General features: G+C 60.4%; 50 protein-coding genes (1 of these 50 running past the window's edge). 26 read left to right on the top strand and 24 right to left on the bottom strand.

Annotated features, from left to right (window positions below):
- The 8 genes from lptD to mazG form a co-directional block, all read right to left on the bottom strand.
- On the bottom strand, positions 1-1,742 hold the 5' portion of the coding sequence (gene lptD, locus VLY20_10420; GenBank protein HUK57059.1) for an LPS assembly protein LptD. The gene continues 457 nt to the left of window position 1, outside the view; only the first 1,742 of its 2,199 coding nucleotides appear in the window; its start codon is at positions 1,740-1,742; its stop codon lies off the left edge, out of view.
- Positions 1,743-1,868: 126 nt separating this feature from the next.
- Positions 1,869-3,176, bottom strand: a complete 1,308-nt coding sequence (locus VLY20_10425; protein HUK57060.1) for a folylpolyglutamate synthase/dihydrofolate synthase family protein — start codon at positions 3,174-3,176, stop codon at positions 1,869-1,871.
- Between the two features lie 27 nt (positions 3,177-3,203).
- Positions 3,204-4,037 carry an acetyl-CoA carboxylase, carboxyltransferase subunit beta gene (gene accD, locus VLY20_10430; protein ID HUK57061.1) on the bottom strand — a complete coding sequence of 278 codons (834 nt, stop codon included), beginning with the start codon at positions 4,035-4,037 and terminating at the stop codon, positions 3,204-3,206.
- An 11-nt stretch (positions 4,038-4,048) separates the two neighbouring features.
- Positions 4,049-4,762 carry an MBL fold metallo-hydrolase gene (locus tag VLY20_10435; protein ID HUK57062.1) on the bottom strand — a complete coding sequence of 238 codons (714 nt, stop codon included), beginning with the start codon at positions 4,760-4,762 and terminating at the stop codon, positions 4,049-4,051.
- Between the two features lie 106 nt (positions 4,763-4,868).
- The gene (locus VLY20_10440; protein ID HUK57063.1) at positions 4,869-7,259 is read right to left on the bottom strand and encodes a S8 family peptidase; all 2,391 of its coding nucleotides are present in this window, start codon (positions 7,257-7,259) and stop codon (positions 4,869-4,871) included.
- Positions 7,260-7,356: 97 nt separating this feature from the next.
- Positions 7,357-8,109, bottom strand: coding sequence for a molybdenum cofactor biosynthesis protein MoaE (locus VLY20_10445; protein HUK57064.1), 753 nt, complete (start codon positions 8,107-8,109; stop codon positions 7,357-7,359).
- A gap of 11 nt (positions 8,110-8,120) precedes the next feature.
- Entirely contained in the window at positions 8,121-8,624 is a 504-nt protein-coding gene (gene moaC, locus VLY20_10450; GenBank protein HUK57065.1) for a cyclic pyranopterin monophosphate synthase MoaC, read from the bottom strand.
- Positions 8,625-8,687: 63 nt separating this feature from the next.
- A complete protein-coding gene (gene mazG / locus VLY20_10455) occupies positions 8,688-9,533 on the bottom strand; it encodes a nucleoside triphosphate pyrophosphohydrolase (protein HUK57066.1) in 846 nt (281 codons plus the stop codon).
- A gap of 165 nt (positions 9,534-9,698) precedes the next feature.
- On the opposite strand from mazG, the gene VLY20_10460 reads away from it, so the two are divergent.
- The 8 genes from VLY20_10460 to VLY20_10495 all read left to right on the top strand — a co-directional run bounded on the left by VLY20_10460 (position 9,699) and on the right by VLY20_10495 (position 24,949).
- Positions 9,699-13,670, top strand: coding sequence for a translocation/assembly module TamB domain-containing protein (locus VLY20_10460; protein HUK57067.1), 3,972 nt, complete (start codon positions 9,699-9,701; stop codon positions 13,668-13,670).
- A 242-nt stretch (positions 13,671-13,912) separates the two neighbouring features.
- Positions 13,913-16,636, top strand: coding sequence for an outer membrane protein assembly factor BamA (gene bamA, locus VLY20_10465; GenBank protein HUK57068.1), 2,724 nt, complete (start codon positions 13,913-13,915; stop codon positions 16,634-16,636).
- A 10-nt stretch (positions 16,637-16,646) separates the two neighbouring features.
- Positions 16,647-18,089 carry a tetratricopeptide repeat protein gene (locus VLY20_10470; protein HUK57069.1) on the top strand — a complete coding sequence of 481 codons (1,443 nt, stop codon included), beginning with the start codon at positions 16,647-16,649 and terminating at the stop codon, positions 18,087-18,089.
- Entirely contained in the window at positions 18,089-18,700 is a 612-nt protein-coding gene (locus VLY20_10475) for a DUF4390 domain-containing protein (GenBank protein ID HUK57070.1), read from the top strand. Before VLY20_10470 ends, VLY20_10475 begins: the two co-directional genes overlap by 1 nt.
- A 120-nt stretch (positions 18,701-18,820) precedes the next feature.
- The gene (locus tag VLY20_10480; protein HUK57071.1) at positions 18,821-21,079 is read left to right on the top strand and encodes an ATP-binding protein; all 2,259 of its coding nucleotides are present in this window, start codon (positions 18,821-18,823) and stop codon (positions 21,077-21,079) included.
- A 33-nt stretch (positions 21,080-21,112) separates the two neighbouring features.
- A complete protein-coding gene (locus VLY20_10485) occupies positions 21,113-22,486 on the top strand; it encodes a sigma-54 dependent transcriptional regulator (GenBank protein ID HUK57072.1) in 1,374 nt (457 codons plus the stop codon).
- Positions 22,487-22,528: 42 nt separating this feature from the next.
- Positions 22,529-23,833 (top strand): 23S rRNA (uracil(1939)-C(5))-methyltransferase RlmD, encoded by a 1,305-nt coding sequence (gene rlmD / locus VLY20_10490; protein ID HUK57073.1) that lies wholly within the window; start codon positions 22,529-22,531, stop codon positions 23,831-23,833.
- A gap of 129 nt (positions 23,834-23,962) precedes the next feature.
- Entirely contained in the window at positions 23,963-24,949 is a 987-nt protein-coding gene (locus VLY20_10495; protein ID HUK57074.1) for an aldo/keto reductase, read from the top strand.
- A 9-nt stretch (positions 24,950-24,958) separates the two neighbouring features.
- Here VLY20_10495 and VLY20_10500 read toward each other — a convergent pair whose 3' ends face one another.
- The 5 genes from VLY20_10500 to mtgA all read right to left on the bottom strand — a co-directional run bounded on the left by VLY20_10500 (position 24,959) and on the right by mtgA (position 28,186).
- A complete protein-coding gene (locus VLY20_10500; protein HUK57075.1) occupies positions 24,959-25,654 on the bottom strand; it encodes an SDR family oxidoreductase in 696 nt (231 codons plus the stop codon).
- Positions 25,655-25,714: 60 nt separating this feature from the next.
- Complete coding sequence (locus VLY20_10505; protein ID HUK57076.1) at positions 25,715-26,050, bottom strand: hypothetical protein; 336 nt, start codon at positions 26,048-26,050, stop codon at positions 25,715-25,717.
- 110 nt (positions 26,051-26,160) lie between these two features.
- Positions 26,161-26,553 (bottom strand): globin, encoded by a 393-nt coding sequence (locus VLY20_10510; protein HUK57077.1) that lies wholly within the window; start codon positions 26,551-26,553, stop codon positions 26,161-26,163.
- Positions 26,554-26,562: 9 nt separating this feature from the next.
- Positions 26,563-26,808 carry a hypothetical protein gene (locus VLY20_10515; GenBank protein ID HUK57078.1) on the bottom strand — a complete coding sequence of 82 codons (246 nt, stop codon included), beginning with the start codon at positions 26,806-26,808 and terminating at the stop codon, positions 26,563-26,565.
- Positions 26,809-27,037: 229 nt separating this feature from the next.
- Positions 27,038-28,186: a monofunctional biosynthetic peptidoglycan transglycosylase gene (gene mtgA, locus VLY20_10520; protein HUK57079.1), complete on the bottom strand. Its 1,149-nt coding sequence runs from the start codon at positions 28,184-28,186 to the stop codon at positions 27,038-27,040.
- 75 nt (positions 28,187-28,261) lie between these two features.
- On the opposite strand from mtgA, the gene VLY20_10525 reads away from it, so the two are divergent.
- Entirely contained in the window at positions 28,262-28,993 is a 732-nt protein-coding gene (locus VLY20_10525) for an RNA methyltransferase (protein ID HUK57080.1), read from the top strand.
- Between the two features lie 21 nt (positions 28,994-29,014).
- Positions 29,015-30,313, top strand: coding sequence for a DEAD/DEAH box helicase (locus VLY20_10530; GenBank protein HUK57081.1), 1,299 nt, complete (start codon positions 29,015-29,017; stop codon positions 30,311-30,313).
- 5 nt (positions 30,314-30,318) lie between these two features.
- Here VLY20_10530 and VLY20_10535 read toward each other — a convergent pair whose 3' ends face one another.
- Positions 30,319-30,870 carry a DUF4136 domain-containing protein gene (locus tag VLY20_10535; protein HUK57082.1) on the bottom strand — a complete coding sequence of 184 codons (552 nt, stop codon included), beginning with the start codon at positions 30,868-30,870 and terminating at the stop codon, positions 30,319-30,321.
- A 460-nt stretch (positions 30,871-31,330) separates the two neighbouring features.
- On the opposite strand from VLY20_10535, the gene VLY20_10540 reads away from it, so the two are divergent.
- Genes VLY20_10540 through VLY20_10555 form a run of 4 tightly spaced genes read left to right on the top strand, consistent with a single transcriptional unit; the run spans position 31,331 to position 36,678 of the window.
- The gene (locus tag VLY20_10540; GenBank protein HUK57083.1) at positions 31,331-31,969 is read left to right on the top strand and encodes a molybdopterin-dependent oxidoreductase; all 639 of its coding nucleotides are present in this window, start codon (positions 31,331-31,333) and stop codon (positions 31,967-31,969) included.
- Entirely contained in the window at positions 31,966-35,040 is a 3,075-nt protein-coding gene (locus VLY20_10545; GenBank protein ID HUK57084.1) for an FAD-dependent oxidoreductase, read from the top strand. The genes VLY20_10540 and VLY20_10545 overlap by 4 nt, the downstream gene beginning before the upstream one ends.
- Positions 35,037-35,420, top strand: coding sequence for a P-II family nitrogen regulator (locus tag VLY20_10550; GenBank protein HUK57085.1), 384 nt, complete (start codon positions 35,037-35,039; stop codon positions 35,418-35,420). The genes VLY20_10545 and VLY20_10550 overlap by 4 nt, the downstream gene beginning before the upstream one ends.
- A 4-nt stretch (positions 35,421-35,424) precedes the next feature.
- Complete coding sequence (locus tag VLY20_10555; protein HUK57086.1) at positions 35,425-36,678, top strand: nitrate/nitrite transporter; 1,254 nt, start codon at positions 35,425-35,427, stop codon at positions 36,676-36,678.
- A 17-nt stretch (positions 36,679-36,695) separates the two neighbouring features.
- Here the strand turns inward: VLY20_10555 and VLY20_10560 are convergent, their stop codons facing one another.
- The 5 genes from VLY20_10560 to VLY20_10580 form a co-directional block, all read right to left on the bottom strand.
- Entirely contained in the window at positions 36,696-38,120 is a 1,425-nt protein-coding gene (locus VLY20_10560; GenBank protein HUK57087.1) for an aldehyde dehydrogenase family protein, read from the bottom strand.
- Between the two features lie 70 nt (positions 38,121-38,190).
- On the bottom strand, positions 38,191-39,825 hold the full coding sequence (locus tag VLY20_10565) for an acetolactate synthase large subunit (GenBank protein ID HUK57088.1): 1,635 nt from the start codon (positions 39,823-39,825) through the stop codon (positions 38,191-38,193).
- Positions 39,826-40,011: 186 nt separating this feature from the next.
- The gene (locus VLY20_10570; protein ID HUK57089.1) at positions 40,012-41,463 is read right to left on the bottom strand and encodes a class II fumarate hydratase; all 1,452 of its coding nucleotides are present in this window, start codon (positions 41,461-41,463) and stop codon (positions 40,012-40,014) included.
- Positions 41,464-41,599: 136 nt separating this feature from the next.
- The gene (locus VLY20_10575) at positions 41,600-41,806 is read right to left on the bottom strand and encodes a DUF1059 domain-containing protein (protein ID HUK57090.1); all 207 of its coding nucleotides are present in this window, start codon (positions 41,804-41,806) and stop codon (positions 41,600-41,602) included.
- Between the two features lie 70 nt (positions 41,807-41,876).
- On the bottom strand, positions 41,877-42,419 hold the full coding sequence (locus tag VLY20_10580; protein ID HUK57091.1) for a hypothetical protein: 543 nt from the start codon (positions 42,417-42,419) through the stop codon (positions 41,877-41,879).
- A gap of 471 nt (positions 42,420-42,890) precedes the next feature.
- Between VLY20_10580 and VLY20_10585 the strand changes: the two genes are divergently transcribed.
- The 5 genes from VLY20_10585 to VLY20_10605 all read left to right on the top strand — a co-directional run bounded on the left by VLY20_10585 (position 42,891) and on the right by VLY20_10605 (position 47,624).
- On the top strand, positions 42,891-43,631 hold the full coding sequence (locus tag VLY20_10585; GenBank protein ID HUK57092.1) for a glycerophosphodiester phosphodiesterase family protein: 741 nt from the start codon (positions 42,891-42,893) through the stop codon (positions 43,629-43,631).
- A gap of 275 nt (positions 43,632-43,906) precedes the next feature.
- Complete coding sequence (locus tag VLY20_10590) at positions 43,907-45,388, top strand: hypothetical protein (GenBank protein HUK57093.1); 1,482 nt, start codon at positions 43,907-43,909, stop codon at positions 45,386-45,388.
- An 81-nt stretch (positions 45,389-45,469) separates the two neighbouring features.
- Positions 45,470-46,585, top strand: a complete 1,116-nt coding sequence (locus VLY20_10595) for a KamA family radical SAM protein (GenBank protein ID HUK57094.1) — start codon at positions 45,470-45,472, stop codon at positions 46,583-46,585.
- Positions 46,582-47,133 carry a dCTP deaminase gene (dcd, locus tag VLY20_10600; protein HUK57095.1) on the top strand — a complete coding sequence of 184 codons (552 nt, stop codon included), beginning with the start codon at positions 46,582-46,584 and terminating at the stop codon, positions 47,131-47,133. Before VLY20_10595 ends, dcd begins: the two co-directional genes overlap by 4 nt.
- A gap of 146 nt (positions 47,134-47,279) precedes the next feature.
- Positions 47,280-47,624 carry a hypothetical protein gene (locus VLY20_10605; protein HUK57096.1) on the top strand — a complete coding sequence of 115 codons (345 nt, stop codon included), beginning with the start codon at positions 47,280-47,282 and terminating at the stop codon, positions 47,622-47,624.
- A 37-nt stretch (positions 47,625-47,661) separates the two neighbouring features.
- On the opposite strand, the gene VLY20_10610 is transcribed toward VLY20_10605, so the two are convergent.
- The 3 genes from VLY20_10610 to VLY20_10620 all read right to left on the bottom strand — a co-directional run bounded on the left by VLY20_10610 (position 47,662) and on the right by VLY20_10620 (position 48,920).
- Positions 47,662-47,949 (bottom strand): hypothetical protein, encoded by a 288-nt coding sequence (locus VLY20_10610; protein ID HUK57097.1) that lies wholly within the window; start codon positions 47,947-47,949, stop codon positions 47,662-47,664.
- A 3-nt stretch (positions 47,950-47,952) separates the two neighbouring features.
- Positions 47,953-48,243, bottom strand: coding sequence for an AbrB/MazE/SpoVT family DNA-binding domain-containing protein (locus tag VLY20_10615; GenBank protein ID HUK57098.1), 291 nt, complete (start codon positions 48,241-48,243; stop codon positions 47,953-47,955).
- Positions 48,244-48,332: 89 nt separating this feature from the next.
- Positions 48,333-48,920 (bottom strand): SGNH/GDSL hydrolase family protein, encoded by a 588-nt coding sequence (locus VLY20_10620; GenBank protein ID HUK57099.1) that lies wholly within the window; start codon positions 48,918-48,920, stop codon positions 48,333-48,335.
- A gap of 125 nt (positions 48,921-49,045) precedes the next feature.
- On the opposite strand from VLY20_10620, the gene VLY20_10625 reads away from it, so the two are divergent.
- The 7 genes from VLY20_10625 to VLY20_10655 all read left to right on the top strand — a co-directional run bounded on the left by VLY20_10625 (position 49,046) and on the right by VLY20_10655 (position 54,884).
- Positions 49,046-49,495, top strand: a complete 450-nt coding sequence (locus VLY20_10625; protein ID HUK57100.1) for a DUF5069 domain-containing protein — start codon at positions 49,046-49,048, stop codon at positions 49,493-49,495.
- 114 nt (positions 49,496-49,609) lie between these two features.
- Positions 49,610-50,065 (top strand): transcriptional repressor, encoded by a 456-nt coding sequence (locus tag VLY20_10630; protein ID HUK57101.1) that lies wholly within the window; start codon positions 49,610-49,612, stop codon positions 50,063-50,065.
- Complete coding sequence (locus VLY20_10635; protein HUK57102.1) at positions 50,062-50,490, top strand: rubrerythrin family protein; 429 nt, start codon at positions 50,062-50,064, stop codon at positions 50,488-50,490. Before VLY20_10630 ends, VLY20_10635 begins: the two co-directional genes overlap by 4 nt.
- Before the next feature lie 68 nt (positions 50,491-50,558).
- Positions 50,559-51,827 (top strand): anaerobic glycerol-3-phosphate dehydrogenase subunit C, encoded by a 1,269-nt coding sequence (locus tag VLY20_10640; GenBank protein HUK57103.1) that lies wholly within the window; start codon positions 50,559-50,561, stop codon positions 51,825-51,827.
- A 15-nt stretch (positions 51,828-51,842) separates the two neighbouring features.
- The gene (locus VLY20_10645) at positions 51,843-52,424 is read left to right on the top strand and encodes a DUF3501 family protein (protein HUK57104.1); all 582 of its coding nucleotides are present in this window, start codon (positions 51,843-51,845) and stop codon (positions 52,422-52,424) included.
- Between the two features lie 56 nt (positions 52,425-52,480).
- On the top strand, positions 52,481-53,542 hold the full coding sequence (locus VLY20_10650; GenBank protein ID HUK57105.1) for a cytochrome c peroxidase: 1,062 nt from the start codon (positions 52,481-52,483) through the stop codon (positions 53,540-53,542).
- 271 nt (positions 53,543-53,813) lie between these two features.
- The gene (locus tag VLY20_10655; protein ID HUK57106.1) at positions 53,814-54,884 is read left to right on the top strand and encodes an Mrp/NBP35 family ATP-binding protein; all 1,071 of its coding nucleotides are present in this window, start codon (positions 53,814-53,816) and stop codon (positions 54,882-54,884) included.
- Between the two features lie 422 nt (positions 54,885-55,306).
- On the opposite strand, the gene VLY20_10660 is transcribed toward VLY20_10655, so the two are convergent.
- The gene (locus VLY20_10660; GenBank protein HUK57107.1) at positions 55,307-55,750 is read right to left on the bottom strand and encodes a hypothetical protein; all 444 of its coding nucleotides are present in this window, start codon (positions 55,748-55,750) and stop codon (positions 55,307-55,309) included.
- Positions 55,751-55,767: 17 nt separating this feature from the next.
- On the bottom strand, positions 55,768-56,686 hold a 919-nt coding region (locus VLY20_10665; GenBank protein ID HUK57108.1), incomplete at its 5' end, for an RHS repeat-associated core domain-containing protein.

The raw sequence follows: 56,686 nt of genomic DNA on the forward strand, positions 1-56,686 counted from the left end.
CACGGCCGGAAAATGGACTCCGATCGGACGTTGGACAACGGACGCGACGGGCCGGGGTCCGCGATCAGACGCCGGGCGTGGATATCATAGGTCTGCGTGAGCTTCCAGAAGATCCATTCCCAGGAGGACGGCTTTTCAGGATGGGTATGGTCCTCCGAGGCCAGCCGGTTCGTCAACGAATACGTCACATCGTTCTTTCGGGGCAGTTGATCGATATCGTCGAAATGGGGCAGCCGGGTTTGATCCACGAAGGGAACGTATTCATAGACCACGGACGGCTCGATGGAATGAACGAACTGACGGGGACCGGAGGATTCGAACATTTTATAGACCCGGGTGTTGGCTCCCATGTCCAGGACCTCGACGCCTCTCACCGTCGGCGAATCGGACTCCAGGTCGCGGCTGTACCAGGTTTCCCGGAAACCGGCGCGCGGGGTCAGGACGAGGCCGTCGAGATTGATGCGCGTCCATACACGCGGAAAAAGGTCGAGGCGCTGGGCGCGGATCAATCCGGCCGCTTCGTCTTCCCGCGCCCGCCAGAAGTTGTCGGCCGTCGCGTCCAATCCCACATAAAAGGGCGAATCGCCCAGCCGGTATTCCCGAAGCGTATAACCCAGCTCGGGAAGCTCCTGCAGCGTGGTGTCGCTGGCCGTCACCAGGTCCCGCGTCATCCGGGCCAGCAGGTAGAGCTCTTGGTTGTCCCAGCGCCGGAAGATGACGAAGGTCGATTCCATGCTCTGCTGGACCCGGTCCGCCGTCGTGGCGCTGAGGTCCCGCAGCTGGTTGATGTCGCTGATCATGTGAACGTCCAGCCGGGCCTGGAAATCGGTCGAGAAGCGCTGGACGTGTTGAAAGTCCGTCTCGGTCCGTTTGCTTTCGGTGATATGGTCGTCGAAGATGCTGTAGTGCAGCTCCCCTTCGGACTCCCGGCTGAGCTTGTAGCGGTATTCGAGGCCCAACCCGGTCCCCCGGATGCTTCGGAAATCCACCGAAAGGGTCATGTCCTGGCTGGGACTGATGGCCCAGTAGAAGGCCTGATTCACCCCCAATCCGTCCGTGCTGTTGTAGCCGAACCGGGTCGGCAGGAAACCGCTTTGGCGATCCGTGCCGACCGGAAAAGACAGATAAGGCGTGTACAGGACCGGGACGTCTTTGATATAGAGGATCACATTATGGGCCACCAGGTATTGGCCCGTATCCACGCGGGCGGCATTCCCGCGGAATCGCCAGAGCGGAGCTTCCCCGTCCTGCGTGTCGCACGAGGTGAGGGACCAGGCCTTCAATTCATAATGGCCCTCCCCCACCTTGTCCATGGTGACCGCGTTGATATGATAATTATCCTTTTTGACGAAGAGCTGCCCCGGCACGGCCGTGCCGTTTTTGCTGTTGAGATTGTAATCGAGCCGGTCCCCGGAAACGACGTTGTCGCCGTCGCGCAAAACCGCATGACCGGTGGCCTTGACCTGCCCGCTTCCATGGTCTAGGGTGACATGATCGGCCGTCAGATGGGTGGTCCCTTGAACCACATTGACGGAGCCGTCCGCGATATACAGATCCGAGTCCTTGAGGTACTGGACCTGATCGGCCGTGATCTCGATCGGCTGATCGCTTTTTTTCGAAGCGTCCCTGGACGAGGGGACCAATTGGGCGATTCCCGACCATGACGGCGGGGATACGAAGAGGACCAACGACAAGGCGGACACCGCGCCGATTGCTCGAACCCACCGCGGGCCGCCCGTCATTTCAAAGGCCCCGAACCGGTTTTCGGACGGATCGCGCCATGGCGGAGCCGCCGCGGCACGCCCCCTTCGGGGACTTCCGGCACGATATATCCTGGATGTGGATTCCAAGCCCCCGGCCCCAACACGCTACCCCCTCAAAGCGGTCGGTTGCGGCAATCCCTTCAGATACGATCGCGCCTCGCCCATCGTGAAGAGGGATCCGGCCACGCAGATCAAATCGCCGGCGGCCGCCACGGACTGCGCGTATCGTACGGCCTCTTCAACGGGCTCCCGCACGGTCGAACGGACCGCAAAGGAATCCACACGTCGCTTCAAATCGGCCGTCGTTTCCGCCCGGTCATACCCGGGCCGGGTCAGGACCACCTCATCCGCCAGCGGGACCAGTTCGGCCAGGATGCGGTCGATATCCTTGTCGCGCAGAATTCCCAGGACCAGAATCAGCCGGGCGGGCCGCGCCGGGCGGGACTCTTCCAAAAATGTCCGAAGGACCCGGGCACCGGCGGGATTGTGCGCTCCGTCCAAAAGCACGGCCGCGCCGGCCGGACTTGGACGAATCATTTCCATTCGCCCCTCCCACCGAACGGTCGAGAGCCCGCGGCGAACGGCGGCTTCGCCGATCGGAACGCCGTGGGTTTCCAGCAATTCCAGGGCGGCCAGGGCGCAGGCGGCGTTGGACAGTTGATGCCTTCCCAGGAGCGCAAAGTTCAGATCGGCATACGACCCGCGAAGGCCCCGATACCGAAACCGCTGCGGCGACGGTCCTTCCACGCGGATCTCGGCGCCCACCCGGTACAACGGCGCCCCCTGCTCGCGGCAGACGGTGCGGACCACCTCCAACGCCTCCGGACCATCCGTCGCGGTCACCACCGGAACGCCGGGTTTGACGATCCCGGCTTTTTCGAACGCGATCTGTTCCAGCGTATTCCCCAAATAGGCCTGGTGATCAAAATCGACGTTCGTGATCACCGAGACCAGCGGCGTCAGCACATTCGTGGCGTCGTAGCGCCCGCCCATCCCGACTTCCGCCACCACCCAATCCACCGAGAGGTCCGCAAAATGAAGAAACGCCATCGCCGTCGTGAACTCGAAGAAGGTGACCGGAAGCTCCCCCGCGGCGGCGCGAACGCGCTCCGTCAACCGGGCGACCTGCTCGGGAGAGACCGGAGTCCCGTCGACGCGGATCCGCTCGGTGAAATCGATCAGGTGGGGCGACGTGTAGAGGCCCGTGCGGCGACCGGCGGCCTGAAGGACCATCGCGATCGCGGCCGCGGTCGAACCCTTGCCGTTGGTCCCGGCGACGTGAACGGATCGGAAACGGGTATGGGGTTCTCCCAGCGCGGCCATCAGACGGCGAATGTTGTCCAAGCCCAGCTTGATGCCGTGCCATTTCAGGTTGTAGAGATAGTCGATCGCTCTTGTGTAGGATGGGGTCATGGTCTGTCGTCGGACCGGGCGCGGGCGTCACGCGCTGAAAAATGTCAGAAGCTTGGCCAGGGTCTGTTTCAGCTTTTTTCGTTCCAGGATCAGATCGATCATCCCGTGATCCAGCAGAAACTCGGATCGCTGAAAGCCTTCGGGCAGCTGCTGTTTGATCGTCTGTTCGATCACGCGGGCGCCGGCAAATCCGATCAGGGCCTTGGGCTCCGCGATCACGATGTCGCCCAGCATCGCGAAGCTGGCCGTGACGCCGCCGAAGGTCGGGTCGGCCAGAATCGAAAAAAAAGGGATCCTCGCTTCCGCCAGCCGGGCCATCGCGGCGGAGGTTTTGGCCATCTGCATCAGCGAGAGAATGCCTTCCTGCATCCGCGCGCCGCCGGAAGAGCTCACGAGGATCAGGGGCCAGCGCCGGTCGACCGCTTTTTCGGCGGCGCGCAGAATTTTTTCACCCACGACGGAGCCCATGCTGCCGCCCATGAAGGAAAAGTTGAACACTCCCAGAACAACCGGAAGATGATTGATCGTTCCCTCGCCGATCACCATCGCCTCCCGTTGATGGGTCTTGTCCTGGGCCGTCTTGAGCCGGTCCCGGTACCGCACCGAGTCTTTGAAATTCAGGGGGTCCATCGGCGAAAGGCCGGCGTCCCATTCCTTGAAGCTCCCCTCGTCCAGCATCAGGGTGATCCGTTCGCCGATCGAGATGGGAAAATGATAATTGCATTTGGGACAGACCCTGGCGTTTTTCTCGATCTCCTTCCGGTAGACGACCTCTTTGCAGCTGTCGCACTTGAGCCAAAGCCCCTCCGGGATCTTAAGCCGCTTTCCCTCGCCCGACTTGTCTTTTTTGAACCAGGCCATCGTGGCTCCGTCTAGACTCCAAAAATATCCCCGTCCTTCAACAAGCGGACGTTGGGAATGCGGAGCGCGTTGATCTCCGCCGTCGGCGGGCCGAGGTATTGGGGCTTCATGTGATAGACGTACAACGGGATGTCCGGTTTTCCGATCTTGGCGAATTCCCGCGCGAGGAGGCGGGGCGTCAGATGCCCGCTTAAGATCGCCAGATCATGGAGTTCGTCCGGAAACGAGGTCTCGATCAGGACCGCCTTGAGATCGGCCGTCGAGGCCGCCACTTCCCAGATCCGCGTGGTTTCATGGGTATCGCCGCCGTAGAGCATCGCCCCGTTCTTATCCTGAAGGATGAAGCCGACGGTGGGAACACTATGGTTTACGCGCACCGCAATCACCTGCAACTCGCCGACCCTCCGGCGATCCTCCTCCCGAAGTCCGGACAATCGAAAGACGGGCCGATCGCGGCTCGGACGTTTGATAAAGTCCGGCCAGACCGTCTCGTTTAAAAAACGATCGTGGAGACCGGCCAGGATCTCGTCCAGGCTATGAATATGCGACAGGAGCTGCCGGATCTCCGTCCATTCATCGATGCCCGGGGAGATCGGGAACGTGCCGGCATCGATGACGACGGATCGGTTCACCCGAAATTCGGAGTTATGATAGGTCACGGCCCGCCCTTCGGCGTCGTTCGTCGCCAATTCCGCCCCGTAACAGCCCAGCGTCGTGATCTTCATTCCGCGGTTCTTCCTTGAAGTCCAAAACCCTAAGAAAACCGTGTCAGAATACCATATTCCGGATGGACGATCAAGAAAGGGCCCGGTCGGGAAAGGCTCTCCCCGCTCACCCATTCCCGGGAGGAGAAGGCTTGACGACGGCTTCGGAGGGCGAGAACCGCCAACGGACGCCGAAGGAAAAATTCAAGCCGCCCACATCCAGCGCGTCGTCGAATGCATCGGCGCTTTTCACCCTGGCCAGGGCGTACCGGCCTTCGGTGAAAAGAGTAACCCGTTGACGCGCGGGCCATTCCAAGCCGAGGACGGCGTGAAGGCCCAAAAGGTTCTGGGAAAGGTTGTCTTGGATCACCCCGTCGACCTTGCGCGCAACGTGGTAATAGCCGACGCCGCCCCCGACATACCCCTCCAATGTCCCGAAGGGGGAGTGCGGCTTCGGCGTGAGATAGATGGAGGAGTAAAGCTTGGGCGTGACAAGGAGGTAGAACGTTGAAAATTGGATCCGGCCGCAACAAAGGTTCTTCAGGTCCGCATCGCTTTGGATGTGACCGGCCGTCACGGACAGGCTGTCGTTCTCCCGCCACCGCCGGTCGTACTCGATCTCCCCGCTGAATCCGGCCAGGTCGTTCCGGGAAATGAGACCGGAATTGGTATGCAGATAGTCGCTCGGGGCATACCGGTGGTATCCCAGCTTCAGCGCCAGGGAATGAACCGGCTGAAAGGGAAGGTCCCCGTCGGCGGCCGCCGCGGCTTGGGGCCACAGAAGGACCAGAACCAGCGGGCCAGCCGATGCGATGCCGGGGCGGCGGATCGCGGCCCGGCTCCCGGCCGGGCGGATTCCGGATTTCTTCCTCAGCTTTAGAAAGGCGAGCGGCCAGAACAGGACCAGGAGAAACAGAAGGGCCTGAGCCGGTGGAACCGGTTTCGAATCGGCCGGATCCGAACGGGAAGATCGAACGGCACCGATCGGAACACCGCATCCGCCCTTCCCTCCGGTCAAACCCGAACCCGCCGCCCGGAGCAACGCGTTGTTGGCGTTCACCCGGCCTGAGGAAGCGACGCGGCCCTTCAAGGACTCCAAGGGATCGACCGTCAGAAGGATCGTGGCCCGGACCCCCGCCGGCGAAAGGTTCGGATTCTGGGCCAGGAGCATCCCGGCCACACCCGCCACATGCGGAGCCGCCATGGAGGTGCCCGTAATGAAGCCATACAGGGGAAGGATCTTGACGGCGCCCAAACAGCTGATGTGGTTCCGCAGTGTGAAGACCCCGCCTGTCGGCGTGGTGGAATAGATGCAGTCCCCGGGCGCGGCGACGTCGACGGTGTTCTTCCCGAAATTGGATACGGAGGACAAGCGATCGTTCCAATCCGTGGCCGCGACCGAGATCACGTTCGGAAGATCAAAGCTCGCCGGGTAGATCGGAAACGAATCGTTGTTCGAAGAATCGTTGCCGGCCGCGGCGACGAAGACAACCCCGGCCTCGTTGGCGGCGCGGATCGCGTCCTCCTCGCTGGAAGACAGGCCGGGGGCTCCGAAGCTGGCGTTGATCACCCGCGCTCCGTTTTGGATCGCGTAATCGATCGCGCGGATTTCGTTTCCGACCGACCCGCAGCCGTTGGCGTCCAGCATCTTTAACGGCATGATCTGAGCGTTCCACAGAATGCCGGCGATCCCCTGGTTGTTGTTTCCCCGGGCCGCGGCGATTCCGGCCACGTGGGTCCCGTGTCCGTTGTCGTCCATCGGATCGTTGTTTCCCACCGGATCGTCCGCCGTGCAGTCGCAATGGCCCTGCCCGTCCACAGTGCAGGTCTGCGTCCCGATGAAATTCCAACCCTTCCAGTCGTCCACCAAACCGTTGTTATCCTCATCCATGCCGTCGCCCGTCGTGGGATCGAAGGGATGCTTCCACGCGTCCTCTCCCGGATTGGTCCAGATGTTGGGCGAGAGGTCGGGATGGACGTAATCCACGCCGGAATCCAGGACGGCTACAATGATCGGAGTCCCGTCGGGTGCGACGCCCGGATTCCTCCCCCGCGTCAGAAAATAATCCCACGCGTCCGGCGCGTCGATATCGGCGCCGGCCGCGCCCTGAAACGAGGTGATTGGTTTGTTCCCGATCGGTTGGCCCAGCTGGACGGCCTGACCCGTGTTCCGAAGGCCCCATTGCTTGTCAAAAGAGGTATCGTCGGGCGAGACGAAGGCCCGTCGCGTATAATTCGGCTCGGCGTACAGAACGTCCGGATGGCCCCGATAGACGCTGAGCGCCGCATCGACCGAAAGGCCGGGCGGAAGGGACAGGAGCCGGACGCCGGTGAAAGCCGATTCGCTTTTTACGGCCGTCTTCAACCGGGCTCCGAGCCGCTCGATCGTCTCCGTCGGTGTTCCGGGCTTGAATTTCACCAGGATTTCACCCGGAATATACGTGGGCGCGGCCGCTCCGGCCGGAGGGGCCAACGGAATCAAGAAGGCCAACAGGATCAGCAATCGCAACCGCTTCATCTCCTCCTCGCGGGAACGGCCATGCGCCCTCGATCCCATAAAAGAACGTCCATCCCGGCGCAAAAACAAGACGGACGTCATCGCCATCCGCCCCCCTTCAGGGGCGCGGCTCGACCCAGATTTCTCCTTGCGGGGTGGTCTCGCTCTTCCAGATGGGAACGGTCGCTTTCAGTTCATCGATGCACCACCGGCAGGCCCGGAAGGCCTCGTCCCGGTGCTCGGCGGCCGCCAGGATCAAAACGATGTTTCCGCCGATCGGAATCTCTCCCGTCCGATGGACCATGCAGACCTCGATGATCGAAAATTCCTTCAACGCCCGTCGGCGGATCCCGGCCAACGTCTTCTCGGCCAGACCGGCGTAATGATCATAGCTCAGACGGGTAACCGGGCGGTCTTTGGAAAAGTCTCGCGCCGTGCCGACGAACGCCGCGACCGCGCCGATCCGGCTCGAGACGGCCTTGAGCCGGCGGAGTTCATCATCCAACGAAAAATCCTCCGTCTGGATCCGTGTCCACCCCTTCCCGCCGGAGTCGACCCCTTTCGCGTTCTTGGCCGCGGTGGGAACTCGACCCTTGGCCGAACGACGGACCGGCTTGGCCGGACCGCCGCCGGAGAAGGGCGGCATCAGCCCGATCTCGTCTCCGTCCCGGATCAGGGTCTCTTCGGTGGCCATCTCCCGATTGACGGCCACGAGCACCTTGTTTTGCCCGACCCATTCCATCACCTCGGGAATTTCGGACCGCAACCGGCTCCACAACCCTTTTAAAGGCGTCGGCCCGCTCAGCTTCAGATCGATTTCCGGACGGCCCGCCAGATCTTTCAGTTTCGCAAACAACCGGACTTTCACCATACCCGACCCTATTACGCTTTATTTTTCGCTTTCCGTCGGTACGTCCCCGATTTCCCGCCGCTCTTCGATAGCAGCATGATCCCGCCGAAGCTCATCTCCCGATCGATCGCCTTGCACATATCGTAGATGGTCAGGGCCGCGACGCAGACGGCCGTCATCGCTTCCATCTCGACTCCGGTCGGCCCGGTGGCCCTGACCGTGGCCGTAATCCCCACGTTGCAGCGGTGGTCGGAATCCGGATTCGGGTCTTCCTCGAAACGCATTTCCACGGAGGAAAGCAACAACGGATGGCAAAGCGGGATGAGACTTGGAACCTGCTTGGCCGCCATCACGCCGGCCACCTGCGCAACGGCCAGGACGTCCCCCTTGGCCGTTTCTCCTTTCCGGATCCGCCTCAACGTTTCAGGCCTTAAATAAACCTTGCCGGTCGCCGTCGCCGTCCGCTCGGTCTGTGGTTTTCCCCCGATGTTCACCATCCGGGCCCGGCCGCTCTCGTCCCAATGGCTCGATGGCATGCCGCGCCTCCTTTTGTTGGCTGCCCTGGGTCATCATAACCGCTCTCACGCGCGAAGGCAACCTTATCGCTCCCGGATCATGGTTTTCCTACCGGCCTTCTTACCGGACCTTTTCTCGGCCGACTTGGCCTCTTCCCAGAGCCGGTCCATCTCGGCGAGGGTCATCTCCGATAACGGTCGTCGCGTTTTCTCGGCCCTTTGCTCCATAAAATGGAAGCGGTCCACAAAGCGACGATTGGTCTTGCGGAGCGCTTCCTCCGGATCGAGCTTCAAAAAACGGGCCATGTTGACCAGGGCGAAGAAGAGATCCCCTAACTCGTGCCGAATCGACCGGAGCCGTCCTCCTTCAACCGCCTGTTCCAACTCCTTCAATTCCTCGCGCACTTTATTCCAGACCGGCCGCAATTCCCTCCAATCGAATCCGACCCGGGATGCGCGGGTTTGAAGTTGGTAGGCCCGCATCAGGGCCGGCAAGGGTTTCGGAACCCCGTCCAGCACCGATTTTCTTTTGCGATTCCGCTTCTCATTCTGTTTAAGCGCTTCCCAACGGGCCAGCACATCCTTGGCCGTCGCCCGCCGGCCTTTTCGACCGGCGGATCGATCGGGACCGAATACATGCGGATGCCGCCGCGTCATCTTATCGATCGCGGAAGAAAGAACGTCTTCGATCCCGAACTCGCTCCGTTCGCCGGCGATTCGGGAATGAAAGAGGATCTGGAACAGGAGATCCCCCAGCTCCTCCTTCAAGGTTTCGGGATCCTCCTCGTCGATCGCTTCCAGGACTTCGTAGGCTTCCTCGAGAAGAAACGGCTTTAAGCTCTCCCGCGTCTGCTCTAAATCCCAAGGGCAGCCGTTCTCTCCCCGAAGTTTATCCATTACAGCGACCAATTCGTAAAATCGTTTCGACATGGAACGCTTCTCCTCGCACGGGATCCCGGGGTCATTATACCGGCTTTTGCATAAGATGCAAACCTCGATCTTCAGGCCCCGACCGTGTATTGCAAACAACCCGGCATTATGTTACGGTATTCTCGTCGGAATTTATCCTTTTCAGGGGATTTAAGGAGTTACGGATTGTATAAAAAATCGCTCATCGCGCTTCTGGCCCTTGCCCTGCTGGTCCTGTCCCTTCATCTTCTTCTGCGCGGCGGATTATTCTCCGAGCGGCTGACGCGTTTCGCGGAAGCGCGGATTCAAGGTCTGACCGGGACGCCGGTCACCGTGCGCCGCGTCACCCTGAGCCTCCTTCCCACCGCCGTGGTTTTGGACGGGGTGGTGCTCCCCTCCCCCGAAACGGGCCGCCCCCCCCTTGCCGTCCAGCGGATCCGGGTTTGGATTTCTCCCTGGTCCCTTTTGACGCAGGTGACCTTCATCAAAAAGGTTCGCCTGATCGGCCCGGACATCGTCCTGCGGATCGGGCACGATTCCATCCTGCCGATCCATCCGGATCGTGCCATCGGGCCGCCGGCTTCGCAAGGAGGGTCTTCCAGAAAACTAACCTGGGTGATCCGCCAGATTGAAATCCAAGACGGACGTCTGGAGTTGCAACGGCCCTCCGGCGAGCCGTTCCTGAAACTGGCGCAATGGGAAGGAAGCGTCAACCCGGATCTCCTGATGGAGAATTTTCAAGTGGCCCTGTCCGCGAAGGGCGTGGCGGTGGACGCCGACGACTTCCACAAAAAACTGGATTCGATGACGGCCCAATTGGCCATCCGGGCGAACGAGTTGGAAATCCGTTCGTTAACCCTGACCGATGCCGCGTCGCATTATGCCGTCAGCGGAACGATCCAAAACCTGACCCAGCCGCGACTGGCGCTGTCGGTAGACGCCGCCTTCCCATTGAACGACCTGGATTCTCTTCTGCCCAAACAATTCCCGATGTCCGGGTCGGCCCGATTCGCCGGCCATGTGGTCGGGCCGGTTTCCGATCCCACGGTCAGAGGCAACCTCTCGGTTTCAAACTGGGCCGTTTCTTCAAAACCGGTCGGCGGACTGAAGACCGTATTCCTGTACCAAGATCACGCCTTCGCCTTCTCCGATCTCTCGGCGGACATCTTTGGGGGAACGCTGTCCGGAGAGATCCGGCTGTCGACGGCCGAACTTTCAAAGCCCGGCGGACCCGTCCCGTACGGTGTATCGGTTCAATTCGCCGGCTTGGATTTATCCGGCCTTCTTTCCGTTCTGAACTTCAAACCTTATGCCTTTTCGCAACGGCTTGAAGGCGCCGTCGACCTGGAGGGTCGGATCAAGGAAATGCGTTTTGACCTTCAAACCCTTTCCGGAAAAGGCCGCCTGCGTCTCGTCCAAAAAGAAACAAACCCTCCCGCCTCGCCTTCGGGGAAAACCCCGTCCGGATCGGAAACCGCGCTGATCGGATGGTTGTCCCGGCTCCGTGAAGCCTCGACCGGATTTCAGATCGGTTCCGGCACTCTTTCCCTCGAGAAAACGTTTGCGCGCACCGACCGATCTTCCCTGACGGTCGAAGGCCGGATTCGAACCGAGGGACCGATCGCGCTCGATGCGACGCTGGAGAGCGCCGACCTTTCAGAGCTCGCGGCCTTGGCCCCATCCATCCCCATGGGAGGTGGTTTCAAACTCTCCGGAAGACTGACGGGCACACTGAAAGATCCCGTCTTCAAAGGAACCGGCCAGTTGCGCGATGTTCAGCTGCGGGGCCGGCATTTCGAGGCCGTCGATTCGGACCTGTTCTATCAAAACAGGACGATCCGATTCACGCGGGCCGTCGTTCAAGAAAAAGCGGCCCGCTACGAGATCAAAGGACTCGTCTCGTTTAATCCGGCCGATGGCCGACCGGGTCCCTTTTTCGATCTCTCGGCCAAGATCCGGCAGGGCGACCCGCGGGAAGTCATCGCCCTTTTTACAAAGGAACTGCCGATCGAGCTCCCGGCCACGGGCGATCTTACCGCCCAGGGGGTTCCGTCCCAGTTCCGGCTCGAGGCCCGTCTTAAGGCCGGTTCGGGATCCCTCTTCGGTCAGGCGATGGATGAAGGAAATGTCACGATGGTTCTGACCCCCGACCGGATCGTTTTCAAGACAGCCCGCGCCCGGAAAGGCGAGACGGAACTGACCGGACAGGGCTGGATCGCGTTTGCCGGCGAATTCGAGTTCTCGGCCGAAACCTCCCGGGCCCGTCTGGAGGATTTCGAAACGGGGATGAAAAATCCCGGCCTTTTTCGGGGACCGCTGACCGGCCGGATCAGCGGTTCCGGTTCGTTTCAGGACCCCCGCTTCAAAACGCAGCTTTCATTTCTGGAAGTCGTCTATCAGAATCAGTCCCTCGGGGCCGGAACTCTTTCGGCCGAGTTCAAGAACCATCGAGTGACGGCCGATTTTCAGCTCGCGAGGGGGGTGACCGGTTCCGGAGAGATGGAATGGGCGCCCGGTTATCCTTACCGGATCCGTCTCGCTCTCGACAACGTCGATCTCAAGCCATGGCTGGGTTCGGCCGTTCCGAATCTGACGGCCGTGAACCGTTTCACGACCAGCGGAACCCTGACGGCCGACGGCCGACTCGATCCGTCCGGCGGCGCGGGCCCGGAGGCGTTGAACACGACGGACGCCGAGATTCATCTGACCGCGCTGACGTTTGAGGTCTCGGACTATGTCGTCACGAACGACGGCGATATTCAGCTCGAACTTCGCCAGGGAAGCGTCGCGATTCAATCGCTGAAGCTCAAAGGACCCGGCACCACCTTGACGGTGTCCGGCGACCTGCGGCTGTTCAAGAGCTACAACTTTTTTGTCAACGGCGAAGCCGATCTGGACCTGTTTCGGATCTTCACGAAGGAAATCACCTATGGAAAAGGGCTGGCCGATCTGGCGCTCCAGGTCTCGGATCGATGGGACGATCCTAAAATCCGCGGGGGATTGATCATCAACGACGGGGTGGTGAAGAGCGCCTCGCTGAACCAGACGATCACCATCGCCTCCGTCAATTTTTCGTTCAACGAGCGGCAGGTGCTCCTGGAAACCTTCGATGCGAAAGTCGGCGGCGGACGGCTCCAGGCCGGCGGGCGCATCGATCTGGTCCGGTTTGTCCCGTCGCGCTTCGCCTTGAACCTGGAAATCACGGGCAGCCGCATCAATCCCATCGCCGGGCTCACGGCGCTTGTCGACGCCTCCCTGTTCTTTCAAAGCGACACCAAGACCCAGTCGTTGTCCGGAGAGGTCCAAATCCATCGGGCCGATTATGACCGGCGGCTGGACTGGCAGACCTGGGTCCTGGAACTGGTCAAGCAGGATAAAAGTGAATCCACGCCGGTGCCGGGTTGGCTGAAGGACCTGGCTTTGAACGTCCAGATCCAGGGCAAGGACAACATCTGGATCAATAATAATCTGGCCAAGCTTCCCCTGGAGGTCGATCTCGTGCTCAAGGGAACGGTCAACCGGCCGATCTTGCTGGGACGGGTGGAAGCGAAGGGCGGGTCGTTTTCGTTCCGTCAGAACGATTTCAAGATCGTCTCGGGCACGGTCGATTTCGTGAACCCGGACCGGATCCGGCCGGTCGTGGATGTGCGGGCCACCACGCGGGTGACGTCCACCAACGCCAACTACGACGTCGACCTCAGCCTGGTCGGTCCGGTCGACAAATTCGACCTCACGCTCACCTCCAACCCGCCGCTGGCGGATCAGAACGACATCCTCTGCCTGTTGAACTTCCGACGGCCCTGCAAGGAAGTCGAGGCAACCTCAAAGGAGATCGGCACCGGCGAGGCGTCGGCCCTGGCGGCCGGCGCGATCGAGGACATCATCACGGACAAGGTCGCGGCGTTCTGGGGAATCGACCGAATCCAGGTGAATCCCTACTATTCCTCCACCAAAGCGGGAAGCGTGCCCATGATCACGGTCTCCAAACAACTGCTGGACAACAAGCTGTACGTCACGTACGCCGTTACGATCGACCCTTCCCAGGAGCAGATCGTCCAGATGGAGTACGCCCTCAACAAGAACGTTTCGCTCCTCGGGGGGCGGGATGAACTCGGCCGGGTGGGAGGCGATTTGAAATTTCATTTCGAGTTCCGGTAAACGCTCGGCAAGACCGTTTGGGCGGAGGGGCGACGTGAGCCCCGAATCAATAGCGAGGACGATTGCGGGCACGGACGGGACAGACACGTGGAGGAGGACGAGACGGTTGCCTTTTTTGGCCCCGCTCTTTTTTGATCTTGATTCTATGGACCTTGGTTTCGGCGGTTCAACCCGGAGTTGCCGGCGCCCAATCTTTCGAGGGAGAAACGATTCTTTCATTGGAGGTCAATTCCCGGGTGGGTATGACGCTTGAAGCGCTCAGCCGGTTGACGGGGGTCCGCACCGGCATTCCCTACACCGGCCGGATGGTCCGGCAGAGCCTGGATTCGCTGTATGCCACCGGCCTCTTCACCGATGTGGCGGTCGAGGTCAGTCCGATCGAGGGCGGCGTGGCCGTCGTCTATCAATTTACGGAAAAAACATTCCTGTCCGATCTTCAAATCAAGGGGAACCGGGTCTTCTGGAAGCGCACCCTCGCGGCGGCGATGGGCCTTCAGATCGGCGAAGAATTCACACAGGAGCGATGGGAATCCGCCATCGCGAACCTCCTGAATTTTCTTCAGCGGCAGGGCTACTTTCGGGCCAAACTCGAGACCGATGTGGCTCAGGTGCCGGGAACGAACCAGATCAAGGTTACGGTAAGGGTGAGCGAAGGCAGCCGGGCCAAGATTCGGGAGACGAAATTCACCGGCCGGACGGCCTACTCCAACCTCCGGCTCTGGTCGCTCATCCGATCGAACGGCGGCGAATATTACCGCGCGGACGTTCTGGACGGCGACATGAACCGTCTCGAAACGTTGTATCGCGAGAACGGCTACCTCAAAGCGGTCATCGGTCCTCCGGAAGTCCGCTACGATGACGCCGCGGATGAGGTCGCGATTACGATTTCCATCGAGGCCGGAACGCGGCTCAAGATTCGTTTCGAGGGAAACGATCCTTTTCGGGAAAGCGATCTGATGCCCCTCCTTCTGTTTGGGGAGGAGCGCAGTTACGACGATGCCGTTTTCCGCGCCAGCGCGGACCGTTTGGCCGAGTATTATCGCGCCAACGGCTTTCCGTTTGCCAAGGTCGATTACACGCAACAGGAACTTCCGGCGGAGGGTGAGCTGGAGGGGGTCTTTAAGATCGAAACGGGAAATTTCGCCTGTCTGCGAACCGTCCTGTTCGTCGGAAATACTTTCTTCACTGCGGATGCTCTTCACGAATTCATCCAGACGCGGGCCGGCAACATATTCTTCTGCGGTCTTGTGAAGCCCGATCAACTGGATTCCGACGTTAAAATTCTCCGGGCCCGGTACCATGAACAGGGCTTCCAGGACGTCAAGATCGAGGCCCGGGTGGAATACAACGGGGCCAAGACGCTCGCCTATCTCATCTTTGCCGTCGCCGAAGGTCCCCGTACGATCATCGCGGACATTCAATTCGAGGGCTACCGGGCACTGACCCTCAAGCAGTTGCGGCAAGCGATCCACCTGCATCCGGGTCAGCCCTACGATGAAATCCCGCTGCGGAGGGATCAGGAAGAGATCCTGGTCCTGTATCACCAAAACGGCCATGTCTACGCGCAGGCGGATCCCCAGTTGAATTTTTCGGAGGACCGCACCCGCGTGACGATCCGGTACCGGATCTCGGAAGACCGGCAGCTTCGCATCGGCCGGATCTTCCTAAGCGGAAACACCTTCACCAAGGACGGGGTGATTCTCCGGGAACTCCAGGTGAAGCCGGGCGATGCGTATGATGAAAGCCGCATCCAGATCAGCCGCCGCCGGATTCAACAACTGGGCTTCCTCGGCAATGTCCGGCTCGAACCGGTCACGCCCCTCAACCCAAAATCCGAGGAAACCGTGAAGGACATGCGGTTGACCGTTCAGGAAAACCCCACCAAATCGCTCGATCTCGGTGTGGGATATGCCGATGTGGAACAGCTTCGCGGCTTTATCCAGGTGACGCATTTGAATCTTTGGGGCACCGGCCGGTCGCTGAGCCTGCGGGCGGAAGGCAGCGGAATCGAACGGACGTACTCCACCACCTACATCGAGCCCTGGCTGTTCGGTCTCCCGATGCAGGGGCGTCTGGTCGCCTACGACCAGCTCCAGGTGCGTCCGGCGTACAACCTGACCACGATCGGAAGCACGGCCGGGGTGGAAAAGAACCTGACGCCGCGGATCAAAACCAGCCTGCAGTACCAGTTTGAAGTCAACCGGTTCAAGCGCGGCGTGGAATTGTTGGATGAGGACAAACGCTCCAATATTGCCAGCCTGAACCCCGCGCTGTTCTGGGACACCCGCGACAACCCCTTCAACCCGACCTCGGGCTTCATCAACGGGGTGGTCTTCCGGGACGCCGCCTTGAGTCTGGGTTCGCAGGTTCAGTTCGATAAGACGACGGTTCAGAGCAGCTGGTTCATCCCGATCACGCGCTGGCTCGTGTTCGCGGCCTCGGCCCGGGGCGGTATTTCGCATCGCTTCGGGGTGACGAAAAGCGCGGTGCTCGTGGGCGAAACCGCGCCCTCCAGCCTGCTCCCCCCCAGCGAGCGGTTCTACCTGGGGGGTCGGAGCACCGTTCGCGGCTATCAGCAGGACGAGTTGGGCATCATTCCCACGAAATGCCGCAACAACGAGAATTGCGCGACGATCACGCCGAACGCCGCCGGAACCGGCGTCGATTTCGACGGCGGGAACGCCATGCTCCTGTTCAACGCCGAACTTCGAATCTATCTGCCGGACAATCTGGGCCTGGTGCTCTTCAACGACCGGGGAAACGTTTTCCGGGCCACGAGTCAGGTCGACGTCAACCTTCTCAAGTCCACCGTCGGCGCCGGGATCTGGTACGGCACCCCGGTGGGGCCCTTGAGGCTGGACTACGGATACAAACTGGATCGGGAGGCGAATCTCTGTCCGAGCTGCTCCGTCGTGGTGAAAGAGAGCCGGGCCGAACTGCATTTCACGCTGGGATTCGCATTTTAGCCGGACGACGATGAACGAACCTTCTCCCAACAAAACGGGCCGCTTCCTGATCGCGGCGCTCGGATTGCTCACGGCCCTTTTTGCGGGGATGATCGCCCGGCCGCTTCTTTTCCCGCAGCCGGAAATCGGCCCGAGCGAGCCCGACCGGATCTCGACCGCGCCGGGCGCCGGACCGGACCGGGATTTCCTGGCCTATCCCCCCGGGCATCCCGCGCCGCATGACGCCTCGGTGAAACCGGAACGATCGCAAGCCGGACCGGTCTCGGATCACGATCTTCTGACGGTCCAACTCAACGACGAAGGACTGGCTCATTACAATCGCGAAGAATACGCCGAAGCGGCCGATCTCTTTGCAAAGGCGTACGAACGGGCCCCCGAGAACCGGGCGATCCAGCGGAATCTTGCACTGGCCAAGGGAGGCCTGGGCTGGAAGCAACTCGACGGCCGGCAGTATCCGGACGCCCTTCTGAACTTCCAGGTCGCCGTCCGGCTCGCGTCGGATGTTCCGGACTTCTTCGTGGGCGAGGGACTGGCCTATGACCGGCTGAACGATCCCGACCGCGCCGTCGAAACCTTGAAACAGGCGATTCAACTGGATCCGAAACGGCCCGACGCGTATAAAATCATCGGAAAAATCTATGATCAACGGGATGAAATCGCAATGGCGATCGGTTATTATGAAAAGGGGCTCGAGCTGGATCCGTCCGACCAGGCCCTCCGCCAGCATCTCGCCCAGGTCCGGCGGGAAGAAGAAGTCCAGGGCCATTTCCAACAGGAGGCCTCCCGCGCCTTCACGGTCAAGTTCGAAGGGCGGGAGGAGCTGGAGACGGCCCGGCGGGTTCTTGGCGATCTGGAAGACGCTTACCGCGACGTCGGACAGGCCCTGTCGTATTATCCCGAGGAACCCATCACGGTCATTCTTTATACCGAACGGCAGTTCCAGGACGTGACGCGCACCGCTTCCTGGTCGAGAGGAATTTACGACGGAAAAATCCGCGTGCCGGTGGGAGGAACCGATCCGAATCCGGCTTTGCTCCGGAAAGTCCTGTATCATGAATACGCCCACGCCGTCGTCCACGGACTGAGCCGCGGCGCGGACGTGCCGACCTGGCTGAACGAAGGCGTGGCGGTCTACTTCGAAAACGGGAGCGAATCCCCTGGCGAACCGACGCCGGTCCGGCCGATCCGGTCCGGGACGCCCCTCGTCCCGCTCTCCGCGCTGCACGGGAGCTTCCTGCAGCTCTCCGACGCCCAGGCCGCGCTGGCTTACGGCGAGAGCTACGCGGCCGTCAAGACGCTGGCGGACCGATACGGACTGTTCCGCATCCGGCAGCTCTTGGAAGACCTCGGCCGGAAGAAAAATTTCACCGAGGCCTTCGCGGACGCGTTTATGGTTTCCTACGAGGCGTTTCAGTCGGACTGGCCGCAAGCGGTCCGGGGAGCCAATCCATAATGACCGGACGGAATCGCAAGACGAGGCGGATCGTTTCAGCCGTCCTGGCCGCCGTGCTTATCCTCCTCCCCTGGGTCGCTCCCCCGGCCAGGGCCGGAGACGAGCGCATCGCCGGGCTGACCGCAAGCGTAATCGACAACGGCACGGTGAGCGTGACGGCCGATCTGATCCGGTGGTACAACCAGAACCTGCGGGACGACCTCAACAACGGCATTCCGAAGGACCTGTATTATTATCTTCTCCTGAAAAAGCGCCAGCCGGGCTGGTTCGACGAGGAGATGGTTTCGAAAACGATCAAGCACACCATCAAATACGACGTCTTAAAAAAGCAGTACTCGATCACGACCCGGGCGGACGAGAAAACCACCCAGAAGACGGTTGAATCGTTTGACGAAATGGCCCAATTGATCTCCCGGATCGATCATGTTAAAATAGCCACGTCGGTGCTCTTGAACCCGCGACATACCTATTACGTCAGCGTCAAAGCCGAGATGCGCGCGACGAATGTCCCGTTCTACCTCGAGTACATTCTCTTCTTCATCCCCGCGCTGGAACTGGATACCCCCTGGGCGGATTCGGCGCCCTTTTATTCGCCGGGGAGAGCGCCGTAGCGGCCCTGGATAACCATTCTATCCCCAGCGAGCACGGCGAGCGAGAGGGGAAGGCTCCATCCGGCTCGGCGGGTGGAGGGGGCGACGCGAGCCCCTATAAAATAGACGGAAAGGATTCCGGTGACACCCGAATCACAAGCATCAGACACGTCGTTGGATGAAGAGAGGAAGCGCACCCATGCGCGGCCGGTCTGGATCACGCTCGGATTTCTGATTCTGACCGGAACCCTGACGGTGCTTTACTTCCGCGAAATCGAGACGCCTTCCTTCTTTCCGGGCAACGTCCTCGTCCTGACCCTGCTCGAACTGAACCTGATCCTCCTGGTTCTGTTGGGACTGCTGTTGTCCCGGAACCTGGTCAAACATTATTTCGAACGCCGGAGGAAAACCCTCGGCGCGGGCTTCCGCGGAAAATTAATCGCGGCCTTCGTCGGCTTCGCATCGATCCCCACCATCCTGCTTCTGATCGTCGCGAGCGGTTTGCTGACGAGCAGCATCGAGAACTGGTTTTCGATCCAGGTCGAGCGGCCGCTGGACAGCGCGCTCCAGACCGCGCAGCTCTACTATCAGCAGCAGGAGGAGACGGCGCGGTTTTACTCGAGGATCGTCGCCCGCCAGATCGAGGAGGGATCGCTCCTGGAGCCGGCGAGGCGCTCCGACTTGCTGGAGCGGCTGAAGACCCGACGGTCGGAATACCGCCTCCAGGGACTGGAGTTTTATCCCGCCCAGCCCGGCGCCCGGCCGCTCCGGATTCTGGACCCCTCCATCCCGGACCGGGCTTTCCTCCCCCCGTCAACGGACGCGCTCAAGAAGGCGCTGGGAGGACAGGAAACCGTGGAGAAGCCGACGACCGACGTCGGCAATCTGATCCGGGCGATGGTCCCCCTCCGGGCCCCGTCGGAGAGTCCGGACGCAGGAGAAGTCGTCGGCGTTCTGGTGGCCGACGCCCTGATCCCGCAGGGGCTGGCCTCCAAGATGGACGAGATCACGAAATCGTTCGAGGACTATAAACAGCTCAAGGCCTTCAAAAACCCGATCAAGGAGAGTTACATCCTGTCGTTCGTCGTCATCACCCTCGTCATCCTGTTTTCGGCCACCTGGTTCGGGTTCTATCTGGCCAAAAGCATCACCGTCCCCCTGCAGAAGCTGGCCGAAGGAACCGAGGCGATCGCCCGGGGAAATCTGGAATTCAAGATCAACGTCCGCGCGCGGGACGAGTTGGGACTCGTCGTTCAGTCGTTCAACAAGATGACGAAGGATCTCCGGGTCAGCAAGACGCAGTTGGAAGAGGCGAACGAATCGCTGCGTCGGTCCAACGCCGAGATGGACCGGCGCCGGGCCTACATTGAAACCGTTCTTGAAAACATCTCGACCGGCGTGATCTCGCTCGACCGGGAAGGACGGATCACCACGATCAACCCCTCGGCCGAGAAGATCTTCCGGACCGACGGCCACGAGATCATCGGCAAGCTGGCACGGGACGCTTTTCAGGCCCTCAATCTGATTCCGCTCCTTCAACTTTTGGAAGAGATGGAAAGCCGGCGGATGGACGGGATCGAACGGGAACTGCATTTGGCCGTGAACGGGAAGCCGCTCACGCTCGGCGTGAGCATCGCCCGGATGAAGGACGACCAGGGTCTGAACGTCGGACTGGTGATCGTGGCGGAAGACCTGTCCGAGTTGATCACGGCCCAGAAGGCGGTGGCCTGGCAGGAAGTGGCCCAACGTATCGCCCACGAGATCAAAAACCCCCTGACGCCGATCCAGCTCTCGGCCCAGCGGATGCGCAAGAAATATTTCGAGCAGTCGCCCGATTTCCGGGCCATCGTCGACGAATCGACCGCCACGATCATCAACGAGGTGGCGGGCCTCAAACACCTGGTCGACGAATTTTCCAACTTCGCGCGGCTTCCGGCCCCGATGCCGTCGTCGAACGACCTCCATTCGGTCCTCCAGGAGGTGGTCCTGCTTTACCGCTCGGCGCACCGGGATCTCGAGTTCGTCATCTCGTACGACCCCGCGGTGCCTCTCTTGAATATCGACCGCGAGCAGCTTAAACGGGTCTTCGTCAACCTCTTCGAGAACGCGGTCGAGGCCATGGCCAACCGCGGGCGGATCTGGATCACGACCCGGTTCGACCGTCCGCGCCAAAAAGTCGCGGTGGTGATCGAGGACGAGGGCGCCGGAATCCAGGCGGAGGACATGGACAAGTTGTTTCTGCCCCATTTCTCGCGGAAGAAAACCGGGAGCGGACTGGGACTGGCCATCGTCCACCGTATCATCAACGACCACAACGGCCAGATCCGAATCGCCAACCGGGAGCCGAAGGGAACCACCGTCGTCATCGAACTGCCCACCGGCGAAGCGGCGGCGGTCTAGATGCCCAGCGAGCCGACCCCTGATCATAAACCCATGGCCAAGACCATTCTCATCGTCGACGACGAAACAAGCATCCTGACCACCCTCGCGGGGGTCTTAAAGGACGAGGGCTATCGGGTCACGACGGCCCAGAGCGGAATGGAGGCCTTGAAATTGATCAAGGACGATCCGCCCTCGCTGGTCCTTCTGGATATCTGGATGCCCGGCATGGACGGGATCGAGACCCTCACGCAGATCAAAAAAGACAACCCGCCGCTGCCGGTGGTGATGATGTCCGGCCACGGCTCGATCGAGACGGCGGTGAAGGCGACCAAACTCGGGGCGTACGATTATATCGAGAAGCCCCTTTCGCTGGACAAGGTCACTCTCCTCGTTCATCACGCCCTCTACCAGCAGCAATTGGAAGCCGAGAATCTCAACCTCAAACAGACCATCGAACGGCGCTTCGTCATGGTGGGCGAGAGCCCGTCGATCCGGCGGCTCCGGGAGACGATCCAGGTGGCCGGCGCCTCGAACAGCCGCGTCCTGATCTCGGGGGAGAACGGGACCGGAAAGGAACTGGTGGCCCGCGCGATCCATTTCCACAGCAGCCGGTCCGGCCAGCCGTTTGTGGAGATCAACTGCGCCGCCATTCCCGAGCCGCTGATCGAGAGCGAGCTTTTCGGCCATGAGAAGGGGGCGTTCACCGGGGCGATGGCGATGAAACAGGGGCGGTTCGAGCTGGCCCACGGCGCCACGCTGTTCATGGACGAGATCGGCGACATGGGCCTCGCCACTCAGGCCAAGGTGCTCCGCGTGCTTCAGGAGCAGCGGTTTACCCGCGTCGGCGGAACCCGGGTGATCGAGGTGGACGTCCGCGTGATCGCGGCCTCGAACAAAAACCTCCAGGAGGAAATCAAAAAAGGCGCGTTCCGAGAGGACCTCTACTACCGGCTGAACGTCATTCCCCTGCACGTGCCGCCCCTTCGCGAGCGGAAGGAGGACATCCCCCTTCTCGTGAGCTATTTTCTCCAGCAGTTGTCCGCCGAACAGGGGTTGAAACTCAAATCGATGACGGAGGAAGCGATGCGACCGCTCCTCCGCTACGACTGGCCCGGAAACGTCCGCGAGCTGAGAAACCTGGTCGAACGGCTGGTGATCCTGTCGCCCGACGCGGGGATCACCGAAGACGAGGTGGCCAATTCGCTCGCCGACCAGATCCCGGCCGAAGCGGCCCACCGGACGAACAACCCGAACCCGCATGCGTTGCGCGACGCCCGCGCCGAATTCGAACGGCGCTTCATCCTGCAACGGCTTCGGGAAAATCAGTGGAACATCTCCAAGACGGCCGAAGACCTCAAGATCGAGCGGACCCACCTTCACCGCAAGATCAAGCTGCTGGGCATCCAGGAAGAGGACCGGGACTGACCGCCTTGCAGGAAATACGGGCGGGCGCAGAAGGAATCCTTATTGATCCCCCGTAATCTCATTACAACGACAATCGAAAAGCTGGTGGACGGAGGCGACGGGCTGGGCCGATGGGAGGGGCGCGCGGTCTTCGTGCCGGGCGCCTGCCCCGGCGAAACGGTCCGGGCCCGGATCACATCGGTGAAGAAGGGCTACGCCGTGGCCCGGCTGGAATCGGTTCTTACGCCTTCGCCCGACCGCGCGACGCCGCCCTGCCCCGTGTTCGGATCCTGCGGCGGCTGCCAGTGGCAGCATCTTGCTTATCCCGCGCAGATCGAAGCCAAAGTAGGAATTCTCCGGGAAGACCTTCGCCGGATCGGCAAATTCACGGATCCGGAGATCCTCCCGCCCCGGTCCGCCCCCGGCCCGTTTGAATACCGGACCCGCATCCAGCTCAAAACGGACCTGACCACGGGCGAGGCCCGCATCGGCTTCTTTGCCGCGGCATCGCACCGGATCGTGCCGATCGCGGCCTGTCCCATCGCCGGGACGCCGCTGAACCGGGCCCTGTCCGCTTTTTGTTCGATCCTCACCGACCCGGCGGACCGTCCGCCGTCGTTGACCGATCTCCATCTCCATCTGGCCCCCGGCACGGGTGAAATCCAGGTCCGCTATTTCGCGGAGGACGAGCCGCAGGACCGGATGGAACGCATCTTCACGGCCGCCGAGGCGGCGCTGCCTTACGTCGTGAGCCAGGTCTACTACAGCCGCACCGGCCGCCGCTGGGTTCGAGGCCGCGATTATCTCGTCGACCGGTATCGGGACGTCCCGTTCCGGATCGGCGACCGCGCCTTCGCTCAGGTCCATGGGGCGCAGATCCCCGCATTGATCGAGACGGTGCTGGCCTTGGCCGCGCCGACCGGAAAGGAAGCGGTGCTGGAGCTTCATTGCGGGATCGGAACCTTCGGGATTTTTTTGGCCCGGGAGGCGGCCGGTCTCCTGGGCTTCGATGAAAACGAGGTCGCGATTCAAGATGCGAATTACAACGCGCGGCAACAGGGCTTGACGAATGCCCGCTTCGAGGCGAGGCCGGTGGAGCGGGCGGTCCGTGAGCGGGTCGAAAAGGGTGAAACGTTCGACCGCGTCATCCTGGATCCGCCGCGCGAGGGCCTCGGCCGGGAGACATTGCGATCGCTCATTCGGCTCGATCCCTCGAAAATCGTCTACGTCTCGTGCGACCCGGCCACGCTTGCGCGGGATCTAAAAATTCTTGCCGACGGCGGATACCGCCTTGGTCGGATCCGGCCGATCGATCTCTTTCCCCAGACGGCGCATCTCGAAACCGTCGCGGAGATGATCAAACCTTGACGATTCTTGAACACGCGTCCGGCGTTGCCCTATAATAAACCCAAGCGACTTTTATCAGGAGTCAGATCGATCGTATTCAATTATTCATATCTTCAATCTTTGACCGTTTTCATTGAAGGAGGCGCCGTTATGCAAAAACGAACCTTGGGAAAGAACGGATTGGCCGTCTCGGCGATCGGGCTGGGCTGCATGGGAATGTCCGAGTTTTACGGCCGGCCCGAGGACGAGGACTCGATTAAGACGATCCACCGCGCGTTGGATCTGGGGATCGACTTCCTGGACACGGCCGACATGTACGGGGTCGGGCGGAACGAAACGCTGATCGGCCGGGCGATCCGGGACCGCCGCGACCGCGTCGTTTTGGCGACCAAGTTCGGCAACGTCCGGGGAAGCGACGGCAGCTTCCTTGGGGTGAACGGAAAACCGGACTACATCCGGTCGGCCTGCGAGGCCAGCCTCAAACGGCTGGGCGTGGAGGTGATCGATCTCTATTACCAGCATCGGGTCGATCCGGCCACGCCGATCGAGGAGACGGTCGGGGCGATGGCCGAACTGGTGCGCGAGGGCAAGGTGCGCCACCTGGGCCTCTCCGAGGCGGCGCCGAACACGATCCGCCGCGCGCACGCGGTCCACCCGATCGCGGCGCTCCAGACCGAATACTCCCTCTGGAGCCGGGAGCCCGAAGACGGGATCCTCCCCGTCTGCCGGGAGCTGGGCATCGGCTTCGTCGCCTACAGCCCGATCGGGCGCGGTTTTTTGAGCGGGAAAATCCGGAGCATCGAGGACCTGGATCCGGACGACCGCCGGCGGATCTTTCCCCGCTTCCAGGGAGAGAATTTTCAACGGAACCTGGACCTCGTGAAGCGGATTGAACAGATTGCCGCGCAGAAGAAATGCCGGCCGTCGCAGCTCGCGCTGGCCTGGCTGTTGACGCGGGGAACGGATATCGTCCCGATTCCGGGAACCACGAAAATCCCCCATCTGGAGGAAAATGTCGAGGCGCGATCGATCCGACTCACGGCGGCCGATCTCGCCTCGATCGAGGCGGTCGCGCCCCGCGGCGCGGCATCGGGCCTGCGCTACCCCGAAGCGCACATGCCGGCGCTGAACCGCTGAAACCGGCCTTCACCAGGCGATCTCCTTCCGGTCGCGGATGAATTTTCCGTTCGGAATCTTCGGATCGGTCGCGAGCCAGACGATCGACTCGGCCCCCTTCTCGACACTCCGCGGCGCGCCCGCCCCGCCCATTTCGGTCCGGACCCAGCCGGGACAGACCGAGTTCACCTTGACCCGCCCGCCCAGGTCCTCGGCGAACTGGACCGTCATCATGTTGAGCGCCGCCTTCGAGATGCTGTAGGCGGGATAGCCGCCCCCGCCGTCGCTCAGCTGGCCCAGGCCGCTCGAGACGTTGATGATTCGCGGATCATCGCTCCGGCTCAACAACGGGATCAGCGCCTGCGAAAGCTCAAACGGGCCGAAGAAGTTCGCCTCCATCGTGGCCCGCAGCGTCTCGATCGGGACGCGGTCCGAGCCGCGGTCCTCGTCCATTAAAACGCCGGCATTGTTCACCAGAACATCCAGCCGCCCGGGATCGGCCTGAAGATCCCGGACCAGCCGGCGGATATTTTCGGCATCCGTCACGTCCAGCCGGCGAAACCGGACGTCCAATCCGCGGGCGGCGAAATCGTCGCTCGCCTTCCGGCCGCCCGCCTCGTCCCGCGCCGTCAGGATCACTGCCCATTTCTTCTCGGCCAGCTGACGGGCGACCTCGTGCCCGATCCCCCGGTTCGCCCCCGTCACCAGTGCAATTCGCCCGTTCATGGATGTCCTCCCGACCGATGCCCCTCGCCGCGAGCCCCGTCTACGGACGAGCGGCCCGGATCATTTTTCCGCGGGCTTCTTCGCCTCGTTCTTCGTTTCGTTCTTCGTCGCCTCAACGGCCTTGATCCAATACGCCGTGCCGTTGGCATTCACCTCGGCCTCGACCTCCGTCCCGACCTTGATCTCGCCGGTTTTTTTGGTCATCTTGGGGTCGACGTAGAACGTCTCCCGGCTGCCCCCGAACCCCTGGTCGTTTTCGGTCTTGACGGTGTACATATCGCTGCTGATCCCGCTGATCAAGATTACGGTTCCTTTTACAAGCATGTCGGCCATCCCCACGCCCGCAAACGACGTCAAAAGCATGAACAGCATCGCGACCATCACGCCTTTCTTCATCCTCCACCTCCTGGGTTGAAATGGTTTCAAATGATAGATTCAACAGCACGCAGGTCCACCGGGTTCCGAAAGAACCGGCCCCGCCCCCCGTTCGTTGTATCGAAGATGGATCACTCCATCTCGACCATCAGATCGATCCCCTTTTGAAGCGCCTCGCGCCATTGGGTCTCCAGAAGGGGCGTAAATTGGGGATCGACTTCCCGGAGGGCCTGGATCAAGCAGAAAACCCAAACGGGATACATATCCTTCGTGATGTTCATGCGCTTCCGGCTGTGGAGCTCGCCGAGCCGCCTAACCGCCATGCGCCCGGTCGCCGATCCCTTCGCGTACTCCAGCAAAGCGAAGATGCCGTGCACAAGCAGTTCCTTCTGCCGCTCGAAATCCGTTTTTGCGAACAGGGGCTTGAACCTCGGATCGGTCTTCAGAAAAATTTCATAGAACCGGTCCGCCAACCGGCCCTCGGGAACCCTTCGGAAACTTTTCAACACCTCGTCGACGTCCATGGCCCCTCCCTAGGGTTGATTCTCGTCCGGCCCGACGGGACGGCTCTCGACTTTCTCCACCACCCGCGTCCATGAAACATGAGACGCGCTCGCCTGTCTCCTAAACTCGTCCAAGGCCAGCCGCTCGGCGTCCTCCTTGCTTGCGGCCTGAAGCCGGTAGGAAACCGAGTACGGTTCCGGCTTCGCGCCGACCCGGAGTTCATAGTCCGGCTCCCGGAAGAAGATGGTTATGAGGTAACTGGAAGGCGTCGCCATGGCTCCTCCGATACATATAAAAAATGATGCAGACTCAATATATTCGTCCTTTTAATCATCCAGGGCAGGCATTGTGACGGTCCGTTTTAGGGCTTAGAAGCAACCTCCTGACGGCATACGGGCGCAACGATATTAAAATGACGGAAAAGAACGTGGCAGGACCGTTGCGGATTATAGCGAACTACGGGATAAATGGCAAGGGATCACGGAACGGTTTTTTTAAAAACGGTTACGACCGCGAGACGAGACGGCGCCAGGCGACCCGGCGGGGTTCCACCACCCGATACTCCCGCGGCGAATCCGGCTCGAGCCCCTTCAGCAGCTCGACCGCCTGCGTGCTTTCTTCCAACCCCCAGACGCAGACCATCGCGCGGATCTGATTTTTTTCTTCCACCAACAGCAGGCCGGGCGGCGGATCGTTACGGCCCGGCGGACGGTCGACGGCGTAGCGGTCCGAGAGCTGGGACAGCTGCTCCTGGAGATACTCCTGCAGGCCAGCGTCCAGCGTCGTCCGGATCTTGTGGCCGGCCTGGTACAGCCGCGCGCCGCCGCCCAGATCCATCAGGCCGGCTTTGAGGAAGCGGAGAGGACAGGATTCGGTCGAGACCGGAAACAGGGAGGTGATCTTCTCGTACCGGAAAACCAGCGGTTCCGCGAGGGCCTGCTCGTACTCCTCCTGCGTCAGCAGCCGGTCCAGCCGCATCAGATCGAGGATCAACTCCTGGCGGTGCCGGAGGCGGGCCCGATAGCGGGCGGGGTCATACCGGTAAGGATTGACGAGCATGGCGGCCAGCGTCGCGCCCTCCGCGACCGAGAGGTCCGAGGCGTGCCGGTCGAAATAGTACCGCGAGGCCGCTTCCGCCCCGAACACCCCCGGGCCCCATTCGACCTCGTTCAGGTACAATTCAAGAATCCGCCGCTTGGGCAGAATCTCCTCGACGCGCCGAGCCAGGATGAACTCCTTGAGCTTCCGGGTGATCGTTTTCTCCTTGGTCAGGAAGACGTTCTTGACCAGCTGCTGGGTGATCGTGCTCCCGCCGCGCGCGTACCGTTTTTTCTTCAGATCCTCTTTAAGCGCCTCCCAGGCCGCCTTGTAATTGATGCCCTCGTGATGAAAAAAGGTGTCGTCCTCGGCCGCGATCACGGCGATCTGGAGGTTGGGGGAGATCTCGGCCAGCGGGGCCCAGATCCGGAATTCGTCCTCGGTCAGCTGGGTCAGGACGATGCCGTTCCGGTCCAGGACCTCCGTCGCCTGCTCCGGCCGGTAGGTCGCGATCTGTTGGGCGTCGGGAAGGGTTTCAACGATCCAGCCAAGCCAGGCGCCGACGGCGATGACGATCAGGAGAATCCCGAGGGCGACGGTCTTTAAAATTTTCACAACGGCCTTCTTCATTGCAGCGCGGTCATTTTAACACCATTTGGAATTCGGTGACAACTTTGATACTATCCCCGCATGACCGATCCGCTCAAAAATATTTCGATCGTCCTCGTCCGGCCCAGCCGGCCCGGGAATATCGGCTCGGCCGCGCGCGCGATCAAGAACATGGGCCTGTCGCGGCTCGTCCTTGTTCAACCGGCCGGCCATCTCTCCTCCGATTCGTACGCCCTGGCCTACGGCGCCCATGATGTTCTCGAGCGCGCGAAGGTCTTCCCGTCCCTCCGCTCGGCCCTCGCCCGCGTCCGGCACGTGGTCGGCACCACCGCGCGGACGCACAAGGGCTACGGAAAACCGGCGCCGTTGATGAAAACCGTCCCGGACATCCTCGCCCGCGCGAAACGGCACCCGGTCGCGATCCTGTTCGGACCGGAGTCGTCGGGACTGGCGAACGACGAAATCGCCCTCTGCCAGTCGCTCGTCACGATCCCGGCCGCCGCGGCGCACACCTCGATCAACCTGGCCCAGGCCGTGATGGTCGTCGCGTACGAATTGAGGCGATGCGCCGGAACCGCCGCCGGGCAAAAAACCGCGGCCGATCGGGACACCGTCGACACCGATCAACGCGAGCGTTTTTACGCGGAGCTGAAGGAGTTCCTCACGACGATCGGTTTCGTGAAGGGGACGCAGGGAACGCATGTCCAGGCCGATCTGCGCCGGATCTTCGGCCGGGCCGAGCCGGACGAACGGGAGCTGCGCATCCTCCGCGGAATCGTCCGCCAGGTGCGATGGGCCTTGACGCATCGATAGCAAAAAGATAAAATACGCTCAGTGGCGACACCCTTTGAGAGTTTACCCATTCCCCAGGCCGTTCTGGACGGCGTACGGCGCGTCGGTTTCACGCAATGCACCGAGATCCAGGAGCGCACCCTTCCGATCACGCTCGGGGGCCAGGACGTCGCCGGACAGGCCCAGACCGGCACGGGAAAAACCGCGGCCTTCCTGATCGCGATTTTCTCGCGCCTCCTCTCCCTTCCCCCGCCGCCGAAAAGCCATCTCCCCTCTCCGCGGGCGCTCGTGATCGCCCCTACGCGCGAGCTGGTCGTCCAGATCTTGAAAGACGCGCAGTCGCTCGGCTCCGAACTTCCGTTCCGGATGCTGGCCGTGTACGGCGGCATCGATTACGACGAGCAGCGGACGGCCCTCTCCCAGGGGCCGGACATTCTGATCGGCACCCCCGGCCGCCTGATTGATTATCTCAAACAAAAGGTTTACGACTTCCGGAAGCTCCAGATGCTGGTGATCGACGAGGCCGACCGGATGTTCGACATGGGATTCATCCGGGACCTGCGCTACATGCTCCGCAAGATGCCGCCCTATCACGCCCGCCAGTCGATGCTCTTCTCGGCCACGCTGTCCTTCCGCGTGATGGAGCTGGCTTACGAGCACATGAACAACCCGGTCAAGATCGAGATCTCGCCGGAGCAGATCACGGCCGAGCTGGTCGAGCAGCGGCTCTACCACGTCGAGCAGGCCCAGAAATTTTCCCTGTTGCTGGGGATTTTAAAAACCGAACCGTGGGAACGGCTCTTGATCTTCGTGAACACGAAGCGCGAAGGGGAACGGCTGGAGGCGAGGCTGAAACAGCACGGCTTTCATGCCCGCGCGATCACGGGCGATCTGCCCCAGAAGACCCGTCTCAAGGTGATCGAGCAGTTCCGCGCCAAGACGCTGCCGATCCTGGTCGCGACCGACGTGGCCTCGCGCGGCCTCCATATCGAGGCGGTCAGCCACGTAATCAATTACGATCTTCCGCAGGACCCGAAGGATTATGTCCACCGGATCGGACGGACCGCGCGCGCCGGCGCGACCGGGCAGGCGATCAGCCTCGTCTGCGAGGAGTTCGCCTTCTCGTTGGAAGAGATCGAAACACTGATCGGCCACAAGATCCCGGTGATCTGGGCCGAGGACAAGGACTTCGTCACGCCGCTTCCCGAACCGCCCCGCCATGAATACCGTCGTCACGGACCGCCCCAGCACGGAAGACCGCACCAACCTTCCGGACAACACGGCCGCGGGCCCGGCGGACCGCGGCCGCAAAACCGCCAGCGCCGAACCGGGCATCATTGACTTGACTATTGGGGTGGAAAGTTTTTAAGTAATTGACGAACCGCGGCCTCGATCGCCTGCTTCCTTCCGGACGGATCACCGATCACACTGACCGCCGTTCCATGCCAGACCACTTGATTTGAATCAGCCTTGATAATGTCCAACACCAGCGTGCCTTCTCTATATCGCTCAAGATCGATTTCCTGGCCGCAGATATTTTCCGGGCAAGAGTAGGTTATCACCATCGGGTCCACCTTTTCATCAACATGAGCGCGGTAGGCCACAAAAAAGTCCGGTTTCTCACCCGCTCGTTTTTCTTTTTCATATCCTCGAGCCGCCAGTTCCCTCTCCACCGCCGCTTCAATGAGGTCGCCCACCCGTCCGGCTGCGATCGTCTCTTGAAGGTTATCGCTCGTTTCCGACGGAAGCGCCCAGTTATAGGTTTTGAATCGGGAAAAGTCAACGGACGGTTCATAGCGCGTCTCGACCGCGATTGTGGAACAGGCGGCGGCCGATGTCATGAGACAGAATAAAAAGAGAACATGAAGCCCTTTAATCATCGGATATTTCTTATTCATAAACCGTCCTGTCAATTTGAGTTCATGATTCCGGCAGGAACCGCGATCTCATGAAATCGACGTAGTCCTGATCGGACATCTCCCGCCCGGCCTTGATGAAGCCCCGCGCGTCCCGGATGAGCAGCCGGTGATGAGCGCTGTTTTCTTAATTCTCCTTTTCTCCTTTTACCCCTGCGAACGATCCACATTTATAGTATCTTCTCCCACGATTGTCAACGATTGAAGCCTTTGCGCAGTTACGGGATCCACGCGACGGGAGCTCGTTCCTACAATATTGCGATCCGTTCATCAGAGTTGTAGGAAGTTCAACAAAATTGTCGCGACGGTTCTCCCGTTTTAATTTTCTCTCCAGCGGGCATGTTGGACTCAACCGTTTGAATGTTTGGCTTTTCCTCCGAATATTTCTTGCAACGATGATCCTGGCATAGAGCTTGCTCATCTTGCCAAGAGAGGGACGACCATGCGCAGGGAAGGCATCAAGCCGCCAAAATTCGCGGATCAGTTTGCCCGGATCGATTTTGAGGCCGAACCGCTTCCGGTTCTCTGTCTTTATCCCATTCCGGGACCGGTCGGTTTGGAATCGTTGAGGATCAGCGTCTGCGGGCTGGACGGGCAACCCCGGTTTGTGTCCTGGACGGAGCTCGGCGATCTGCCCCGCATCCGGACGCGCGCCCCGATCATCTGTCAGATTTTCAACTGGTCGGAGGAAGTCGAATGGGAAGGAGTGCGGCTTTCCGATTTTCTGGATCATGTGGGACTGGAAACCGCGTCGCAGGGCCACTATGCCATCTATTCGCGCGACGGCCACTATTTCGAGACGCTCACCCGGACCGAGGCGCGGGACCCGCGCGTCCTCCTGGCCTACGGCCTCAACGGGCAGCCCCTTCCGGAACCGCACGGGGCCCCGCTGCGTCTCGTCGTTCCGTTTCTTCAGGGATTCAAGAGCGTCAAATGGGTCCGGTCGATCCGGGCCTTTCGGCGGGATCCGCTCGGGATCAAAAAATTGCGGGGCCAGAGCCGTTCGGCCGAGTTGGGCGAAGAGTGGCGAAGGCGCTACGGAATGAACCCGCCGGATGAACCCGGGAAGAGGCCGTCATGACCGAAGCGTTTCGTCTCATCGTCATCGGGAACGGAATGGCCGGAGCGGCCGTGATCGAAGAGATCGTCAAGCGGCCGTCGCAACCGAGACTGACCGTTTTCGGCGGCGAGCCCCAGGTCGGGTACAACCGCATCCTGCTCTCGGAGGTGCTGGGTTGCGCAAAAACATTCGACGAAATTTATCTGTACAACCGCCGGTGGTATGAGGATCACGGCGTTCAATTGCAGACCGGGGTTTTCGCGACCGGCATCGATACGGATCGGCGGGAGGTAATCACGCAGGACGGCGGATCCCATCGCTATGACAAGCTTTTGATCGCCGTCGGCAGCGTCCCCTTTATTCCCGCGATGAAAGGGTCGGACCGAAAAGGGGTCTTCACGTTTCGAAATATCGAGGATACCGAATCGATGATCCGATGGGCGGCCGATCACTACCGCGCCGTGGTGATCGGGGGCGGCCTTTTGGGGCTTGAGGCGGCCCGGGGATTGACCAACCGCGGAATGGCGGTCACCGTGGTCCACTTGATGAATCATTTAATGGAGCAGCAGTTGGACGAGAAGGCCGGGGCGATTCTGAAGGCCGAAATCGAAAAGATGGGAATCGCGGTGCGCTTGGGCTGTACGGTCGAGGAGATCCTCGGCGATCGGAACGTCGAGGCCGTCCGCCTCACGACCGGCGATCGGATCGAGGCCGATCTCGTCCTGGTCACGGCCGGCATACGTCCGAATGTGAAATTGGCTCAAGCGGCCGGTCTGGCCGTGAATCGCGGAATCGAAGTGGACGATTCGATGCAGACCAGCCGGCCGGGCGTCTATGCCGTCGGAGAGTGCATCGAGCACCGGGGGAAGACCTACGGTCTCGTCGCGCCGATTCTGGAGCAAGCGAAAGTGGCCGCCGACGCGATCGCGGGCGAGGGGAAACGGGTCTATATCGGGTCGGTCCCGTCCACGACGCTGAAGGTCGCCGGGATCCAACTGATCTCGATGGGCGACTTCGCGGGGCGGGAAAGCGAGTCCGAGGAACTGGTTTATATGGATGCGGGCGCGGCCACGTACAAAAAGCTCGTGATTCGGAATAACCGGGTGGCGGGGGCGATTTTCCTGGGAGACGACGGCGGGAGCCGGGAGGTGCGGGAGATGATTCAAAACAGCCGGGATATCTCGGCCGTACGCTCCCGTCTATTGACCGGAACCGGCGCGTCTGAAAAATCCGGCGACCCGGCCGCCCTTCCGGATACGACCCTGGTCTGCAACTGCCATTCCGTCACAAAGGCCGAGATCGTCGGCGCGATCCGCGAGAAAAATTGCAAAACGCGGGATAGCGTCGCGGAATGCACGAAGGCGTCCACGGGCTGCGGTTCCTGCGCGACCTTGGTCGAGCAGATCCTCGAAAACGTGCTGGAGGAATCTTCCGCGGGCGCCGGTCCGGCCGCCCGGAAAACCGGGACGTCCGGCGGAGGGATCAATAAGGTCGAGGGATGGAAAAAAGAAAAGGACGGCTTGGATGTTCTCGACGACCTGCACCGGTACGCCCGGGAAGGCTGGGAGACGATTTCGGAAGGAGACGTTCAACGGCTCAAATGGTACGGGCTGTTTCTCCGGACTCCCACGCCGGGGCTGTTCATGATCCGCGTCCGGATCCCCAACGGCATCGCCCGGGCCGAGCAGTTCCGCGCTTTCGCCGAGATCTCGGAGCGGTTCGGCAAAGGGCTGGCCGATCTCACCACGCGTCAACAGATTCAGCTCCGGGATATGCGGATCGAGAATGTTCCCGGGATCTTTGAATGGCTGAGGTCGGTCGGTCTGACCAGTCTCCAGACCGGCATGGACAACGTCCGGAACATCATGGGCTGCTCCGTGACCGGGCTCTCCCCGACCGAATCGATCGACACGGCGACGATCGTCCGACAATTCAACGATCTCCTCGTCGGGAATCGGGACTACACCAACCTCCCGCGCAAATTCAATATCGCCGTGACGGGATGCCGCGAAAACTGTCTTCCGGTTGAAAGTCAGGACCTGGCCCTGATTCCGGCGACCCGGGAGATCGATGGAAAAACGATCCCGGGCTTCAATCTCCTGGTCGGCGGGAAAATCGGCTCCGGGGGGTTCCGGGCCGCGGGGCCCTTGGACGTCTTTGCGCCTCCGGAGGAGGCCGTTGAAATTATGAGCCAGATCACCCGGATCTACCGCGACCATGGGCCGCGTGAGAACCGGACAAAGGCCCGCCTGGCTTTCCTGGTCGAGGAATGGGGCGTCGGACGTTTGCGAAAAGAACTGGAAAGCCGTCTGGGCCGGCCCCTCTCCCGCGCGGGGAAGGACGAACGGGATCCGAAGAAGAAAACGGATCATATCGGCGTGTATCGCCAAAAACAGGCGGGGCTGAACTATATCGGGCTGGCGGTGCCCGTCGGGAGAATGACGACCCGGCAGATGATCGAGGCGGCCCGACTCTCCGAGGAATACGGCACCGGCGAGATCCGCCTGACGGGCGGTCAAAACCTGATCCTCCCCAACATTCCGGACCGTGTGCTTGGGAAATTGCTCCAGGAAGAGCCGCTTTTGAAAGAACTCCGGTACAACCCCTCGGAGATCATGAGAGGACTGGTGAGCTGCACCGGCATCGAGTATTGCGGCATGGCCGTGATCGAGACCAAGAACAGGGCGCTTGGGATCGCTCGGGAGATGGAACGGGAGATCGCAACCGCCAAGCCGGTCGGGGTTCACTGGTCGGGCTGCCCCGCCGGCTGCGGGAATCATCTGGTCTCGGAGATCGGACTTTTAGGCAAGCGGGCCAAGGTCGCCAAAGACGACGGAACAACCCGGGTGGTGGATGCGGTCGATATCTTTCTCGGCGGCCGCGGCGGGGTGCGGCCTCAAGCGGGCGTCAAGGTATTGGAGGACGTGCCGTGCGATCAGTTGCCGCAGATCTTGAAGGGGCTGGTCCGATACGTGGCCCGGGATAAAGCGGTTGAGGCGCGCAAGGGGGAGATGGTGTCGCTGACCGCCTTTGCAAACCTTAAGGTCTCCGAACCCGTAACAGAGACCCTCTCAAAGGAAACGACGACATGAGGGAGATCATCGCGATCATCCATCCGGATCAGGCCGCGGCCGCTCAGAGGTTTTTGCAGGAATCCGGCATTCATACCTATGCGATGTTGCGCGTTCTCTGGCAAAGCGAAGAGGACGGTCTGCCGTTTCAGCAATGCCGGCTCGGGAAACCCGAAGACATCCGGCTTCCTTCCGAGCGGATGTTCTGGATTGCGGTGGAAGACGACCGGCTGTCGTTCGTCGTGAACGAACTCGTCAAGATCAACCGGACGGGACGGATCGGCCACGGAAAACTGGTTGTGGTTCCCATCGAAAAGGCCGCTCCGGTTCAAGGAGACCGAATGGGGAAACTTTTATCCGGCCGGCGGAGCAGTCCTGGACGATCCGAAGCGAGGAGGTGAAAACATGAAACTCATCCGGACGATCAAGAGCGGCCACCCCGGCGCCTTGTTCTCGGCCTTTCTCTATTTTGACGTCAGCTTTATGGTCTGGGTGATTCTGGGACCCTTGGGAGTTTATATTTCCCAGGACCTGGGATTGTCGGCCGCTCAAAAGGGATTGCTCGTTGCGGTTCCGATCCTGGGCGGCGCCCTTTTGAGGATTCCGATGGGCATCCTGACCGATCGAATCGGGCCGAGGAGAACGGGGCTGACCGGGCTTTGCTTGACGCTGCTTCCTCTGGTATGGGGCTGGCTCTTTGCCGATGCGCTGGGCGAGGTGATCGTCGCGGGTCTTCTGTTGGGCGCGGCCGGCGCCAGTTTCGCCGTGGCCCTTCCTATGGCGAGCCGGTGGTATCCGCCCGAGCATCAGGGCATCGCCATGGGCATCGCCGGCGCCGGAAATAGCGGCACGGTCCTGACCATGCTGATGGCCCCGCGACTGGCCGAGCATATCGGCTGGCACGGCGTGTTGGGGCTGGCGGCGATCCCGATTCTGATCACCTTGGTAGTTTTCTTCTTAATGGCCAAGGAAAGTCCGAAGCAACCCGCATCGAGGCCGCTTTGGGAATACCTGCTCCCGTTCGGGAATCAAGATGCCTGGTGGTTCAATTTCTTCTACGGTGTGACCTTCGGCGGCTTTGTAGGGCTGGCCTCGTTTTTGGTGATCTTTTTCCACGATCAGTACGGACTGTCGAAGGTGACGGCCGGAACTTTTGCGGCGGCCTGCGTGTTTGCCGGAAGTTTTTTCCGGCCGGTGGGAGGATATCTGGCGGATCGCTTCGGAGGCGTTCGCGTCCTCACCGTGCTGTATGTCTGGATGGGGCTTATGATGACGGGCGTTGGCTTCCTGCCGTCATTGCCCGTTGTAACGGTCATGCTTTTTCTGGGAATGATGGGGTTTGGAATGGGCAACGGAGCGGTTTTTCAAATCGTTCCGAAGCGATTTGGAAATGAGATCGGCGTGGTGACCGGAATGGTCGGCGCGGCCGGAGGATTCGGAGGTTTCCTTCTCCCGACCCTTCTGGGTTCCTTGAAGGACTTCACCGGTTCCTTCAGCGCGGGCTTCTTGCTTTTTGGGTTCATCGGGTTTCTATCTTCAATATTTCTACAATCCATTTATCAGACATCGTGGCGTCGGACCTGGCTGGTCGCGCCGAGGACTGCGGCGGGATTATCGCCCGGCGGGCGCGTGGCGATGGAGGTCGTATTCCCCGATTAAGAGTTTGAAAGAAGGTGTCACTGCAGATTCAACGCGAGCAGTTTCGGCTCGGTCATCTCTTCGATCGCGTAGCGGACGCCCTCGCGTCCGAGGCCGGAATCCTTCACGCCGCCGTACGGCATCGGATCGATCCGGTAGCTCGAGACCTCGTTCACCATCAGCCCGCCAATCTCCAATTCCTCATAGGCCTGGAAGATTTTCTTTAGATCGTTCGTAAAGAGACCGGCCTGAAGACCGTACGCCGAATTGTTGAGCGAAGACAGGGCCTCGTCAAAGTCATGATAGGCAATCACGACCACCAGCGGCGCGAAGACCTCCTCGCTGCAGACTTTCATCATCGGTGTCACGTCGGTGAGGACCGTCGGCTCAAACATCCGACCTCGGCGCTTTCCGCCGATCAGGACCTTCGCCCCCTGCCGGACGGCCTCCTCCACCCACTGTTCCGTCCGCTCGGCCGCGTCGGAATTGATCATCGGCCCGACGTTCGTCCCCTCGTCCATCGGATCACCGGTCTTGAGCCCCCGGACCAGGTTCAGGAAGCGGTCCATGAACGGCTTGATCACCGGCTCGTGGACGAAGATCCGCTGGACCGAGATGCAGGACTGGCCCGCGTAGGAAAACCCTCCGGCCGCGCAGCGACGGGCCGCGAGGTCCAGATCCGCGTCCCGGTGGATGATCACCCCGGCGTTGCCGCCCAATTCCAGCAACACCTTTTTTTTCCCCGCCTTGGACTTCAGATACCATCCCACCTTGGCGCTCCCGGTGAACGAGAGCAGTTTGAACCGGTCGTCCGTCGCCATTTTCTGCGCGAGCTCGTTGGCGCAGGGAAGAATGCTGACCGACCCGGCCGGCAGTTCCGCCGTCGCGATGATCTCGCCCAGCATCAGGGCCGTGACGGGGGTCTTGGGCGCGGGCTTCAGCACGATGGGATTGCCCGACGCGATCGCCGGCGCGATTTTGTGGCCGACGAGGTTCAACGGAAAGTTGAAGGGCGATATTCCAAGGACCGGCCCGATCGGGAAGCGCCGGACGATCCCGACGCGAGATTCCGAACCGGCCGCGAGATCCAGCGGGATCACCTCGCCGCCCAGCCGCTTCGTCTCCTCGACCGCGGTCTGGAAATTCAGGATCGCGCGGGCGACCTCGCCGCGGGCGTCGGTGATCGGCTTGCCGGCTTCCCGGCAGATCATCCGGGCCAGCTCCTCGCTCCGCTCCCGGATCCCCTCCGTGATTTTCCGGAGCGCCTCGGCCCGACGGTACAACGGCATCCGTCGCAGCTCCGGAAAGGCCTGCTGGGCCGCGCGGATCGCATGTTCGGCCTCGGCCTCCTCGGCCTGATGGACGCTCCCGATCGCTTCTCCGTCGTAGGGATTCGTCACCTCGACCGCCTTCTTGCACGGCTTCCAGCTTCCCGCTAGGAAGATTTGATATTCCTTGATCATTACTCACCTCTTTAATCACAAAGTCGTGTTCCCCTCACTCGAAACGCCTGTGGAATTTTCCAGCGAGCCCCTACAATGAACACACGAACTGTCCGATCTCTTCCATGAAACGGAAGTTTTCCCGGTAATCGACCGGCGCCTCGATCACGGCCGGAACCTTCTGGGCGAAGGCCTCCCGCAGCGTCGGGGCCAGTTCCTTCGCCGCTCCGATCCGGTACCCCTTGGCCCCGTAGGATTCGGCCAGCCGCTTGAAGTCCGGATTCCCGAGACTCGTCGCAAATTCCCGGCCGAACTTTTTTTGCTGCTTCCATTTGATCAGGCCGTATCCGTCGTCGTTGAAAATCAGGACGACGAAGGCCAGGCCGAGCCGCCGCGCGGTCTCAAGCTCCGAGCAGGTCATCAAAAACCCGCCGTCGCCGCAGATCGCCAGAACGTTGCGGTCGGGGTTCGCCAGTTTGGCCGCGATCGCGCCCGGCACCGCGATCCCCATCGCCGCGAAGCCGTTCGAGATGATCACGGTATTCGGCACCGAGGCCGGGAAGATCCGCGCGATCCAGATCTTGTGGGCGCCGACGTCGCTGATCAGGAGGTCCTCTTTCCCCAGCGTCTCCCGGACGTCCCGAAGGATCCGCTGGGGCTTCAACGGGAAGCCCTCGTCGGACGCGCGGTCCTCCAGCTCCTTGAGGATGGAGGCCCGCAGCGTTTTCGGATAGCTCGTGTCTTTTTGTCCGCGGACTTCAAGCGTCAGGAGCTCCAGCGTCTCGCGGACGTCCGCCACGATCTCGACCGACGGCTGATAGTAGGCGTCCACCTCGCTCGGGGTGAAATCGATATGGATGATCGGCTTGTTGCCGTCCGGATTCCAATGCCGGGGGGCATACTCGACCAGGTCGTATCCCACGGCGATCACGAGGTCGGCGCGCTCGAAGCCGAACGAGATGTAGTCCCGCGATTGAAGGCCGGTCGACAGCAGCGCGAGATCGTCGTCCCACGGAACGAGGCCCTTTCCCATGAAGGTATTCGTAACCGGGATCCCGGTTTTTCGCGAGAAGGCCAGGAGTTCCTTGGACGCCTTGCCGCGCACCGCCCCGTTGCCGGCCAGAATCAACGGCTGGCGGGATTTCTCGATCAATTCCGCGGCGGTCTTCAAAGCCTGCCGATCGGGGGACGGACGGCGGGCCCGCAGGGTCGAGAGCGGCTCCTGCCCGATCTCGATGCCCATCACATCTTCCGGGAGTTCGATGTGGCAGGCGCCGGGCTTCTCGGCCTGTGCGATCTTGAAGGCCTTTCGGACGATCTCCGGGATCACCGAAGCCCGCTCGACGCGCGAGTTCCATTTTGTGAGCGGCTCAAAACAGCGAAGGATGTCGACGTACTGGTGCGACTCTTTGTGCAATCGCTCCAGTCCGGCCTGGGCCGTGATCGCGACGAGCGGCGCGTGGTCGAGATTGGCGTCCGCGATCCCGGTCGCGAGGTTGGTCGCGCCGGGGCCGAGCGTGGAGAGGCAGACGCCGGCCCTGCCCGTCAGCCGTCCGTAGACGTCCGCCATGAAGGCCGCGGCCTGCTCATGACGCGTCGGGATGAAGCTGATCGAGGAGGATTGCAGGGAATGGAGAAGGTCGAGGTTCTCCTCGCCGGGAAGGCCGAAGATGTACTTCACGCCCTCCCGTTCGAGGCATTTCACAAATAGGTCGGAGGCCTTCATTGGCGCTTAGCGTCGGTTAGTCGGCGGGTCCCGGCCATCGCTTGATGCACGAGTCGCGACGATTGTACTTCCACGTCCATGGTCCACCGTTCAACGACCTGACGTTTGATCACGGCTGATCGAATAATAATCCGCTGTTCTAAGGAAGCTCCGACGTGCCTTAGCGCTCAGGCCGGGGCCCACCGGCTACCTTGTCTTTTTCCTTTTCGCCTCGGCGCGGGATTCGGCCGTCGGCATGGTCATGCTCCAGGGATCGAGCAGCTCGGACAGCCGAGCGTCCGGCAGAACCTTCCGGGCCCGCGCGACTTCGCGCACCGTCCGGCCGGTCTTGTAGGCCTCTTTGGCGATCCGGGCCGCGGCGTCGTAGCCGATCACGGGCGCCAGCGCGGTGCACATCGCGAGGCTCTGCTCGATCATCGCCCGGTTCCGGGCCTCGTCGGCCTGGATGCCCTGGACGCAGCGCGTCGCGAAGTTTTCGGCCGACCGCGCGAGCAGCTTGACCGACTGGAGAAGATTGTAGGCCATGACCGGCATCATGACATTCAGCTCGAAATTTCCGGCCTGGCCGCCGATCGCGATCGCGAGATCGTTCCCGATCACCTGGGCCGCGACCATCAGAACCGACTCGGCGATCACCGGGTTGACCTTGCCCGGCATGATCGAGGAGCCTGGCTGCGTGTCCGGAAGGAGGATCTCGGCGATGCCGCAGCGGGGGCCGGAGCCGAGCCAACGGACGTCGTTCGCGATCTTCGTCAGGCTCACCGCGACCGTCTTGAGCGCGCCGCTCGTCTCGACCACGGCGTCCTTCGCGGCCTGGGCCTCGAAATGGTTTTCGGCCTCGCGGAACGCGCAACCCGTCTCCCGGCCCAGGATCGCGATCACGCGCTTGGCAAATTCCGGATGGGTGTTGATCCCGGTGCCGACGGCCGTGCCGCCCAGCGCCAGCTCCGAGAGGTTCTTGCGAGCGGCCTTCACGCGCTCGACGCCGAGATCGATCTGCCGCGCGTAGCCGGAAAATTCCTGGCCGAGGCGGATCGGCGTGGCGTCGGCGAGATGCGTCCGTCCGATCTTGACGATGGCATCGAACTCCTTCGCCTTGGCCGCGAGCGCTTTTTGCAATTTGGCCAGGGCCGGGACGAGATCCTTTTCGATCGATTCCAGCGCCGCGACATGGATCGCGGTCGGGATCGCGTCGTTTGAGGACTGGCCGAGGTTGACGTGATCGTTGGGATGGATCGCCCGCCCGCCGGACAGGGGGGCCTTTCCGCCGATCGGCTCGCCCAAAAGCTCGGCCGCGCGGTTGGCGATCACCTCGTTTGCGTTCATGTTGGTCGAGGTGCCGGAGCCGGTTTGGAAGATGTCGACGACGAATTCGCGGTCCAATTTCCCGTCGGCGACTTCGCGCGCGGCCAGGACGATGGCCTTGGACTTCTTTTTATCCAGCAGACCGAGATCCTCGTTGACTTGCGCCGCGGCCCATTTGATCAGGCCGAGCGCGCGGATGAAGGAGCGGGGGAACCGAAGGTCGCTGATCGGAAAGTTTTCGACCGCCCGGAGCGTCTGGATGCCGTAATAGGCCTCCGCCGGAACTTCCTTCTCCCCCATCGTATCGCGTTCGAGTCGTGTCTTCGGTTTCACAGGGCTCTCCCCGATTTTGGATTCATGATTATACGGTGGGATGATTGTACTGCAAGATGCGCGGGAACTCAACTTGGAAATGACCCCCCGGCGCACCCAGAGTGCGCCGGGGGTTTTGGTTTCGGCGTATCGTCCGTTAAACGTTGACCGGGACGGTCTTGATGGCCGACTTGACCTTGGAAATCATCTCCGGCGGGATGGAGGTCATCTTGTGCATGACCTTGGCATGATCGCCCATGATCCGCATCACCTCGTCCTCGGTTTCGGCCCGAATTTCAAACGCGCAGCCCCCCGTGGGGTTCGCATCCAGACATCCCAGCTTTTTGTACTGTTTCGTAGGCATGGCATCCTCCTTTAGGTTGAGAGAAGGGAGCGTCGAATCGCCCCCTTCCCGATTCTTCCCGTCCCTGGGCTTATTTCATCTTGTTCGGATTCTGATAGATCATCAAATGCGCATACGGCGTTCCCTCGAACATGATGTAGACGCCCATCTTGTTCGGCAGGCTGGCCAGTCCGGACGATTTGGAATCAAACGGGAAGAAAACCATCCAGTGCGGCGGCTCCTTCACCAGCTTGGCGCCCGCCTCGTTCTTCATCACAATATTTCCATCCTTTTCAAAATGCCAACCCCCTTGAGCCATGTAGGCGATCCCGGGAACGGTGTTCGTGGGTTTCGGCGCGTTGCTCATGAGATCGTTCGCCCACTGCATCGAGGCCGCGTCGCCGCAGAACGGATCCGGCTTCGCCTGGCCGTCGATATCCGGGATGCAGGTGAAGCCGTTCGTCCCCTTTCGGGCTTCCACCAACTTGCCGTCCGGGCCGGGGATCATGATCGTCGCATCCTTCGAGATTTCCGGCGGCGCGGCGCTCTCAGCCAGCTTGATCAATTGATCCTTGGACATCTTTCCGATCGGGCTACCGCCCTTCTCGGCCATCGATGCCGCTACGATACTCATGGATACCACCATCATTACGACCAAGCCAACGAACCCTTTTCGAATCTGCCCCATCAGCGCCTCCTCTGTGATTGGGTTATCACGAACCGGAACATGAAAAATGGCACGATCTCCTTGAAAAAACCGACACGTGTTCCTGCGAACCGAGCGATTCACCTCCTCTCAAGACAGTGTTTGATTTTGAAATGGAACGCCTGGAATGACTTTGAAGGATGGAGAGACCATTGCTTCCCCGGAGCGAAAGACGTCTGATCCTCTGACCCGGCCGTTTTTGATCCTTGAAAACGCCCCAAGGATAATCCTATTTTAGGGCTTCTGTCAAGAGACACGGAATTCCTTTTGACAGCCTCCATGGCAAATGGTATACATCATGAAAACTTCGTCTACGTCCTGATCCAGCGAGCAACGCGAGCGAGAGGGGGAGGCTCCAGCGGCCCCGCCGATGGAGGGGGCGACGCGAGCCCCTAAAAGATGATCAAACATCCGCTCATTATCGCCCACCGGGGGGCGTCCGGCCGTGCGCCCGAAAATACGATGGCCGCGTTCCGTCTCGCGGTCGAGCAGGGCGCGGACTGGATCGAGCTGGACGTGCACCAGACGGCCGACGGCCGTTTGGTCGTCCTTCATGATTTTTCGCTGCAACGCACGGCGGGGGACCCCCGGGCGGTCCGGGAGCTCTCGCTGGAGGAGATCAGGAAATTGGACGTCGGCTCGTGGCGGGACCGAAGCCGCCGGGCCGAACGGGTGCCGACGCTGGACGAGGTGCTGGCCTTCGCCGCCGGCCGGGTCGGGCTTATGATCGAATTGAAACGCGGCTCGCCTTTTTACCCCGAAATCGAACAACGGCTGATCGACACGATCGCCCGGCACCGGGCCCGAAACCGCGTCACGATCTCGTCGTTCGACCTCGCGGGCTTAAAAACCCTACGCGAGCTCGATCCCGAAATCCCGCTGGGTCTCCTGACCCGGAAGACGAAGCCGGGGGACATTTTGGACGAGGCCGGATCGTTAAACGTCCGGTCGATCCATATTTCGACTCATCGCCTGTCGAAAAACATCCTGACGCGGGCCCATTCAAACCGCTTCCCGGTTTATGTCTACACCGTCAACCGGCCCTCCCTCATGAAGCGTTGCCTTTCGATGGGCGCGGACGGACTGTTCACCAACTATCCCGACCGCTTGCGGGACCTCCTCCGAACCGGCAAGGACTGAACACAGACAGGCGCAGCCGGCCCTTCGCTTGATGCGCGAGTCGCAGTGATCGTGCTTTTTGCGTCCGGCGGAGGGTTCAACGACCTTGCGTTTGATAACAGTCGGTGGGACCTGACATCGTATTTCTATGGAAGCTACGGCGTGCCTCAGCGCCTAGGGCCGGCTGCGCCTGTCTTGTCAAACCGCCATAAAAACCCCTTGATGGAGTTGTCGGGGGCGTGTTAATATAATTCATCACTTAATCCATGGCCTAAAGCAGGTACGAGGAGCGATTGTTGCCCCGTCAAACGCCGTCACAAGCGTCCGGTCTCAAGACAAACGAACCCGCGAATCTTGAATCGATCCGAAGCCGTTGCGCGGAGATCCGAGACCGGCTGATCGGCGACGGCCTCTTTCAACCCCCGTCCGGGAAAGAAACCGCGGCGCCCGACGACGCGGTCAGCCGACTGACCTGGCGCGTCTCCCCCGAGCCTTTCCCGATCCCGGCCGCCGATCTTGAGGCGATCCGGGACCTGGGTCCCCGCTTGCTGTCTTTTTACACGGCGATGAACCGCCTCTATTTCGCCAGCGTCCGCGGCTCCCAGCCGAAGTGGATCAGCCGCTACCTCGACCAGGGGAAACCGGAAGCCGCCGTCGATTACGGACGGATGAACCGCTTCAAACAGCACCTGCCGGGCGTTATTCGACCGGACCTGATTCTCACCGACGACGGATGGATCGTGACCGAACTGGACTCGGTTCCCGGCGGCATCGGCCTGACCGGCAGCCTGTCGGATCATTACGCCGATCTGGGACACCCGATCATCGGCGGAACCAACGGCATGGTGGACGGTTTCGCCGGGATGATCCGGTCCGCGGCCGGGATGTCCGATCCGGCCCTGGCGATCATCGTATCGGAGGAATCCAAGGACTATCGTCCCGAGATGCATTGGCTGGGGGACCGCCTCAACCGGGCGGGCCTCCGGACCTTCGTGATCGAGCCGGATCGGATCCGCTTCGCGGAAGACGGGCTGAGCGTCGAGGATCGGGGCGCCGTCGTCCCCGTCGACGTGGTTTACCGTTTCTTCGAACTGTTCGATCTCAAAAACATCCCGAAATCGGAGCTGATCCTCTACAGCGCCAGGAAGGAAAAGGTCAGGATCACCCCTCCGGCCAAGACCCATCTGGAAGAGAAGATGGCCTTCGCCCTGTTCCATCATCCGGCGCTCCGGCCGTTTTGGACCGAGGCGCTGGGCGAGAAGACCGATGCGGCGCTTCTCCGGATATTCCCGAAGACCTGGATCGTGGACCCGCAGCCGGTTCCGCCCTACGCCGTGATACCCGGCCTGTCGATACGGCAGCGCCCCGTGAGCAACTGGGCGGAATTGTCGTCGCTCACGCAAAAGGAACGGCGGTACGTGCTGAAACCGTCCGGTTACTCCGAGATGGCCTGGGGCAGCCGCGGCGTCGTCGTGGGACACGACCTTCCCGAAAAGGAGTGGGGACAGGCGCTCGCCGACGCCCAGACTCATTTTTCCCGGTCCCCGTCGATTCTGCAGGAATTCCACGAGGGAAAGCAGTTTTCGATCTGGTACGACGACCCGGCCGAGGCCCAGCCGAAGCTCATGGCCGGCCGCGTCCGGCTGTCGCCGTACTATTTCGTCGCCGGGGAAAAGGCCGAGTTGGGAGGGATCCTGGCGACAATCTGCCCGTCGGACAAGAAGTTGATCCACGGCATGACCGAGGCCGTGATGGCCCCCTGCGTCGTGAAATCGTAGGGGCGATCCTCGTGATCGCCCTATATTCGGGCGAATACAAGATTCGCCCCTACAATGGTTACCATTAAATTAGGAGGCCGAATGGAAGATTGGCAACGAGAGCTCCAAGCCAGCATCACCAAACCGGAAGACCTCGCCCGCGAGCTGGGCGTGGATCCGGAGGCGATCCGGGACGTCATGAAGGAATACCGCGTGCGGATCACCCCGCACGTGCTCAAGCAGATCAAGGAAAAGGGCGACGCCGTCTGGAAACAAGTCGTTCCGGAAGCGGTCGAGGGCGACGACCTCCTGGCGGCGGCCGACCCGCTCAACGAAGACGCCGACAGCCCCGTGCCCCACCTCGTCCACCGCTATCCGGACCGCGTCCTGTTGATGGTCACGAACCAATGTCCCATCTATTGCCGTTTCTGCACGCGCAAACGGCTGGTGGGCAAGCCCGGGTTCATCTCCAAGGGGGATCTTGACCGTGCGGTGGATTATATCCGCGGCCATTCGGAAATCCGGGACGTCATCCTCTCCGGAGGCGATCCGCTCCTGCTGACGGACGATCATCTCGAACGGGTCCTCAGGGCCCTTCGGGGAATCCCGCACCTGGAGATCATCCGGATCGGAAGCCGAGTTCCGGGAAGCCTCCCGTCGCGGATCACCGAAAGGCTGTGCGCGATGGTCAAGAAATATCATCCGATCTATATGAACCTGCATTTCAACCACCCGGACGAGATCACGCCGGAGGTTAAGCGGGCCTGCGAACGGCTGGCCGACGCCGGCGTCCCGCTCGGAAGCCAGACGGTTCTGCTCAAAGGCGTGAACGACGATCCGGAAGTGATGAAACGGCTGATGCAGAAGTTGCTCGCCTGCCGGGTCAAACCGTACTACATCTATCAGGCCGATCTGACCCGGGGAACGAACCATTTCCGGACGCCGGTGGAGGACGGGCTGACGATCCTCAAGGCGATCCAGGGTCACACGTCCGGCATGGCCGTGCCGCATTACGTGATCGACGCGCCGGGGGGAGGGGGCAAGATCCCGCTGCTGCCGGCCGACTACCTCGTCGAGATCAACGGCCGGGAGGCGGTTCTGAAAAACTACGAAGGCCGCGTCTTCCGGTATCCGCAGGCCGAGCCGGAGAAGGTCTCGACGGCGCCGCAGCGCGCGAAGGGGCCCTTCAAAATTCTGAACAACGGAGGCGGCGAATGATCAAGAGCGACCGGTGGATTCGAAAGATGGCCAAAGAACACACGATGATCTCGCCTTTCGAGGAAAAGCAGATCCGGGAGGGCGTGATCTCGTTCGGCGTCTCGTCCTACGGCTACGACATCCGGATCGCGGACGAGTTCAAGATCTTCACCAACATCAACACGACGATCGTGGACCCCAAAAACTTCGACCTGAGGTCGTTCGTCGATTTCAAGGGGCCGGTCTGCATCATCCCGCCCAATTCGTTCGCTCTGGGCATGAGCGTGGAGTATTTCAAGATCCCGCGCAACGTGATGACGATTTGCGTGGGCAAGAGCACGTACGCCCGCTGCGGCATCATCACGAACGTCACGCCGTTCGAGCCGGAATGGGAGGGGTTCGTGACGCTGGAAGTTTCCAACACCACCCCGCTGCCCGCCAAGATCTACGCCAACGAGGGCATCGCCCAGGTGGTCTTCTTCGAGAGCGACGAGCCCTGCGAGACCTCCTACGCCGACAAGAAGGGCAAATACCAGGCCCAGCGCGGAATCACCGTTCCAAGGATATAACTTCTTCCATATCGAGATACTGGACCGTCTTTTTGCAGAGCTTCAAAAAAACCTTTCAGGGTGGTTCGGACGCAAAAAGCGGTCTCGTGAATTGATCTCCGAGATTCGTAACGACCTGTCGCAGCTTAAGGAAAGCGCTGACGAACTTGGCTGGCAAACGTCGAAACCCGTACAAACAGGAAAAACGTCTGCAAAGGTTATCAGCCGATGCAGTCAGATCTCATAATTACACGAAGCGTTCTGAAAATTTTCTTAGAAGGAAGTTTCAGAAAGCCAAGGGGAAAAAGAAGCGTACCCGTGCTCTGGCATTAAAGGTGATCCACTATCTTGATGGGAAGGATCGTGTGCGCCGTGAGGATATCATGCAGGACTTACTTGCTGATCAATCTTCATACAGAAGTAACGAAGTTGACAATATCATTCGTCTTCTCCACCAGGCAGAGCTTGTTAGAGCAATGCCGGGGCGCTACTCTATGGTGGAAATTCGATGATCCACTCGATGGTGTCAAATCAACCTACTGAAAATAGCTATGGACTTCTAAGACATTCATCATGGTTGTCCACGTTTCGGAGGATAATCTCTGAGCGCTGCTTACCGTATTCCCACGTGAAGCGGTACTGCCTGTTTACATAACCTTCAAAGATTTTCGCGCCGTGACTTCCAACGGCGTTTTTGACCTCATGGGTTTTAAGGGAAGGATGACGGGGGCTCTGTTCCAGAAGGAGGATCTGTTTCTGAAGTTGAAGGTACACGTCATTCGGCAAGCGTTCGGCCTGTGATAGAAAATGAGCGGTGGCCGCCAGCGTGAAGGGCATGGCTTATTTCTTCTTCCGCCGCTTGGCCATCTCGCTCAGCATCGCCTCACCGCTTCGGAAATGCGTGATTCGTCCCTCCTCGATGTCTTTTGAGGCTGCCTTCTCCCCTTTCTGCCAACGGCTGGTCCAGAAAAATGCCTGTGAGGCTGGAATCGTAATATGGGGGATCAGTACGATAGACCCGTCCTCCCGCTGTTCACACTCGAACATCGAGATATTCTCCGGAACGAACTCCTTCGGCAGAGTGATCTGGTTGCGTTTACCCAACAGCACATGTTTTATCTGTGTCGGCATGGTTTTCCTCCTCAAGCACCGATCAGTTTACCTGAAATCCGTATCGCTGTCAAGCGGAATATCCGCAAAGCGGAAAACAGCGGACCGGCTTAGAAGACGGGTTTAAAAACCTGCTCGTAAAGCAGCTCGGCGAGCCGACGATAGCCCTCGGTGGTCAGGTGGAGGCCGTCGTTGGAATAGGCCTCGGCCAAGCGGAGCGTCTCCGGCTCGGCCGTCGCCGCGAAGAGATCGACCACCGGCTGCGGCCGGCTCCGGGCGTATTCCATGATCAGACGGTTGAGCGTTTGGCGCGGAGGAATCCCGTCGTCGAATCCGAGAATCGAGGGAAGCGTCACGGCGACGGCCCGGCCGCCCGCGCCGCGGACCCGCTCGTAGATCGTGACAAGGTTCCGCATCACCTCCGAGGGCCGCGCGCCCCAGCCGAGATCGTTGGTCCCGCCGAGAACAACGACATAGTCCGGCCGGAGCGGGAGGACATCCGTTCCAAGACGCATGGCCATCTCGGCCGTCAGCTCCCCGTTGACGCCGCGGACCAGAACCTCCGCCGCCGGACCCAAGCGCTCTTGAAGAAAACGGCCGTAGGGCGTGGCCGCCCCGGCCGGGTTCGCGGCCGTTGGCGATTGATAACCCACCGTGAGGCTGTCGCCGAACGCGACGATCCGAAGCGGCCGGGCCATGATGAATCCTCCCTTCAAAAAAACACGACGTCCGGTTGAATTTCCCGGCTGCCGTAGGATACACTGTACGATCAACGGGGTTCAGTATAATCCTTCTCCCCGATCAGGACAAGGAGGCCATCGCCATGAAGGTTCAAGCGCCCGATCTCACCCGCCGGTTTCCCCGAAGCCCCGGGGAAAGGCTCGGAGGATACGCCCATCTCGCCCGCATGGCCGACAAGGCGCGCGCCAAGGCGGCCGGCACCGTCGGGGAATACATCTACCCCTGCCCGCTGGACCAGGCGCTTCTTGAATTCCTGGGGATTGACCCGGACGCTTTCTACGAAGCGGCCCGGAAAAAAGACGACCGGGAACTCCTGGCCTGGGTCCGGGAAAACGCGGCATCCAAAAATTCCGAAGAAGTCGAGAGCTGGAATCGGGCGTTTCTCTGCCGGAAACCCCGGAACGAAGAAAGCCAGCGACGTTTCGATGAAATCCGGAACCGGCTCGCGCCGCATCGCACCGACATCACGGCCTGGCCGGATCTATTAGACCTGGAGGAAGGCCGCGAGGTGCCGGCGCGGACGGCGCGTTGAAGCGGTTGTTTTTCCGCTTGACAACATCCCCCGCTCCGTGGTAAATAGTAACAATTCCTAAATAGGAATTAGTCTTAACAAATGCCCCTCGCGCCATCGAGGATGATGATGACGATGCTGACCCCCGAACAGATGCGGAAACGCTTCCAGGAGCGCCGGCTTAAATTCACAAGCCAGCGCTACGCCATCTACCGGGCGCTGGCCGCCTCCAAAGAACACCCGAGCGTGGAGGATCTTTACTCGACGGTCAAGAAGGCCTACCCGACCCTTTCGATGAACACGGTCTACAACACCCTCGAGAGCCTGAAGGAAATCGGCATCGCGTCGGAGATCAGCCTCTGGCACGACAAGGCCCGCTTCGACGCGAACCCGGCCTCGCACCATCATCTGGTCTGCCTGCGATGCAAAAAGATCGAGGACCTCTACGACGACACCCTGAACTGCCTGGCCCTGTCGCCCAAGGCCAAGCACCGCTACCGGATCACCGGGCACCGCGTCGAATTTCACGGCTACTGCAGCGACTGTAAACCCAAAACGACCCAACCCACAAAAAGGAGGAAACCCCAATGAGCAAGAAAGGCTTGAAAGGAACGAAGACCTGGGAAAATCTAAAAGAAGGGTTCGCCGGGGAATCCCAGGCCAACCGGCGTTATCTCTATTTCGCCCGTCGCGCCGACATCGAGGGACAGCCGGACATCGCCGGCGTGTTTCGCGACACGGCCGAGGGCGAGACCGGCCACGCCTTCGGGCATTTTGATTACCTGGCCGAGATCGGCGACCCGGTCACGGGCGTGGCCGTCGGCGATACAGCGGCCAACCTGAAATCGGCGATCGAAGGCGAAACCTACGAATACACCCAGATGTATCCGGGCTTCGCGAAGACCGCCCGTGAAGAAGGGTTCGCGGAGATCTCGGAATGGTTTGAGACGCTGGCCAAGGCCGAGAAGTCCCATGCGGGGCGCTTCACCAAGGCCCTGGACACCATCAAGAAATAGCTCCTCATCGGGGGCCGGAGCCGGCCCGGCATCGATCCGGCCCCCGGGTTTTATGATAAGGAACGGCGATGATCGCATTCGACTCTCCCCGATTCAAGGAAGCGGAAGCCTTCCAGGCCGAGACGTCGCGGGTCTACGAGATCTGCAACGGCTGCCGGAGATGCTTCAACCTCTGCCCGTCGTTCGACGTGCTGTTCCGCGGCATCGACGACAAGGACGGCGAGGTGGGCGCCGTGGAGGCTCCGGTTTTAAATCAAGTGGTGGATCTCTGTTACTACTGCAAACTCTGTTTTAACCACTGCCCGTACTGTCCGCCCCACAAGTACGACCTGGATTTTCCCCGGCTCATGCTTTGGGGAAAATACCTGAAGGCCGGCCGGCGGCGGCCCGGTTGGCGGGACCGGCTGTTGGTGGATGTCGACCTGATGGGCCGCTTGGGCGGGATGCTCGCTCCGCTGGCCAATTGGGCCATCCGTAAATCGTTCATTCGCCGGCTGATGGAGGCGCTGATCGGCCTCCATCGGGAACGGCTCCTCCCGGCCTTCCATCGGCAATCCTTCGCCGCCTGGTTTCGCCGAGCATCCGAACCGGGCAGGGGCGCGGCGCGCCGCGCCCCTGCACAGGAAAAAATAGCGCTCTTCTACACCTGTTACGTCAACCGGCACGATCCGGAGATCGGCAAGGCCGCGATCCAGGTCCTCGGGAAAAACGGAGTCGAGGTGATCTGCCCGGAACAGGAATGCTGCGGCATGCCCTATTTCGACATCGGAGATCTGGACGCGGTTCGGGAGAAGGCCCGGTCGAATTTAAAGAGCCTGGCGGCCGCGGTGGATGCGGGCTACAAAATCGTGTCCCCGATGCCGACCTGCAGCCTGATGCTGAAGAAGGAATATCCGGACCTCCTCCGGACGGAAGAGGCCCGGAAGGTCGCGGCCAACAGTTTGGACCTGTGCGAGTATCTGATGAAACTCGAAGGACAGGGAAAGCTCGCGAAGGATTTCGTCTCCGGCCCCGGCAAGATCGCCTACCAGGTGCCCTGTCATCTCCGGGACCAGAACATCGGGTTGAAGTCCCGCGACCTGATGAAGTTGATCCCCGGCGCGACCGTCGAGGTGATCGAGCGCTGCTCCGGGCACGACGGAACGTTCGGGGTGAAAAAGGAATATTACGATCTCTCGCTCAAGGTGGGACGGAAGGCTTTTTCGGCCGTCGACGACGCCGAAGCGGACGTGGCGGCCTCGGATTGCCCCCTGTCCGGGCTGGCCCTCGAGCAGAGCACCGGGAAAAAATCGGTCCATCCCGTTCAGGTGCTACAAAAAGCCTACGGGTTGAAATAAGAACGCGAGATTCCGATGAACCCGCTTCGGATGGAAGACATCAAACCGCTTTCGGAATACGAAGCCGTTCGAGGGGAGTTCCGCGAACGGATCATCGCGCTCAAGAAACGGCGGCGCGTTTCCCTCGGCGACCGGATCACGCTGGTGTTCGAGAACCGGGACACGATCCTGTTCCAGATCCAGGAGATGATGCGGGTGGAGCATATTTACGATCCGGCCAAGATCCAGAACGAGCTGGACACCTACAACCCGCTGATCGCCGGCCCGGGCGAGCTGTCGGGCACGCTGTTCATCGAGATCACCGAGCCCGGCCGGATCAAGGAGATCCTGGATCAACTTCGAGGAATCGACGACGGCCGCCGCCTTTTTTTCGAGATTGGCGCGGACCGGGTCGACGGAGAATTCGAAGAAGGCCACAGCAACGAGGAAAAGCTCAGCGCGGTTCATTATGTCCGGTTCCGGTTCTCGCCGGAGGAGCGGAAGGCCTTTCAAAACGATGCCGTTCCGGCGGCGCTGATCGTGGACCATCCCAACTATCGGGCCCGAACGGTTTTGGAAAAAGAAGTCCGCCGCGAGCTCGCGGGCGATCTTCAGTAGGCGGAGGGGGCGACGCGAGCCCCCTATAATAAGAGCTTATCAAGGAGGAAATCGCCATGAAACGAAATTCACAGGAATGGTTCATCGCACGAGGGACGGGGCTTGCGGCCGTGCTCTTCGTCCTGCTCCTCGGTCCCATGCAGGCCGCCGGCGCCGAGACAAAAAGCTACATGCCGCCGATTCCGATGGGTCTGGATCAGGATCAATTCTACGTTCCGAAAGACAACCCCCTGACCAAGGAGAAGATCGAGCTGGGGCGGCAGCTCTTTTTCGACAAGCGCCTGTCCAAGGAAAACACGATCGCCTGCGCCGTCTGCCACGTGCCGGCGCTCGCCTTCACCGACGGCCAGCCCGTCTCGGCCGGAGTCCGGCACCAGCAGGGAGGGCGAAGCGCCCCGATGGCGATCAACCGCGCCTTTTCCAAGGCCCAGTTCTGGGACGGACGGGCAGCCACGCTCGAAGACCAGTCGGTCGGTCCCTTCGTGAACCCGGTCGAGCACGGTTTTGCCGATTACAAGGAAATGATCGACAAGATGAACAAGATCGAGGGTTATAAGAAGGAGTTCAAGGAAGTCTTCGGGGGGGAGATCACGGTCGACAGAATCGGCAAGGCCATCGCCAGCTTCCAACGGACCATCCTCTCAGGCAACAGCCCGTTCGACAAGTACGACGTCGGCGGGGATGAAAATGCCCTCTCGCCCGCCGCGAAGCGCGGGCTGGACCTCTTCCGGAACAAGGCGCGCTGCACGAAGTGCCATTCCGGTTTCAATTTCACGGACGAGAAGTTCCACAACCTCGGAATCGGGTTCGACAAGGACATGGTCGACACCGGACGCTTCCACGTCACCAAGGACAAGAACGACATGGGCGCGTTCAAGACCCCCAGCCTGCGGGAAATTTCACGGACCGCGCCGTACATGAACGACGGCCGCTTCGCGACGCTGATGGACGTGGTGAATTTTTACAATCAGGGAGGGATCAAGAATCCCTTCCAGGATCCGCTGATCATTCCGCTGGATCTGACCGAAAACGAGAAAAAGGATCTGGTCGAGTTCTTGAACAGCCTCAGCGGGGAAGGGTGGCAGAACATCACTCCACCATCGGAATTCCCGATGTAACACAAACGACTTTATCCTGTTGCATCGGCGGGTCCCGTCCTTCGGCAGCCCCATCCGTCCTCACTGCGGATTCTCCGAAGTTTTATTCGGGGAACCACACGAAAGTACCCTTGGCTTTTCCGTTGCAGGCGGACGGGGCGCCCCGCCTGCGGCCACCCGCCGAGTGTCGCACTGAATTTGTCGTCTGTATTCGTAATTACCGATTGACGAAGGAACCCGGCCGCCCGTAGAATAGAACGTACGGTGGTTCCTATGACGAGGGAGACACGTTATGCCCGTGAGTGAGAAAGAAGTCCTGAGCGCCCTGAGCCGGATCCAGGATCCGGATCTTCACAAAGACATCGTGACGCTGGGCTTCGTCCAGAACATCAAGATCCAGGATTCACAAATCGGCTTCGATATCGTCCTGACCACGCCCGCCTGCCCGGTCCGGGACCAGATGCGCGACGAGGCCCAACGCCTCATCGCGGCCCTGCCGGGCGTATCCAAGGTGAACATCAACATGACGTCCAACGTCACCAAAGGAATCAGCGGCGTCAAGGAGGATTACATCCCGCGGGTGAAGAACGCGATCGCGATCAGCAGCGGCAAGGGCGGCGTGGGCAAATCGACCGTCAGCGCGACGCTCGCGGTCGCCCTGGCCGAGACCGGCGCGAAGGTCGGCCTGATGGACGCCGACGTCTACGGGCCGAACATCCCCATGATGATGGGCGCCGGAACACCGCCCCATCAGTCGGGAAACAAACTCATCCCGGCCGAAAGCCACGGCGTCAAAATCATGTCGATGGGCTACCTCGTCCCCGAAGACCAGCCGATCGTCTGGCGCGGCCCGATGATCCACGGGGCGATCCAGCAGTTTCTCCGGGACGTCGAGTGGGGCGATCTCGATTACCTCCTCGTCGACCTCCCGCCGGGAACGGGCGACGCGCAGCTCTCGATCTCGCAGCTGGTGCCGCTGACCGGCGCCGTGATCGTGACCACGCCCCAGAACGTCGCGCTGCACGATTCCAAAAAAGGGCTGGGCATGTTCCAGAAGGTGAATGTCCCCGTCCTCGGGATCATCGAGAACATGAGCTACTTCATCTGCTCGCATTGTCAGGAGCGGACCGAGATCTTCAGCCACGGCGGGGGAAAGCTCGCCGCCGAGAAACTGGGCGTCCCCTTCCTTGGAGAAATCCCCATCGATCCCGAGGTCCGTGTCGGCGGAGACAGCGGCGAGCCGATTCTCATCTCCCATCCGAAATCGCCCGCCGCCGAGGCCTTCCGCACGATCGCCAGGGCCGTCGCGGCCCAGATCAGCATCCAGAACGCCAAACGCCAGACGCTCAAGATCATCGGCTGACGCTGATTCAGAATCCGCATATATTTATCTGAGAACCGGCCACAGAGGAGCGGATATTAAATTCTTAAGCTATCTTGTTTGGGTCGGTTTAGAACAGCGGCAGGGTGCTTAACTACCTGTCCGTGAAATCGGGGCTACCTCATTGACCCCTTTACTTCAAGTCTGAAGGTGTTGCACTTACTGGTTGAATGCAGGATTTTGAAATTTCCCCTTTCTGAGGAGTTACGGACCCAGCTGATCGAAGAAGCTAAGCAAATTATAAAAAAATAGGCAATCAGAGTATAAGGTTTCATTTGACAAGATGATTGAAGAAATAAGTGCCAATCTTCCAAATTAGGACAGGCCCCAAAAAAGCGCTCGGTTTTCTGTAACAGCCGAGGGCGATTTTCGAATAATCTATAGTAACCCTTTTATCATTTTATTTAACACCGGTCGATGGTGTGTCGCAGTTGCGGATCATCCGTGATATAAAGAATGTTCCCAGGAACCCTCTGCTCGAAAATCTCCTCGATACCATCAACTGTGACAATGGAATAATTTGGATATACAGCCCCAGTTTTCTTCTCTTCGAATTGTCGTGCCGTACATGGATGCCAACGTTCGGTCCCGATCTTCTTCAATAACTCCTTATGTCCTGGGCCCAAATCATAAATAACCATTTTATCTAAATAAGGTAGGAACGGACGAAAATACAAAGTAATTGTCATACCTAAATCTTCTCTTTTATAACCAGGTGGAACTACAAACCATCTCGGAAGGCGTGATTCTGCAGCTAACTGAAACTCAGATTCAATAAATCCATATTGTAGGTTACAGGCACTTAGTAAAATCCACACAAGAAGGGAAAATACTACAATTAACCTCATCTCTCTGATCCAGCACATTAATTACCCTTGCATGATTTGCAATCACCCTTTCCCACATTATGTATAAGGCATGCAAAAACGTTAGAATTGCATATTGTACAAGGGCCAAATGGACCCATTAAATAAGTTGTTGCATTGGTTATCCAAGATGAAAAATTACATTGATGTAATTCATAACAATGATCATGTGTAACACAGCATTGTTTCGTGCAAGGGTTGCGATTAAATTTTCCGGCTGGCCACGAGCATTCTTGATCCTGCCTCCCAAACCCCGGAGCAAAATTTCCGCTCGAGTGAGTAGCAACCATCAATAGACCCGTCGGGTCAATCCGGTCAATTGGATTGTCCCCAACATACGCGTATGGATGAAGCATTTCAGGGCGCTTGATTAGACGCGGAACCATCAATTCCATTGGGCCGTTAGGAGAAGAAATAAAGCCCCCCAAGAGTGGATCTTCACTCAAAAACCTATGTAAGTTTGGATTGTAATACCTTGCACGATAGTAATATAATCCCGTGCCATCATTTTCGCGTCCCGTAAACTGGAATGAGTTAGAGCTGGTTGTGCCAGTTGCAGTGGTTTTTCCAAATGGTTCATAGGTGTACTCGGTTTGCACGGTACCGGAGGTGTCGGTCAAGGCCAATGTAGAGCCCAGTCCATCGGTGAAGAACGATTGGGTTCCCGCGCTGTCTGTTCGTGTCAAGAATTCATCCATACCCAAGCCCGTTATCAGGTTGGCGGTTGGCGTTGTTCCGGAAAGTTCCTGTACAGGGTTCTGACCGTCGTATAAATAACTCGTAGGAACACCACTGATGGTCTTGGTAATTCTACGCCCTACCGCATCATATTCAAAGCTTGCCCCAGCCATCGAGGCCAACCGGTCACGCGCATCCCATGTGTAAATGTTGCTCCCATCGTTTGTCAAATTTCCGTTA

The organism is Nitrospiria bacterium (assembly GCA_035517655.1).
Lineage (GTDB): Bacteria > Nitrospirota > Nitrospiria > JACQBZ01 > JACQBZ01 > JACQBZ01.

Excerpts from the sequence above, each read along its gene's own strand:
- VLY20_10425 (HUK57060.1), bottom strand. The coding sequence starts at position 3,176 with ATGACCCCATCCTACACAAGAGCGATCGACTATCTCTACAACCTGAAA.
- accD (HUK57061.1), bottom strand. The coding sequence starts at position 4,037 with ATGGCCTGGTTCAAAAAAGACAAGTCGGGCGAGGGAAAGCGGCTTAAG.
- VLY20_10435 (HUK57062.1), bottom strand. The coding sequence starts at position 4,762 with ATGAAGATCACGACGCTGGGCTGTTACGGGGCGGAATTGGCGACGAAC.
- VLY20_10440 (HUK57063.1), bottom strand. The coding sequence starts at position 7,259 with ATGAAGCGGTTGCGATTGCTGATCCTGTTGGCCTTCTTGATTCCGTTG.
- VLY20_10445 (HUK57064.1), bottom strand. The coding sequence starts at position 8,109 with ATGGTGAAAGTCCGGTTGTTTGCGAAACTGAAAGATCTGGCGGGCCGT.
- moaC (HUK57065.1), bottom strand. The coding sequence starts at position 8,624 with ATGCCATCGAGCCATTGGGACGAGAGCGGCCGGGCCCGGATGGTGAAC.
- mazG (HUK57066.1), bottom strand. The coding sequence starts at position 9,533 with ATGTCGAAACGATTTTACGAATTGGTCGCTGTAATGGATAAACTTCGG.
- bamA (HUK57068.1), top strand. The coding sequence starts at position 13,913 with ATGACGCTTGAAGCGCTCAGCCGGTTGACGGGGGTCCGCACCGGCATT.
- VLY20_10470 (HUK57069.1), top strand. The coding sequence starts at position 16,647 with ATGAACGAACCTTCTCCCAACAAAACGGGCCGCTTCCTGATCGCGGCG.
- VLY20_10475 (HUK57070.1), top strand. The coding sequence starts at position 18,089 with ATGACCGGACGGAATCGCAAGACGAGGCGGATCGTTTCAGCCGTCCTG.
- VLY20_10485 (HUK57072.1), top strand. The coding sequence starts at position 21,113 with ATGGCCAAGACCATTCTCATCGTCGACGACGAAACAAGCATCCTGACC.
- VLY20_10495 (HUK57074.1), top strand. The coding sequence starts at position 23,963 with ATGCAAAAACGAACCTTGGGAAAGAACGGATTGGCCGTCTCGGCGATC.
- VLY20_10500 (HUK57075.1), bottom strand. The coding sequence starts at position 25,654 with ATGAACGGGCGAATTGCACTGGTGACGGGGGCGAACCGGGGGATCGGG.
- VLY20_10505 (HUK57076.1), bottom strand. The coding sequence starts at position 26,050 with ATGAAGAAAGGCGTGATGGTCGCGATGCTGTTCATGCTTTTGACGTCG.
- VLY20_10510 (HUK57077.1), bottom strand. The coding sequence starts at position 26,553 with ATGGACGTCGACGAGGTGTTGAAAAGTTTCCGAAGGGTTCCCGAGGGC.
- VLY20_10515 (HUK57078.1), bottom strand. The coding sequence starts at position 26,808 with ATGGCGACGCCTTCCAGTTACCTCATAACCATCTTCTTCCGGGAGCCG.
- VLY20_10525 (HUK57080.1), top strand. The coding sequence starts at position 28,262 with ATGACCGATCCGCTCAAAAATATTTCGATCGTCCTCGTCCGGCCCAGC.
- VLY20_10535 (HUK57082.1), bottom strand. The coding sequence starts at position 30,870 with ATGAATAAGAAATATCCGATGATTAAAGGGCTTCATGTTCTCTTTTTA.
- VLY20_10540 (HUK57083.1), top strand. The coding sequence starts at position 31,331 with ATGCGCAGGGAAGGCATCAAGCCGCCAAAATTCGCGGATCAGTTTGCC.
- VLY20_10545 (HUK57084.1), top strand. The coding sequence starts at position 31,966 with ATGACCGAAGCGTTTCGTCTCATCGTCATCGGGAACGGAATGGCCGGA.
- VLY20_10550 (HUK57085.1), top strand. The coding sequence starts at position 35,037 with ATGAGGGAGATCATCGCGATCATCCATCCGGATCAGGCCGCGGCCGCT.
- VLY20_10555 (HUK57086.1), top strand. The coding sequence starts at position 35,425 with ATGAAACTCATCCGGACGATCAAGAGCGGCCACCCCGGCGCCTTGTTC.
- VLY20_10560 (HUK57087.1), bottom strand. The coding sequence starts at position 38,120 with ATGATCAAGGAATATCAAATCTTCCTAGCGGGAAGCTGGAAGCCGTGC.
- VLY20_10565 (HUK57088.1), bottom strand. The coding sequence starts at position 39,825 with ATGAAGGCCTCCGACCTATTTGTGAAATGCCTCGAACGGGAGGGCGTG.
- VLY20_10575 (HUK57090.1), bottom strand. The coding sequence starts at position 41,806 with ATGCCTACGAAACAGTACAAAAAGCTGGGATGTCTGGATGCGAACCCC.
- VLY20_10580 (HUK57091.1), bottom strand. The coding sequence starts at position 42,419 with ATGAGTATCGTAGCGGCATCGATGGCCGAGAAGGGCGGTAGCCCGATC.
- VLY20_10585 (HUK57092.1), top strand. The coding sequence starts at position 42,891 with ATGATCAAACATCCGCTCATTATCGCCCACCGGGGGGCGTCCGGCCGT.
- VLY20_10595 (HUK57094.1), top strand. The coding sequence starts at position 45,470 with ATGGAAGATTGGCAACGAGAGCTCCAAGCCAGCATCACCAAACCGGAA.
- dcd (HUK57095.1), top strand. The coding sequence starts at position 46,582 with ATGATCAAGAGCGACCGGTGGATTCGAAAGATGGCCAAAGAACACACG.
- VLY20_10610 (HUK57097.1), bottom strand. The coding sequence starts at position 47,949 with ATGCCCTTCACGCTGGCGGCCACCGCTCATTTTCTATCACAGGCCGAA.
- VLY20_10615 (HUK57098.1), bottom strand. The coding sequence starts at position 48,243 with ATGCCGACACAGATAAAACATGTGCTGTTGGGTAAACGCAACCAGATC.
- VLY20_10620 (HUK57099.1), bottom strand. The coding sequence starts at position 48,920 with ATGGCCCGGCCGCTTCGGATCGTCGCGTTCGGCGACAGCCTCACGGTG.
- VLY20_10625 (HUK57100.1), top strand. The coding sequence starts at position 49,046 with ATGAAGGTTCAAGCGCCCGATCTCACCCGCCGGTTTCCCCGAAGCCCC.
- VLY20_10630 (HUK57101.1), top strand. The coding sequence starts at position 49,610 with ATGCTGACCCCCGAACAGATGCGGAAACGCTTCCAGGAGCGCCGGCTT.
- VLY20_10635 (HUK57102.1), top strand. The coding sequence starts at position 50,062 with ATGAGCAAGAAAGGCTTGAAAGGAACGAAGACCTGGGAAAATCTAAAA.
- VLY20_10640 (HUK57103.1), top strand. The coding sequence starts at position 50,559 with ATGATCGCATTCGACTCTCCCCGATTCAAGGAAGCGGAAGCCTTCCAG.
- VLY20_10645 (HUK57104.1), top strand. The coding sequence starts at position 51,843 with ATGAACCCGCTTCGGATGGAAGACATCAAACCGCTTTCGGAATACGAA.
- VLY20_10650 (HUK57105.1), top strand. The coding sequence starts at position 52,481 with ATGAAACGAAATTCACAGGAATGGTTCATCGCACGAGGGACGGGGCTT.
- VLY20_10655 (HUK57106.1), top strand. The coding sequence starts at position 53,814 with ATGCCCGTGAGTGAGAAAGAAGTCCTGAGCGCCCTGAGCCGGATCCAG.
- VLY20_10660 (HUK57107.1), bottom strand. The coding sequence starts at position 55,750 with ATGAGGTTAATTGTAGTATTTTCCCTTCTTGTGTGGATTTTACTAAGT.